Source organism: Mesorhizobium oxytropidicola (assembly GCF_056174625.1).
On record NZ_CM149692.1, the window covers coordinates 3,572,035 to 3,627,957 of the forward strand.

The following is a 55,923-nucleotide window of genomic DNA, read 5'->3' on the forward strand; positions in this document are numbered from 1 at the left end:
CGGGCTGATGTCGATGTTCCTGGCGGGCGCGGCGGTGCTGATTATCGCTCGACAGTTCGTCGGCTGATCGATTTTTTGGCAGGGAGTCCACACACGCGCTTTGCCGCCTCCCTGTCAGGCGCACGCTTCCTGAAAATCGAAGCGATCCACGCAATGCTCAACCAGATCGCCTCCGATCTCTCCTGACGGGCGCGACGCACGGCGTCGGCATAAAGGGCCTCACGCTGCTTCGGCGTCAACGCGTCAAGATCGATCGGCCAGATGTCGAGGGGCTCGGGCGACATCTCCATCTCCCTGGTCGGCTGTCCTGATTGGCGCCGACGGCAGCCGATTTACGGGATATGTTCCATCATATAAAATGAATAATTGGGATGCTTTTATTCTTCGGGAGAGATGAATGGATTTGTCCGATCTGCGCATCTTCCGCATGGTGGTGCGCGAGGGCGGAATCACCAGGGCGGCGGAGAAACTGTCGCGTGTGCAGTCGAACGTGACCACACGCATCCGGCAACTTGAAGAAGATCTGGGCGTGCGGTTGTTTATCCGCGAAGGCAAGCGACTGCAGGTGTCGCCTGCCGGCCAGAGGCTGATCGGCTATGCGGACCGATTGCTGGCGCTCGCCGAGGAAGCGCGAACGGCAGTGCTTGATCCGCGCCCGCGCGGCGCGTTGCGCCTTGGTGCCATGGAGAGCACCGCAGCGGCGCGGCTTCCATCTCTGCTCGCCGAGTACCACGCACGCTACCCAGATGTAGAGATCCGGCTGCGCACCGGCTATCCACAGGCTCTCGCGACCGCCATGCTTGCCGGCGAACTCGACGCGGCGCTCGCAGCCGAGCCGATCGCCGACGCGCAATTCGAGAAGCAGCCTGCCTTTCACGAGGAACTGGTCATTGTCTCTGCGGCATCGCGCGTTTCGGTCGAGGACCGCAGCGACATGCCCAAAACCATGATGGCCTTTGAACATGGCTGTGTATATCGCAAGCGACTGGAAGAATGGTACGCGCGCCGGGGCTTCATCGCCGAGCAGACCATCGAGCTCGGTTCATACCCTGCCATGCTTGGTTGCGTGGCGGCTGGCATGGGCATAGCGCTGATACCGAAATGTGTGCTCGCGGGCTTTCCCGAGAGCCGCATGTTACGGCTGCACAAACTGCCTCCGGACGAAGACAATGCCCTCACGGTGTTGTTTTGGCGCAAGGGAGCCAGTTCTCCCAACATTCAAGCCTTGCGGGCACTGCTTGCGGAGCAGGGCCTCGCAAGCTGAATGGCGACTGCTCAAATCTTAGCGTCGTGCGGCAGCGGCGCTGTCGCCTTTTCCAGCCAGGCCAGCGTTTCGCCATCGAGCATCGGTCCGATCTCGGCCAGCACACGGGCGTGATAGGCGTCGAGCCAATGCAGCTCCTCGCGCGTCAAAAGGTCGGTCCGCACCAGCCGGATGTCGATCGGCGCCAGCGTCAGCGTCTCGAAGCCGTGCATGGCGATGTCGCCGCCTTCGACCTGTTCGGCCGGCGTCACCAGGATCAGGTTCTCGATGCGGATGCCGTAGGCGCCTTCCTTGTAGTAGCCGGGCTCGTTGGACAGCATCATGCCCTCGAGCAGCTTTTCGGTGCCGGTGCGGGCAATGCGCTGCGGGCCTTCATGCACGGCCAGGTACGAGCCGACGCCATGGCCGGTGCCGTGGGCGAAATCGCAGCCATGCTTCCACAGCGCCATGCGGGCGACGGCGTCGATCTCCGAGCCGCGCGTGCCGCCGGGGAAGCGCAGCGTCGAAATGCCGATCATGCCTTTCAGCACCAGCGTGAAGCGTTCGCGCATCTCCTCGGTCGGCTGGCCGATCGGCACGGTGCGGGTGATGTCGGTGGTGCCGTCCTGGTATTGCGCGCCGGAATCGAGCAGGAACAGTTCGCCCGCCTGCAGTTTGCGGCTGGTGGCGCGCGACACGCGGTAATGCATGATGGCGCCGTTGGGGCCGGCGCCGGAAATGGTGTCGAAGGAGACGTCGCGCAGCGGCATTTGCGTTTCCTCGCCGGTCTGCCGGCGGCTCGCTTCCAGCCTGGTGACGACCGCGATCTCGTCGAGCGAGCCGGGTTTTTGCTGCTCCAGCCAGCACAAGAGCTTGGCCACCGCCGCACCGTCACGGCGATGGGCGGCGCGCGAGCCATTGATCTCGGCCTGGTTCTTGGTGGCACGCGGGATGCGGGCCGGGTCGGGCGCGGCAACCACCGTGCCGCCATTGTCCTCGACCAGCATGCGCAGCCTGTCGGCCGCCAGCACCGGGTCGAGCGCGATCTTGGCGCCGCCCTTGGCAAGCGCGGCGATCGCTGCTTCGAACTCGCCGGGCTCGTGCGGATCGGCGAGCTGGGTGAGATAGGCCGCGACCTGGCGCGAGAATTTGCGCTTGTCCATGAACAGCTGGTGCGATCCGTCAGCGGCAAGAATGGCGAAACCGAGCGCCAGCGGCGTATGCGGCACGTCGCCGCCGCGGATGTTGAAGGCCCAGGCGATGGAGGAGGGGTCGGTCAACACCGCATGGCTGGCGCCGTCCTTGCCGATCGCCGTCGCCAGCCGCGCCAGCTTGTCCTTGGCGAGCTCGCCGGCAAAGCCGATCGGGTGCAGCTCGACCGGGGTCACAGGTGCGGCGGGCTGATCCTTCCAGATGATGTCGATCGGGTTTTTCTCGAGCGGCACCAGCACAGCGCCGGTCTTGTCGGCCGAGGCCTGCAGCGCCTTGACCTCGCTGATCGTGTGCAGCCAGGGATCGAAGCCCAGCCGCGCACCCTTGCCGATATTGTCCTTGAGCCAGACGGCGGGCGGGTTGTCGACCAGGCTTTCGACCGAAAAAATGTCGAGATCGACCTCACTGCGCACCTGCAGCGTGTAGCGCCCGTCGACGAAGATGAAGGCGCGGTCACGCAGCACGATAGCGACACCGGCCGAGCCGCTGAATCCGGTCAGCCATTTCAGCCGTGCTGAACGATCGGCGACATATTCGCCCTGATGCTCGTCCGCGCGCGGAACGATAAAACCATCGAGGCCATTCGCGGCCAGCCATTGGCGCAGCAGCGCCACGCGCGGCTTGCCGACTGCAGGGTCGCCCGCAGAATCGAAGGTCTGGAACATGATGGGCCTCCTGATATCAGCGTGACCGTAGCCTATGGACCTGGAAAGCGGAATCGATTTCCAGCTGGCGCAACCTGCTACAGTGCTGCTTGGCTGACAACCGAATGGGGCTGGTCCAGCCGCAGCCCGAAGGCTGGGTTGTCGTTGTTCGCCCCCACACCACGCGGCATTGCCGCGCCGCCCGCCAGCACCCGGGAATTGTAACCAGAAAAAGTTAGCAAAGACTGCTTTTTGAGCGTGCGTCACTTCGCATGGGAAGCTATCTGTTTCGGGTTTTCTTGTCTTGGCCGCAAGGGGTGGGGCCTTCCGGTCAATGTTGGTGTTGGCGGACCAATTCCGCCACGCTGCTAGTGTGGCCAACTATTGATTGATGCAAATTCGCAACGGATTTGCTCTGATTTCTTGTCTGGGCTCTGTGTTGCTTGGTTCCGGTAATCTTTACGGCTTACATTCGCTTGTCTCTCGGCAGCGGTTTTCGTAGCGTCGCCACGGGCTTCAAGGGTCGATTCAGCCAATAGATGGTTGGTCGGGGGGATTTTGGATGAGACATTCTGTTTGCGCAGCGCGTGCCAACGGCGATGGCGAGGTGAATGCGCGGCTTGCGGGCTCGCTTCTGTCGTCCACGTCGCTTCCGGCTCTGCTGATAGCCGGGCTGATTGCGGCCGCTGTAACGCCGATCATGTCAGGTGGCGCCTCGGCCGAGGATTTCGCTCACAACAGCGGCGATTGGGGTACGGCTGCGAACTGGACCCCCGCAACGGTTCCCAACGGCACCGATGCGGTCGCGAACTTCAACCATGATGCGCCGGACCAGGGCTCGGCTATACCGTTTTCCTGACTGGCGGACCCTATACGGTCGGCACGCTGAACTTGAATGCCACGAGCACCTCCGGCGGTTACCGGTTTTCAAACGGTGTTTTGAATTTCCAGGCCTCTGGGCAGGCCGCGGTCAACGTGAAGACGAACAATTTCATTCCCGACCTGGACGCCGGCGGCAGTTTCAATCTCATGTCCGACACCGTTTTCACGGTTGCTGCCGGGGCTCATTTTACAGCGGATGGAACAATCTCAGGTGCAGGCCTCACCAAAAGCGGTGATGGCTTGCTTACCTTGAATGGCGCAAACACCTACACCGGCGGCACCAACCTCTATGGCGGCACGCTTAGCCTCGGCAACAATAATGCGCTGGGAACCGGCGTGCTTTCCGCCTTCAGCGGAACGGTGATCGATATCCAGAATGGCGTCACGATCAACAACGACCTGACCATCGATCTCAGCCAGACGATCAACGTCGGATCCGGAGCAACCGGAACCTATGCCGGCCAGATTTCGGACCTCAGCGATCCATCCGCGATCGTCAAGACCGGCGCCGGCACGCTGGTGCTCACCAATAGCAACAGTTTCGGCTCCGGCGCCCGGATCGAGGAGGGAACGATCCGGAGCACGGCCGATTATGCTTTGGGTGTGGGGCCGATCACGCTCGACGGCGGCACGCTGCAGGCGGGCGCGAACCTCACCCTTGCCAATGTCTCGATCCTGTTCGGTGCCGCCGGCGGCACCATCGACACAAACGGCTTCGACGTCAGCACCTCCGCCAGCATGGGAGACGACAGCGCGCCGAGCGGGACATTCATCAAGACGGGGGCCGGAACGCTGACGGTGGACGGCTTTGCCGGCAACAACAACTATGCCACGGCCACCGATGTCGCCCAAGGCACGCTCAAGGCGGGCCTGTTCGCCGCCAACATTTTCAGCGCCAACAGCGCCTATACGATCGAAAGCGGTGCAACACTCGATCTCAACAATTTCGACCAGGCGATAGGTTCGCTGGCCGGCGCCGGAGCGGTCAATGCCGGGACAGGCAAGCTGACGACCGGAGGCAACAACAGCTCGACGATCTTTTCGGGCGTCATCACAGGTACCAACGGGCTGATCAAGGACGGGACGGGAACCTTCGAGCTGTCGGGTTCGAACGCGTTGTCGGGCGGGACCGAGGTGAAGGCCGGCACCTTGCTGGTTTCAGGTTCTCTGATCGGTTCGGCCGTTACAGTCGACAGCGGCGCCACGCTCGGCGGCACTGGCTCGGTTGGCCCGCTCGCTGTTTCCGGCACGGTGGCGCCCGGCAAGAATGGCATTGGCACGCTGGCGGTCTATGGCGACGCCAGCTTCGCATCCGGCTCGACCTATGCGGTCGAACTGAATTCTGCCGGCGCTGCCGATCTGATCGTTGCCGTAGGCACGGCAAGCATAGCCCCGGGCGCCGGCTTGAGCGTGACCATATTGGGCCGGACAGCCTGGTGGCGGGCGCCCACTACGTCGTGCTTCAAGCCGTCAGCGTCGGCGGAACCTTCACCCTGATAGGCGATCCGCAAGTCTCCGCCTTCGCCAGACTGAGCACCCACTCCATTGCGACGCAAGTCTATGTCGACGTCACTCAGACGAAAACCTTCGGCTCGGCCGGCGTGGCGCCGAACCAGATTGCCACAGGGGACGGGCTGGAGAGCGCGGGCAGCAGCGCCTTGGTCAGCGCTGTGCTCGCCTTGCCGAGCGACGCGGCGGCGCAGGCCGCTTTCGACCAGCTTTCCGGTGAAGTCCATGCCTCGGCCAAGGGCATGCTGCTGCAGGACAGCCACTTGCTGCAGGACGCGGTGACGGCGCGCCTGCGCGGTGCCTTCGGCGACAGCGGCAAGACAGCCTCGCCGCCGGTCATGGCCTATGGCGAGGACGGCGTTCAGCCGGTCGCCGCCGACACCAACCGCTTCGCCATTTGGTCGCAGGGTTTTGGCTCCTGGGGCAGCACCGACAGTGACGGCAATGCCGCCGCCTTCGACCGGTCGACGGGCGGCCTGCTGGTTGGCGCCGACGGCCTGGCCGGCGACTGGCGGATCGGCGTGGTGGGCGGCTACAGCCGCACCATTCGATGCCGACGATAGGCATTCTTCCGGCGACAGCGACAACTACCACCTCGGCCTCTATGGCGGGACCAATTGGGGCGCCATCGCGTTCAGGACCGGTGCCGCCTACACCTGGCACCGGATCTCGACATCGCGCTCCGTCGCTTTCCAGGTCTTCACCGACAGCCTGTCGGCCGACTATGACGCGGCGACCGCGCAGGCCTTCGGCGAACTGGCCTACAAGACCGACGCCGGGCCGTTTGCCTTCGAGCCCTTCGCCAATTTCGCTTATGTCAACCTGCACACGGATGGTTTTGCCGAGAGCGGCGGCGCCGCTGCGCTGACCAGCGGCAGCTCAACGTCAGATGCGACCTTCACCACGCTCGGCGTCAGGGCGTCGACCGACATCACCCTTGGCGGCGTTGCGGCGACCGCGCGCGGCATGCTCGGCTGGCGTCATGCCTTCGGCGACGTGACACCGCTGTCGACCGTCGCCTTTGCCGGCGGCGACGACTTCACCATTGCCGGCGTGCCGATCGCCAGGGATACGATGCTGGTCGAAGCCGGCTTCGACGTGCAGCTGGCGCACAACGCCACGCTTGGCCTGTCCTATGCCGGACAGTTCGGGGCGGATGCCTTCGACAATGGGTTCAAAGCCAATCTGGGCATCAAATTCTAGAAATTCGACCCTCGAGGGCCGGCAGTGTCTGCCGGCCTCAATGCTTGAGGTGGATCGTCACCCAGCCTTCGCGGTGCAGCGTGCGCACGTGGCGAAAATTCTGGCCGACATAGGCCGAGATGACGGCGTCGCGCTGGCGATCGAGAATGCCTGACAGCACGATCGAGCCGCCAAGCGCGATGTGCCCGGCCATTTGCGGCGCCAGCCGCATCAGCGGCCGCGCCAATATGTTGGCGACGATCAGATCGAAGGGGGCGCGCTTGCCGAAGATCGGGTGGTGGAAGCCAGGCGCGGTTACCGTTTCGATGAGTGCCTTCACGTGGTTGAGCCGCGCATTGGCGGCGGCGACCTTCACCGCCACCGGATCGATGTCGGTGGCCAATACCGGAATATGCGCGAGCTTGGCGACGGCGATGGCCAGCACGGCGCTGCCGGTGCCGAGGTCGAGCGCATTGCGCGGATGTTCGCGCCGCACCACTTTCTCCAGCATTTCCAGGCAGCCTGATGTGGTGCCGTGATGGCCGGTGCCGAAGGCAAGACCGGCCTCGATCTCGATGGCGAGCTCGCCGCTGTGGCGCTTCCTGCGGTCATGCGCGCCGTGGACGAAGAAACGGCCGGCGCGCACCGGCTTCAACCCTTCCAGCGAGCGCGCCACCCAGTCGATGTCGGGCAACACCTCTCGCTCGACCGGCTTCGACAGAGCGAGGCCGGCGAGAATGTCCTTGACCCGTGCCTCGACGGCGTCGACGTCGCCATCGGCGTAAAGCGAGACCTCGTGGATGTCCTTGTCCTCGTCAACCTCCAGCACGGCGATCGGCAAGCCCTCATCTTCGAAGGCCAGCTCAAGCGCCGCGAAGACGCGCTCGGCCTCGATCTTGCCGGTGGTGAAATGCAGCCGCGTCTGGGTCATCGGATCCGTATCAGCCCTTCGCAGCAAGACGCTTCAGCTTCTCCACGGCGGTGCTGGCGCTTTCGCCATAGGCGATCGTGCCGGCGAAGTCGCCCTTGGCGTTGAGCAGCAACACCGAGGCTGTGTGGTCCATCGTGTAGTCGCCATCGCCGGTGTCGACCTTCTTCCAGTAGATGCCGAACGATTTGGCCATGGCATGGACCTTGTCCGGGTCGCCGGTGATGCCGGTGATGCGGTCGGAGAAGTTGCTGACATAGGCGTTCATCACAGCCGGCGTATCACGCTCTGGGTCGACCGAGACGAAATAGGCATGCAGGGTCTTGCCGTCGTCACCGAGCGTTTTCAGCCAGCCGGAGAGTTCGAACAGCGTCGTCGGGCAGACCTCCGGGCAGTGGGTGAAGCCGAAGAAGACGACGCTGGGCTGGCCGCGGAAGGCGGCTTCGGTGATCGGCGCGCCTTTCTGGTCGACCAGGGTGAAGGGGGCGCCGAACGGTTCGCCGCCATAATGGCCGCGATACCAGTCGAAGGTCAGCCAGCCGATGCCGGCCGCCATCAGGACGAGAATGCCGACCAGGATAGAACGCATCATCAGAAAAGTCCGCCTGCAGAAATCATCGCGCCGGCTCGATGCCGCGCCGGTGCGACACTCTTAGCGGTTCGGGCCTGCGCAGGCAAAGCGCCGCGTTGCCGCAACCGCGGTGGCATTGACGCTTCCGCTTGCAAAGCCGCACAACGCGTCCCACCTGATACCGGCAACTCGAACCGCAGGAGGCTCCTTTGCTCGAACTGGTTGGGCGCGAACGGATTGGGCTAAAACTGATCGGCGGCGCCTTGGCCGCCTGCGTTGCGCTTGGCGCCAGCAGCGCTGTCGCAGAGGAAGTCGGCAAGGTCGGCGTCGACTGGGTCGGCAACGACATTATCGTCGAAGCGATCAAGGACCCGAAGGTGGATGGCGTGACCTGCCATGTCTCCTATTTCGACCGCAGCCTCATCGACCGCCTGCACAAGGGCAACTGGTTCGAGGATCCCAGCGATTCGTCGATCTCCTGCCGCCAGACCGGCCCGATCACCATCGGCGACATCGACATGAGCGAGGGCGGCGAGGAGGTGTTCAAGCAAGGCATAAGCCTGATCTGGAAGAAGCAGGTGGTGAACCGCATCTACGACAAGACCAATGAGACGCTGATCTATCTGTCGCATTCGCGCCAGGTGCAGAACGGCTCGGCCAAGATGTCGGTCACGACGGTCCCGCTCTATGGTCAGAATGTGGTGTGGAGCAAAGGCAAGCCGAAGTAGGTGGTCGAACTCTTGCACGCTGTTTGAGCCGTCGGACAATTGCTCCCACCTTGCAGGAGCAATTGCTCTGAAGTAAAGCGCCGCATGGACCGCACCGAAAACCTCGTCCTGAAAGATCCCGAGCCGCGCATCCATCCGACCGCGGAGCTAAAGGCGTGCAAGCTTGGCCGCTACGCTTCGATCGGCGAGCGGGTGGTGCTGCGCGAGGTGAGTGTCGGCGATTTCTCCTATTTCGAGCGCCATTCGGAAGCTATCTACACAACCATTGGCAAATTCTGCTCGATCGCCGCCAACAGCCGCATCAATGCGCTGGAGCATCCGATCGAACGGTTGACCCAGCACAAGGTCAGCTATCGGCCGAATGAGTATTTCCGCTGGCTGGGTGTCGATGCGGCGTTCCGCGAGCGGCGGCAGGCGAAGGCCGTGAGCATCGGCCATGACGTCTGGATCGGCCACGGGGCGGTGGTCATGCCGGGCATCACCATCGGCAATGGTGCGGTCATCGGCGCCAATGCGGTGGTGACGCAGGACGTGCCGTCCTACATGATCGTCGCCGGTGTGCGGGCCAAGCCGCTCCGGCCGCGCTTTGCTCCCGACATAGCGGCGCGGATCGAAGCGCTCGCCTGGTGGGACTGGCCGGTCGAGAAACTCGCGAGGGCGGTTCCCGACATCCAGTCTATGCCGATCGAGGCCTTCCTCGATCGTTGGGAGAACGACGTCCTTTAAGCTTCCGCTGAGAAAGGTTTGGGCAGGCCGTCACAGTTGCCAAGGATTTCAGCAGGCCAAGGCCCACGCTGGCAAGCAAGCTGCGGGAAAGTGGAGCAACCATCTGTCTGGGTGCCGGCCCCTGCTTTCGGGGGACCATGCTCCGCGCTCTGCGGACTGAAACCCCTTCCGCCATGCGGGGGTGGCGCAGCGGAAGGGGTTGGAGGTATACCGCTGTGAGGCGGATGGAACAGGCTCTCTTGCCTGCACGGTTACTGTGACATTGAACCGATAAGGTGTGTTTTCCGCTATATGCGCGCTTTGCGTGTATCCAATTGCGCCTGACGTATTTGTCGCCGGTGGGAACCCGAAACGGTCGCCGGTTGTTTCTCATCGCGGCAGCTATTGAGGGATCTCGACAGATGGAAAAGCTTTTCACCAGGATCGCCAATCGGGTCGCCCACATAGCCGGCATGCCGCTGACCTTTGCCGGCTGTTGTCTGATCATCGTCATCTGGGCGGTGAGTGGGCCGTTCTTCGGTTTCTCGGACACCTGGCAATTGGTGATCAACACCGGCACGACCGTCATCACTTTCCTGATGGTGTTCCTGATCCAGAACACCCAGAATCGCGACGGCGCGGCAATCCAGGCCAAGCTCGATGAGCTGATCCGGGTCAGCGAGGGGCACAACCGTTTCATCGGCATCGAGCACCTGACCGAAACCGAGGTCGAGGAAATCCGCGACAGGTGCGAGCGGGCGGCGCGACGGCATGACGAGAAGATCGCCACCATGGCCGCAAAGAAGGCCGTGGGTCAAAAACGAGCTCCGAAAAAGCACGCGGCTTGAGGGCTTGAAGATCAATGCATGTCGCCCAAAAGTGACCTCGGTTTTGGGGTGAACGACATGCATAAAAAGAACCAGCTAAAGCGCGTCGCGTGAATCCGTTTCTTCTGCATGACGCGCTTTAGCCTTTGATGAAGGCGGCGAACGCATCCTTGTGATCCGGATGCCAGCGCGACAAAGCAGGGCGGTTTTCGATGATGTCGCCGATCGCCCAGGCCATGCGTTTCTCGTCCAGCGGCCGCGCCACATCATTGTCGGGACACAGGATGTAGAAGTCGCCCCTGACCAGGGATTCCAGCATGAAATCAATGACCTGCTCGCCGGTCCAGGCACCGGCTGGCTTTTCCGTCGCACCCTCGGTGAGTCCGGTATAGGTGAAGCCGGGGATGAGCAGATGCGCCGACAGGCGGGCGCCAGGCTCGTTGCGCAGCGCATGCGCCAGGCCTTCGGTGAATGTCTTCACGCCGGCCTTGGAGACATTGTAGGCGAGGTTGCCGGGCGGTGTGGTAATGCCTTGCTTGGAGCCGGTGTTGACGATCAGGCCCGGCCTGGCCGACGCCAGCATGCGCGGCGCGAAGGCTTCGACACCATGCACGACACCCCAGAAATTGATGTCGAGCAGCCGTTTCCAGGCATCGCGGTTTTCCCAGGGCTTTCCGGGATTGTCGCCGACGCCGGCATTGTTCATCAGCAGCGAGACCTCGCCGAAGGCGCCGAATGCCCGGTCGGCGAGACGATCGACCTCATCGGCCTTCGAAACGTCAGCGGCAACGGCAAGCACGGTGTCGTCGCCGGCAATGGCCGACACGGCGCGGGAGGCATCGTCAAGGCGGGTGCCGGCAATGTCGGCGAGCACGATCTTCATGCCCATCAGCGCAAGCCGCTTGGCGGCCGCCAGACCGATGCCGCTGGCGGCGCCGGTGATGACGGCGGTGTTGCCTGGGCCAAAAGCGGGCAGGGCAGTCTGGATTTCGGCGTCGGTGATCATGAGCAACGGGATCCTTTTCTCGATGGCGCCGAACTTAGCGCCGGAACAGGCTTGTGCAAGCCTGCGTCAGCACGTGCTCGGGTTGACCAGTCGGGCCGTGACTGCGCATGCTGCCCCCACAAAGGAGACTTTCGATTGACGGACTGGGTCGCAATTCTGAAGGAACAGACCGCCACCGGCGACCAGATGGGGCGCGAGGTGCCGCAGATGCTGGCCAACCCCGATATCAGCGAAGCCCAGGTGAAGACGCTGTTCTCGGCGCTGGAGAAACAAGCCGAGTTCGTCGAGAAACTGCGCATGGCGCTGGAGAAATTCGGCCATGATTTCTCGATCATCAAGGCAGCCGAACGGCTGGAGGAGCGCTACGCCGACCTTGCCGCGTCGGTGGCGGAAAAGCTGAAGGCGATGCGTAAATAGAATTACTTCTCGAGGACGCGCGAAAAACGCGTATCCGGCACAAGCCACACCAGGGCGACGGTGACGAAGAGCGCCACACTGATCCACCGGTTGAGGAAGGCAAGCGCAACGGCCGCGATATAGACAGCGAGCGAAATCCTTCCCTTGCGGTCATTGCCGATTGCCTTGGCGAAGGCGGTTTCCCGACCATGCAGCCGGTGCAGCGCCAGGACCAGGATGGCATAGGCGGTCGCGCACAATGCGAGGTCGACGCCATAGACCGCGACCGGGACCGTGGCGAAATGGTTCTCGCCCATGAAAGCGGTCGTTACGGGCATCAAGGACAGCCAGAACAACAGATGCAGGTTCGCCCAAAGGACCCGGCCGTCGACGCGCTGCACGGTATGGAACATGTTGTGCAGATTGTTCCAGTAGATGCCGACATTGATGAAGGACAGTACGTAGCACAGGAAGACCGGCCATTGCGGCAGCAGCGCCGAAAAGTCCTCGCCCTCAGGCACCTTCAGGTCCAGCACCATGATGGTGATGATGATGGCCACCACGCCATCGGTGAATGCCTCGACCCTGCCTTTACCCATGATCCCCCGCCTGCAACGAATTGTCGAAAGACGGTAAACTGTTAGCGGAAGTTGCCGGGCCGATAAACGGCACGCGGGAAATTCCTCAACTATGTCAGGGAAAACTTCCGCAACGGGGCCGCTGAATGTGGAGATTGGCCTTGGCCGCTTGTTGACTTTGCCGCCGTGTTCTCTCCCTTTTGGTGCAACCCCTGGTCGAATCCGTCGACCGGTCGGGGATCGAATGGAGGGTCTGATGAGATTTCGATTTCTGCTTGCGATAGCGACCATTTTGGCCGCCATCTTCGGAACATCCGCCACGGCCTTTGCCTACAGCGCCCACACCACGACCAACCTCAACGTGCGTTCCGGGCCCGGCGCTGGATATGCCAAGGTTGGAACTTTGCCGGCCGGCTTCAGGGTCGATGTCACCGGCTGCGAGCCGGGCTGGTGCAGGATCCATGGTGGCGGCGTCAGCGGCTGGGCCAGTTCCGGCTATATCGAGCGCACCCATGTCGTCCGCCCGCCGACCATCATCGTGCGCCCGCCGCATCGGCCGCCGCACTGGCACAAGCCGCCCCACCATCGTCCTCCGCATCATCGCCCGCCGTACAAGCCGCGCCCCGGCAAGTGCAAGATCGCGCCCGGCTTTCCCTGCAAGTAGAACCATCTGGAATGCCGTAGCGAAAAGGGCCGCATTATTCGCGGCCCTTTTTAGGTTTGGCCGATGATCAGCCGTTCGGCGTCTCGGGCGCCATGTTGGCGCGGCCGCGCGGCACGCCAAGCCCGGTGTCCGGCGGTTCGCCGGCGGCCGGCCTGTTCTCGATCATGTGCAGGGTGCGCCAGCCGCCGAAACGGTAATAGGCCGCGGCCAGAACCAGCGAGGTGATCGAGCCGGCCGGGAAACTCCACCACAGCGCTTCCTCGCCGATCAGGCCACGCATGAAATAGGCAAAGCCGGTGCGCACGATGAGCACCGAGATCACCAGGATGATCAGCGGCGGCATTACCGCACCGGTGGCGCGCACGGTGGCGAACAGCACGATGGTGACGCCGAACAGGATGAACGACCAGGATGCGGCCGTGTTGATGTGGGCGGCGATGTCGATCGCCGCGCTGTCGCTGCTGAGGAACAGGCCGAGGATCGAGCGGTCGAAGAGCCACAGCAGCGCGACGAGCGCGCCGGTCAGGACCAGGTTGAAGCCGACGCCGGAGGCGGCGACGCGCCCGATCCGGTCCCAGCGCCCGGCGCCGACATTTTGCGCTGCCATCGAGGAGACCGCGGCTCCGATGGCGAGCGCCGGCATCTGGATATAGGTCCACAGCTGCGCGGCGATGCCGTAAGCGGCGGCGACCTGCGAACCGTAGGAATTGACGATGCCCATCACCGTCAGGGCAGCGGCGGAGACGACGATCATCTGCAGCCCCATCGGCACGCCCTTGAAGACGATGATCCGCAGCAATGCCGGATCGGGGCGCAGCAGGGCCAGGTTGGCACCGGCCAGCCGCAGCGGATGCTTGCGTGCATAGAGCACGACAAGGATGGCGATGACGCTCACCGTCTGGCCGATCAGAGTGGAGGTCGCCGATCCGGCTATGCCGAGTTGGGGAAACGGGCCGATGCCGCGGATCAGCAGCGGGTTGAGCACGATATCGAGGACGACCGCCAGCGCCATGAAGATGAAGGGCGTGCGTGAATCGCCCGCACCGCGCAGCACGGTCATGACGAAGGACAGGAGGTTCATCATCGGCACGGCGACGAAGATGATGCGCAGATAGGAACGCGCCAGCGGCAAGGCGTCCGCCGGCGTGCCAAGCGTGTTGAGGATGGCGTCGACCCAGATCCAGCCGCAGACGGCGAAACCACCGAAATCAGGAAGAAGAAGGTGGCGCTGGTGCCGACGATGCGGCGCGCCTCGGGCAGGTCGCGGGCGCCGACCGACTGCGCCACCAGGATGGTGGCCGCCATGCCGATGCCGAACACGGTGCCGAGAATCAGGAACAGGACGAGGTTGGCGTTGGAGGTCGCGGTCAGCGCTGATTCACCGAGAAAGCGGCCGACCCAGACGGCATTGATCGACCCGTTGAGCGACTGCAGCACATTCGAACCCAGCACCGGCAAGGCAAACAGCAGCAGCGTGCGCGGGATCGGGCCGCTGGTCAGGTCGCCGGTGCGCCGGCGCGTGGGCATTTTTTCGGTCATGGCAGAGGGCTTATCTGAGTCCGCGATGATTGCCGATTCAAGGAGACAGGCCGATGCGGCGTTGGAGAATTCCGGCTGGCGTGTGTTGATCTAATCATGTTCTCAAAGCCCCCGGAATGGGATATTGGTCGTTGGGGGCGTGGGGCTCGCATTCTTTGTCAGATCCTGTGAATTGCTGGGGGATTCATGTCCGATAGTCCGCTGTTTTCCGAGCGCCTGAACCGGCGCGCGTTTCTCGGTGCGTCCGCTTTGGGCGCGGCTTCCGTGGCTCTTTCGGCGTGCACCACGACGGAGGTGGTGACGCCGCCGCCGGTGGCCGCGGCGCCACCGGATACGGCGTTCGGTGATGCCGCCAGCATGTACGCGGCGCGCACCGACGAGGGTTTTCAGCTGCCGGCAATCCCGGTCGCCAAGCTCGATCCGAAGTTCGTGCGCCAGATCGTGGCCGACCCGACCGGTGAAAAACCAGGCACGATCGTCGTCGATGTCTCCGAGCATTTCCTCTATCTGGTGCGCGATGGCGGCAAGGCCATCCGTTACGGCGTCAGCCTCGGCAAGGCCGGCTTCGGCTGGACCGGCAGCGCCGTGGTCCAGGCGCGGAAGAAGTGGCCGGTGTGGACGCCGCCGCCGGAAATGATCCAGCGCCGGCCGGAGCTGGCGAAATTCAAGGACGGCATGCCGCCCGGCCCTCAGAGCCCGCTCGGCGCCCGCGCGCTCTATCTCTTCCGGGACGGCAAGGACACGATGTACCGGCTGCACGGCACGCCGGAGTGGGATTCCATCGGCAAGAACGCATCGTCGGGCTGCGTGCGCTTTATGAACCAGGACATCATCGACCTCTACAGCCGCGTCAACGGTCCCGCACCGGTTTTCGTGCGTCCCAATTTGTCGGCTGCCGGCAAGATCATGGCCGTGTCGAGCAGGACGGCCGAGCCGATCGATGCGGGCGTGCCGAAGGACGCTGAGTTCTTGAAATAGGCATCCTCATGGTCGGCCGTTTGAGGTCGTTGAGGCGGACGCGCCGGGCGCGCCCGCCTTTTGTATGCGACTACTTCTTGGCGAGGCCAGGCAGCGTGACCTGATAGACCAGGAACATGGTGTCGACATTGGCGCCGTCATCGGCCTTGTAGGAGGCGCCGACCTGGAAACCGTCCTGGGCGAGGAAGTCGTTGTCATTGGCGACGAACAGGAAATAGTCGTCGGGCAGTTTTGGGTCGAGCACGCTCGCCAGCGACATCGCTTCCCACTTTTCGGATAGGTTGTTGTGGTTGTTCGGCGCGCCATTGTGCAGGCCGAAGCGATTGAGCTGTGCATTGTCGTTGATGTCGATGAACGGCGTCAGCTTGGCCGGCGTCACCGAAGGATCGAGCACGCCCTTGGGAGCGACGGGCTTGTCAGCGGCATCGAAGGCGCCGCCGGCAATGTCGGTCGCGGTCGAAACGTCGACGACGAAGATCTGGCGCAGCAGCGAGGTGTCGCCCTTCACCCCCTGGCCGTTGCCGCTGTCGCGTGCCAGCATCAGGAAGGACGTGTCCGACAGCGCCACGATCTCGCTTTGCGCGGCGATCTTGGTCTTGCCCTTGGCATCCTTGAACACCGGCAACGGCACGACATATTCATGCGCCAGCTTGAGATGGGTGAGGTCGGAGGCGTCGTAGACCAGCGCCCTCGTGTTCTGCCGGGTCGAACCGGAATCGCCGCCATCCTGCCTTGTCGCCGACTGCAGCACGGCGATCAGGAACTTGCCGTCCGGTGTCATCGCCATGCCCTCGAGGCCCTGGTTGTTCTGGCGGCCGGTCTCGGGATCCTTCGGATCGGGTTCGGCAGCACCAGGGCCGGGATTGTCCGAGGAGAAGTTCGGCGCGCCCTTGCGCATCGGCACCAGCGCCGCCGGCGGCTGGGTCGCCGACAGCAGGCGGCCTTGCGCCGAGAACCGGTAGATGTTGGGGCCATATTCGTCGGAGATGAACATCGAGCCGTCGGGCAGCCGCACGATCGCCTCGTTGTCGAGGGCGAGCTTACCGTTGGTGGCGACGGGCAGCATCGGCATGTCGCCAGCCGCGGCGCGCACATCCGAGAGGGGATCGAGACCGGTGGCGTCGGCGCCCTTGTCGTCGGTCAGCAGCATTGTGTCGGCCAGCGTCGCCTTGACTTCGGTCTGCTGCTGGCCGGCAGCGCCCGCTGCCGCCGGGGTGAACTCGATGCCGATGGTGTTGAGGCGTGGCCGGTAATCGGTGGTGCCGGCGACATTGTAGCCGCGATCCGGCAGCAGCCAGAGCGAACCCTTGTAGGTGCCCGCTTCATGCGCCCAACTGGCGGTGTCGATCGCCATGCCGGAACCCGAGCCGAACGTCTCGCCGAACTTGTCGCGCTGCGCGGCCGGGATGCGGCCGACACCGACCAGACCCTTGTTGACAAAGCTGGTGGCGTCGACGGTCGCGGTGCTGTCGGCCAGTGCCGGCGTCAAGGCGGTGAACAGGGCCAGCGCGACGCCGAGCGAGGCGGTTCGGTGCAGGTGTTTCATAGACAATCCTCTTTGTGACAAAGCGTGCCGGAGCGGCCGAAGGACGAAAAGCTGAAAGAGGCGTACATCGATGATGGCGCGCGCGCGCCCCCCAAAGCGATCTACGGCGCGAACATGATGCTTGCGTGACAGCGCGCGGTACATGCCCGCCGGCTTCGTCACGCGCCGACAGAAACGTGTGCCCGAGCCAACGAATTGATCACCTCGCCACGTGTTGGTTCGGTCAGGCGAGGTGTGTTCTGGGTCGCACTAGACACTTATGTCCAGTGCGTATATGGTGCGGCTTCTGACAGACCGGGAGGGAAGCCTTGAAGCCGCATTATCGCGCAGTGGTTATCGGGGGTGGGGTGGTCGGCGCCTCGGTGCTCTACCACCTGACGCGGTTCGGCTGGTCTGACGTGGCGCTGATCGAGCGTGCCGAACTGACCGCCGGTTCGACCTGGCATGCGGCGGCAGGTTTCCATGCGCTCAATGCCGATCCCAACGTCGCGGCTCTGCAGGACTACACCATCAATCTCTACCGCGAGATCGAGGCCGAATCCGGCCAGGACATCGGCCTGCACATGACCGGCGGCGTCAACATCGCCAGCGATCCCCAGCGCTGGGAGTGGCTGAAATCGGCCTGGGCGGTGTTCCAGTCGGTCGGCATCGAAACCGCCCGGCTGGTGACACCCAGCGAGATCAAGGAAATCTGCCCGATCGTCGACGTCACCGGCGTGCTCGGCGGCCTGCACGATTCCAACGAAGGCCATCTCGACCCCTACGGCACGACACATGCCTATGCGGGCGCCGCGAAGAAGCGCGGTGCGGACATTATCCTGCGCAACCGCGTCGTCGAGCTGACAGCGCGCGCCGACGGCCACTGGGACGTCGTCACCGAACAGGGCACCATCGTGGCCGAGCATGTCGTCAACGCCGGCGGCCTGTGGGCAAAGCAGCTCGGCCGCATGGCCGGCGTCGACCTGCCGGTGACGCCGATGGAGCACCATTATTTCATCACCGAGGACATTCCGGAGATCGCGGCACTGGACCGGGAGATCGGCATCGCCGTCGATCTCGACGGTTTTTCCTACCTAAGACAAGAGCGCAAGGGCGTGCTGCTCGGCGTCTACGAGCAGAACCCGAAGCACTGGAACATGGATGGCGCGCCATGGGATTATGGTATCGAGCTGATCCCGGAAGACATCGACCGCATCAGCCCGGAGCTCGCCAAGGCGCATGAGCGCTTTCCCTGCCTGGCAACGGCGGGTATCCGCAAATGGGTCAACGGCGCCTTCACCTTTACCCCTGATGGCAACCCGATCGTCGGACCGGTGCGCGGCCTGAAAAACTACTGGGTCGCCTGCGGCGTCATGGCCGGCTTCAGCCAGGGCGGCGGCGTCGGCAAGTCGCTGGCCGAATGGATGATTTACGGCGAGCCGCAGGCCGACATTTTCGGCATGGACATTGCCCGCTACGGCGCCTTCGCCGCCAACCGCGAATATCTCGCGCAGACGACACGGCAATTCTATTCGCGCCGCTTCGTCATGACCTTTCCCAATGAGCGGCTGCCCGCGGGCAGGCCTTTGAAACGCCCCGGCGCCTATGACGGCATGAGTGCCGCGGGTTGCGAATGGACGGCGTCGTGGGGGCTGGAAATCCCGGCCTATTTCGCGCCGATGGGGTTTCGCGAGAACACGACGCTCAAGCGCTCCAACGCCTTCGACATCGTCGGCGACGAGGCGTTGCAGGTCCGGCGCGCCGCCGGTCTCGTCGATATCTCGGCCTATGCGCGCTATGCGGTGTCGGGGCCATGCGCCCAGGCATGGCTCGACCGGCTGCTTGCCTGCAAGCTGCCGAAAGCGGGACAGGCGCGGCTGGCGCCGATGCTCGGGCCGAATGGGCGGCTGAAGGGCGACCTCACCGTGATCAACTGGGGCAGCAGTGACTATTGGCTGATGGGTTCCTACTATCTCAGGGAATTCCACATGCGCTGGTTCGAGAGCCAGGCGGCGGAAGGGGTTGCTGTCACTGACATTTCCGACGCGATGAGCGGCTTCCTGCTGACCGGGCCGAATGCCCGCAATATCCTCGAACGCACCACGCATCAGGACGTCTCCACCGCGGCACTGCCATTCATGGCCTGCGGCGCGTTCGACATCGGCATGGTGCGGGCGCGGGTTGCCCGCCTCTCGATCGCCGGTGAACTCGGCTTCGAGATCAGTTGCCCGGTGGCCATGCATGCCACACTGCGCGACACGCTGCTCGCGGCAGGCGAGGATCTCGGCCTGGCCGAGGTCGGCTACTACGCGCTCAATGCGCTCAGGCTGGAGAAAAGCTTCGGCATCTGGTCACGCGAATTCACACAAGGCTACACGCCAGGCCAGACCGGCCTCGACCGTTTCATCGCCTTCGACAAGGGCGATTTCGTCGGCCGCGGGGCGGCGCTGAAGGAATGCAAGGCGGGCACCTCGCAACGGATGGTGACGCTGGAGATCGATGCGCTTGACGCCGACGCCAGCGGCTTCGAGCCGGTCTGGCGCGAGGGCCGGCGCGTCGGTTTCGTCACTTCCGGCGGCTTTGGCTACACGATCGGCAAGAGCGTCGCGCTGGCGTTGGTCGACGACGATTTTGCCGAGGAGGGGACGGCGCTTTCGGTGCACATTGTCGGCGTCGAACGGCCGGCACGGATCATCGCGGCCTCGCCCTACGATCCCTCGGGCAAGGCGATGCGGCAATGAGGAGGATTTTCGGATGATCGATGACGCGGCACGAGACAACAGGCGCGAACGCCGGCGCGGACGCACAGGCGAGGCCGGCAGCGAGAGCAGCCGCCGACCCAATTACCGGTCGCTGAAGAACCCGTTCCTGCCGCAGCCGATCTTTTCGGACGACCAGGTCGCCGCGATCCACGACACGGCGCTGCGCGTGCTGGAGGAACTCGGCATCAAGGTGCTGCTGCCGCAGGCACGAGAGCTTTTCGCCAGCGCCGGAGCGCTGGCCGACCCGGATACCGATATGGTGTGCATTGGCCGCGACATGGTGGTGGCGGCACTCGCCTCGGCGCCGAAGTCGATCCAAGCGCGAGCCGGCGACCGTTCCCGCGACCTGACGCTGGAACTTGGCTCGATGACCTTCCTGGCCGGATGCGGCGCGCCGAACGTCACCGATCTCGAACGCGGCCGCCGGCCGGGCACGCTCGCCGATTTCGAGGATCTGCTGCGGCTGGTGCAGCATTTCGACGTGCTGCATATGCTTGGCCCTTGCATCGAGCCGCAGGATGTCGACAACCGCTTTCGCCACTATGCCGTCAACCGCGCGCAGCTGACGCTGTCCGACAAGTTCCCCTTCATCTTCGCGCGCGGCACACCGCAGGTCGAGGACGGTTTCGAGATGATCCGGCTGGCACGCGGCCTGTCGCAGGACGAGTTCAGCGCCGGTGCGCATTGCTACACCGTCATCAACACCAACTCGCCGCGCCAGCTCGACATTCCGATGGCGCAAGGCATCATCGATTTCGCACGGGCCGGCCAGGTCTCCGTCATCACGCCGTTCTGCTTGGCGGGTGCGATGGCGCCCATCACGGTGGCCGGCGCGCTGGCGCTGCAGCATGCCGAGGCGCTGGCGGGGCTGACGCTGGCACAGATCGTGCGGCCCGGCGCGCCGGTCGTCTACGGCTCCTTCTCCTCCAATGTCGACATGAAATCCGGAGCGCCGGCTTTCGGCACGCCGGAGCATGTCAAGGCGACGCTGGGCGCCGGCCAGCTGGCGCGCTTCACCGGACTGCCCTGGCGGTCCGGCGGCGGCAGCGCGGCCAACATCTCGGATGCACAGGCAGCGCACGAAACGCAGTTCGCGCTGTGGGGTTCTGTCTTGGCAGGGGCGACGATGTGCATCCATGCCGCCGGCTGGCTGGAAGGCGGCCTGAGCGTCTCCTTCGAGAAGATGATCACCGACATCGAGGCGCTGCAGACGGTCGCGGAACTGTGCGCCGCGACGCCCGGCGACGACGATTCGATCGGCTTCGAGGCGATCGCCGAGGTGCAGCCAGGTGGCCATTTCTTCTCGGCCGGCCACACAATGGCGCGCTACCGCACCGCCTTCTACGAACCGCTGGTCGCCGACTGGTCGAACTTCGGCAACTGGACGCAAAGCGGATCGAAGACGGCGAGCGAACGCGCCACCGGGGTCTGGCGGCGCGCGGTTGCCGATTTCGAGCCGCCGGCATCGGCTGCCGCCACATCAGGCGTGCTCGACGAGTTCATCGCGCGGCGAACGGAAGAGGGTGGGGCTGCGCCGGTATCGTGAGACAGGGGCGGGAAACGGCTGACGCCGTCGCAGCTTTCGCTGTGTGATCGGTGCCTTTCCATTGGCAATCGGCGCATGCCGTGCAGAAATGCGCTTCATGCGCGAAGCCTTGATCGCCCTGGTGATTTTCCTGTGCCTGGTGGCTGCCCCGCTGGTCAGCATGGCGATCTGGCCGAGGCTGCCGGCCAGACATCGCGACGACGATACGAACAATGTGGTGCGGCTGGCCGCCAATCTGTTCGGCGTCATGACCTCGCTGGTGCTCGGCCTGATGATCAACTCGGCCAAGAACACCTTCGAATCGATCGATCACAATGTGCACGCCTATGCGACGGAGCTGATCCTTCTCGACAGGTCACTGCGCCAGTATGGCCCTGAAGCCGACACGGTGCGCCAGCCGCTGGTCGCCTATGTGCAGCGTGTGGCGGCGGGCTCGATGAAAACCAGCGAAACGCCTGTCGTGTCCAACCAGCTATCCGAGCATTTGCTGACGGAGATCGGCACAAGGCTGAACGCTCTGGCGCCGCCCGATGCGACGCATGGCATGCTGTTGCAGGATGCCCGCCAGCGCTTGCAGAAAGTGCTGGAAATGCGCTGGGTGCTGATCGAGCAGTCGGAGGGCGCCATCCCCGGGCCGCTGATCGCCATGCTGGTTGCGTGGCTGGGGCTGATCTTCGCCAGTTTCGGGTTCAGGGCGCCGAGGAACGCGATCACTCTTGCAACCTTCGCGGTTTCCGCCGCGCTGATCGCCGGGGCGATCTACCTGATCCTGGACATGGATGTGCCATTCTCCGGCCCGATCCAGATTTCGCCGGCGCCGCTGGAGCGGGCGCTGGCGGAATTGCAGCGATGAGGCGGAACCGGCGGCATTCCCAGGCATTCATGGGGATGAACCGCCGGAGGACGACATGGGTTTCGACCAGTATCACGAACCGCCTGAAGAACTGTCGCAGAAGGTGCGGACCTTTGCCCGCATGATCACCTCGCTGATCGAGGAGGCGGAGGCGATCGGCTGGTACGAACAGCGCATCTCGGTGGAGAAGGATCCTCAGGCGCGCGCGATCATGAAGAACGCGCAAGGCGAGGAGTTCAAGCATTTCGGCATGGATCTGGAATTCCTGCTGCGCCAGAAGAAGGACTGGCGGGCGGAACTGAAGGAAATCCTGTTCACCATAGGCGACATCGTCAAGGCTGGCGAGCGGGGCGAGAAGAAGGTGGATTGAAGCCGATCCGGCCCCGATGCCGGCGGTGATCAATCGCTGTCGCGCGCGATCAGCTCCAGTGGCCAGACTTCGCGGATGATGCGCGGGCCCTCGGGGCCGGCGAAGGCGGGAAGGGAGGCCAGCAGCATTTCGGCCAGGCGCCGGCCCATCGGCTCCAGCGCCGGGCGAAAGGCAGTCAGCGCCGGCGAGAAATAGCGGCAGAGCGGGGTGTCGACGATGACGATCACCGCGATATCATGGCCTGGCCTGATGCCCATCTCGGCCAGCGCCTTGCAGCCGCCGAGCGCCATGGCGTCGTTGTTGAAGATGATGGCGGTGGGCCGGTCCTTGGAGAGCATCACGCGCGGCGTCACCTGGTAGCCGCCGGCCTCGTTGATGAAGCCGTCGGCGATCAGGCCGGGGTCGACTTCGATGCCGTGCCGCTGCAGCGCCTTGCGGTAGCCGTCCAGGAACAGGTAGCCGAAGTTGAGATCATGCGAAGGGCGGATGGCGGCAATGCGGCGGTGGCCGCGCGCGACCAGCCGGTCGACCGCGTCGCAGCCGGCTTTCTCGAAATCGATATCGAGCGAAGGATAGGTGTCGCCGCCGGATTGACTTCGGCCAAGCGTGGCGAAGGGAAAGCCGGCCTTGCTGAGATAGTCGATCCGATCGTCTTCCCGCCGTGTATTGGCCAACACGACCGCGTCGGCCCGGCGCGTCTCAACCACGCGGCGCAGCCTCTCCTGCTGATATTGGCCGGGCTCACCCATGACGACCATCAGATCCAGGTCATAGTCGGCGAACCGCGCCTGCAGACCGGTCAGGAACGGGATGAAGAACGGTTCGCCATATTGCTGGTCGCCCGGATGCGGCTGCAGCATGAAGGCGATCGAACGGGTAGCGCCCTGGCGCAGGCTGCGGCCGGACTGGTTGGGTGAATAATTCAGCTTTTTGGCGGCGTCGAGCACGCGCTGGCGGGTGTCGGCGTTGACGTCGGCGCGGCCGTTCAGCGCCCGCGACACGGTGCCGATCGAAATGTTCAGATGACGCGCGAGGTCGTGAATGCTGGACGCCAAAGATCATTCTCCCCCTGCCTTGGCTAGCACCGGCTGCCGCTCAGGCCAAGGCTTCGGGACGATTTTTGAGAGCAGCCGATTGACATTCTACGCTATCGGGTGTGTTCTCGTAAACGTTTACGGAAAAACGTTTACGGTGATGCCGTGAATGCCGTGACGATCGGTCTGGAGGGACCGGACGGGAGGAATGCCGGATGATGAATGTCGTCCTCGTCGGCTGTGGCGCGATGAGCAGGCAGTGGCTCGATGCCGCGAGGCAGATCGACGGGCTCGCCATTGTCGGCCTTGTCGATCTCGACGCCGAACGGGCGCAGGCGAGGGCGCGCGAATACGACCTCACCGGCATAGTCATCGGCACCAGCCTCGACGCAGTGCTCGACCAGACCAGCCCTGACGCGGTGTTCGATGTCGTGGTCCCTGCCGCCCGTCGCGAAGTCGCGCTTTCAGCCTTCGCCCACAATTGCCATCTGCTGACCGAAAAGCCGTTGGCCGACAGTCCGGAGAATGCTCGCGCCATCATCGCCGCCGCCCGCCAGGCGGGACGCATTCATGCGGTGGTCCAGAACCGCCGCTATGTCGCCAATGTCAGGCGCATCCGACGCTTTCTCGATTCCGGCGCCATAGGCACGCCGACCAGCATCCATGCCGATTTCTTCGTCGCGCCGCATTTCGGCGGCTTTCGCGAGGAGATGGCGCATGTGCTTTTGCTCGACATGGCGATCCACACATTCGACGCCGCTCGCTACATGGCCGGCGGCGAACCGGCCAGCGTCTATTGCCAGGAGTGGGAGCCGGCCAATTCCTGGTATCGGCAGGGTTCGTCGGCAAGTGCGGTCTTCGATCTCGGCGGCGGCAAGGTTTTTACCTATGCCGGCTCCTGGTGCGCCGACGGCTTTCGCACCAGCTGGGAGGGCAGCTGGCGCATCGTTGCCGAGCGCGGCAGCCTGTTGTGGGACGGCCATGACGGGCTGAAGGCGGAGGTGGTTGCGTCCGGCCGCGACGGTATCATCGACAAGACCCAGCCGATCGAGGTGCCGCTGCTCGACCCTGCCGATCGTGTCGGCGGCCATCTCGGCATCATCCAGGATTTCATGCGCGCGGTCGAAACCGGCACCGAGCCGGAAACGCATGGCGCCGACAACATTAAAAGCCTGGCCATGGTTTTCGGCGCCATCGAAAGCGCCGAGACCGGTCGGCGCGTGGCAATTGCAAGGGAAGAACTGTGATGCCAAACCCGCTTCTCGACATCAGGATCGGCACCATGGTGCGGGCCAATCTCGACGACCCGGCAGCCTATATCAAGCAGATCCTGCCGCTCGGTTTCGAAAGCATCCAGCCCTTCTTCTGGCAGACCTTGGGCGGCAAGGACCTTCCACGCCTTGCCGGCCAGATCCGCGAGGCGATCGGCGATGCCGATGTCATCGTTTCTTCCCTGGGCGTGTTCGGCAATCCGCTGGAGGATGGCGAGGTCGATCGCGGTGTGCTTGCGGCTTGGGAAACGGTCATCGACAACGCGCATCTGTTCGGCACTTCGATGGTCAGCGGCTTCACCGGGCGCCTGCGCGGCAAGAAGCTGACCGACAGCCTGCCGCGCTTCCGCGAAGTGTGGGGTCCGCTGGCAAAACGCGCCGCCGACAAGGGCGTGCGCATCGCCTTCGAGAATTGCGCCATGGATGGCAACTGGGCCGCCGGCGACTGGAACATCGCCCACAATCCGGATGCCTGGGAGCTGATGTTCAACGAATTGCCTGATGAGAACCTTGGCCTCGAATGGGAACCCTGCCATCAGCTCGTCTATCTGATCGATCCGATGCCGCAAATCCGCAAATGGGCACCGCGCATCTTCCATGTCCATGGCAAGGACGCCACCGTGCGTTGGGATGTCATCCGCGAGCACGGCGTTTTCGGCCGGCTGCCCTTCGTGCAGATGCGCACGCCGGGCTTCGGCGACAGCGACTGGACGCGGGTGATCAGCGAATTGCGGCTGGCCGGCTACAAGGGCGCCATCGACATCGAGGGCTGGCACGACCCGGTCTATCGCGGCGATCTCGAAATCACCGGGCAGGCGCGGGCGCTGGACTATCTCAGGCAATGCCGGGGAGGCGCCAGCTACCTGCCAAATCCGACGTGAAGCCAAACTTGATGTGAGAATTGGCCGGCGGGAGGAGCCGGCCGTCAGTGCCAATGCCAGCAAATCGTCAAAGCCCTCGGCTGACGAGGGAAACAATGGGAGGACAAGTGCATGAGCATAGCGATCAGAACGACATTTTTGCGCACGGCCGTCATGGCGGCCACCACGGCGCTCTGCGCCGCCGTCTCGACCTTGCCGGCACGGGCGCTCGACGCCCAATGGTGCAAGGATGTCCATATCCGCTTCTTCGTCGGCGGCGCCGAGGGCGACGCTTTCGGCACCATCGTCTATAATGGCGCCAAGCAGGCGGCGGCCGATCTCGGGCCGAAGGTCGACTACATCTTCTCGGGCTGGGACGTCGAGAAAATGGTGCAGCAATTGCGCGAGGCGGTTGCGGTTAAGCCCGGCGGCATCGCCATGATGGGCCATCCCGGCGACGACGCGATCATGCCGCTGGCCGAGCAGGCGCACAAGGACGGCATCAAGATGATGTACCAGAACGTGCCGGTGCCGAAGGTGACGGCGGCGTTTGGCGGCGGCTATGTCGGCGCCCAGCAGGAGCAGCAGGGCCGCGCGCTCGGTGCCGAGGCGTTCAAGCTGGCCGGGCTGAAATCCCGTGACAAGGCGATCATGATCGGTCCCTTCGACAATGAGAGCCGAGGCGCACGCGAGCGCGGGACAGTCGCCGCATTGAAAGAGGCCGGCGTCGATGTCGTTCAAATCAATTCTGTACCCGAGTGGGCAGCCGATCCGAATCTCGCCATCCCGGTGATCACCGCGGCGTTGCTCAACAATCCCAACGTCAAGGCGGTCGGCTATCCCGGCGGCCAGATGCTCGGCAATGTGCCGACATACATGCAGGCCGCGGGCCGGAAGCCGGGCGATATCTTCAATTTCGGCTTCGACACCAGCCCGCAGATCGTCGAGGGCTTCAAGGGCGGCTGGGTGCAACTGACGGCCGACCAGCAGCCGTTCATGCAGGGCTATCTGCCGATCCTCAGCCTCTGCCAGCAGGTGGTGCTGGGGCTCGCGCCGATGAATGTCGACACGGGCGCCGGCTTCGTCACGCCGCAGAACTATGAGATCGTCTCAGAGCTCGCCAAGCAGGCGTTGCGCTGACCTCCCAAGGCTGCCGGCCGGGCCAATCCCGGCCGGCAGGACCGCCGGCGAACAGGCCGGCAAGCGACAATGAAAGCGAGGATCCGATGGCCGAACGCATCATCGAACTGCGCGATATCAAGAAGTCCTATGGTCAGGTGTATGCGCTGGGCGGCGTCAATCTCAGCGTCGACCGCGGCGAGGTGGTCGGGCTGATCGGCGACAATGGTGCCGGCAAGTCGACGCTGATCAAGATCCTGTCCGGCGTGGTCAGGCCGACAAGCGGCGAGATCCTCGTCCGCGACAAGCCGGTGAGCGGCTGGAGCGCGGCGCGCTCGCGCGATGCCGGCATCGAGACGGTGTTCCAGGACCGGGCGCTGGCGGTGCAGCAGACCATCGTGCGCAACATCTTCATGGGCCGCGAGCTGACCGGCTTCATGGGCTGGCTGAAGGTCAACAAGGAGATCGAGGAGGCAAGCCGGCTGATGCGCGAGATCGGCTTCACCTCGAAAGTGTTCACGCCGCACTCGATCGTTGGCCAGCTCTCGGGCGGCGAACGCCAGGGAGTGGCGATCGCCCGCGCCATTTACAAGCAGGCGGAGCTGATCATCCTCGACGAACCGACGACTGCGCTGTCGCTGACCGAGACCGCCAAGGTCTTCCATTTCGTGCGCCAGGTGCGGGCGAGCGGACGCTCGATCCTGTTCATCGGCCATAACATCCATCATGTCTTCGACATCGCCGACCGCTTCGTCGTGCTCGACCGCGGCAAGGTGGCGCTGACCGCCGACCGCAGCGCGGTCAGGTCGGCGGAGGAGTTGATCAATTTCATGGAAGACGTCGCGCATCCCGGCGGATTGGCCGGACTGCACGAGGCCGTCGAAGCGGAGCAGCAAGCACGATGAGCAAGACCATGGAACCCGATCTCGAAAGCCCTCTCAGCGCGCATGGCGGATCCGCCCGCAAAGAATGGAAACACCCATCCGATCACTGGCTGCGCGGCTTCGTCCTCGACAACCGCGCCTCGCTTGGCACGCTCGCCGTGTTCATCGTCATGATGGCGGTGTTCATGATCGCCAACCCGACCGTGTTCACCACCTGGTATCTCTACAGTTCCGTGCTGACGACGCTGCCTGTTGCGCTGTTCGTGGTGGTGCCGCTGGTCTTCGTCGTCACCTGCGGCGAGATCGACCTGTCGTTTCCGGCGACGATGGGGTTTGCCTCCTGGGTCTTCGCGCTGGTGGTGCAGGCCGGCTACGATCCGTTCCTTGGTATTGCCGCTGCCCTCGTCACCGGCATGCTGCTCGGCTTCCTCGTCGGATCACTGGTCGTCTATGGCGGGCTGTCGTCGCTGATCGCCACGCTCGGCATGAATTTTTTGCTGCGCGGCCTGATCCAGATCATCAACGAGGGCAAGTCGATGGCGCTGACCGGCCTTGCTGGCAGCCCGGCCTACAAGATCTTCTCCAGCCAGGTTTACGGCATTCCGGTGCAGATCTTCTGGGCCATCGCCTTCGTCGTGCTATCGGCGATGCTCTACAACAGGCACCGCTTCGGCGCGCAGGTGAAGGTGGTCGGCGACAATCCCGACAGCGCCCAGCAGATGGGCATCGACGTCAAGCGCGTGCGGGTGAAAGTGTTCGTCTTCGTCGGCATAGGTGCTGCGATCGCCGGCACCTTCTCGGTTATGATCAACTTCACCTGGTGGCCGACCGCCGGCGACGGCTATCTCTTGCCGGTGCTGGCCTCGGTGTTCGTCGGCGGCACCCCGACCTGGGGCGGCATCGGCACGGTTGCCGGTGGCGCGATCGGCGCGGTCACCGTGTCCTTCATCCAAACCGGCGTCGTCGCGGCAGGACTGAGCGGCTTCTACGTGCAGTTCTTCAACGGGCTGATCATCATCCTGTCGCTGCTCGGCCATAAGTGGAACCAGGCAAGGTATCGGTGAGGGGGCCATCCAGAAGAAGGCTTAGCGGGGGTAACTGAAGGAAAATCCTCTTCACAACGGATGACAGCGTCAAGGCCTGTGGGGCGGGCGAAAAAGAGGCGAATTGAGCGGTTTCGTCCAGGCTCTGTCACGCCAAAGAGGCTGAGACTACTGAAAAAGAGTGCTCGCTTCCACGGCGCTTGGCTGCACGCAGCCACGACTTTTCGCGGTGCGGTCCTACCGCTTCGTCTGTTTGCAATGGTGGGCTAGTAGCACAACACACTCGCCGGGCGTCACTGCAGAGTGGCCATTTTGACAGTCAGGCAAACATCTGACACGTTCCCCAAAACCGGCGAGGCGGAATCATGCCCATATACAAGCCATTTGTGAATCTGAATGTTGGATTTAGCAATGCTGAGAACTATCGACGCCGAGAGAACAAAGCGTTGTTGTCAAAATATTTTGTTGGCGATCAGTTTTTAGATCGGATTATTGATCCGAATATATACTATGTTGTTGGAGAAAAAGGGACTGGCAAAACTGCCTACGCTACGTACTTGGCCAACAATGTCTATAAGAATAATAGAGTGTCAACATTCGATGTTCGTCAAACAGAGTATCAAAAATTTATAGAGCTAAAGCGTCAAGGCCACTTGCCTTTGAGCCAGTATGTTGAAGTCTGGCGTACTCTGCTCTTAATGGCGAGCGCGTCTAGTGTAATTTCACAGTCCGGAACTCCTGAATTTCTCAGGCGTTTTACGAAGTTAGGTGCTTTGAAGAAAGTTATAGACGATTGCTACCAGAACGCATTTGCACCTGAAATCGTCAAAATGCTTACTTTCGTAGAGTCTGGAGAGGTCGCGTCGTCGTTGCTGGCAAAATACTCTGGTATTGAGTCGGGTATTTCAGCAAAAAGCGGCTTTCAGGCTGGTGATTCGAATTCTATTTTTCAGACAAACCTACTAAAGATACGCAAGGCGTTCGAAGCCGCGCTAAGTGGCGTAAAGCTAGATGAAAACATGATAATATTTATTGATGGCATCGACGTTAGGCCATCGGACATTGCCTATCCCGACTATTTTGATTGCGTTAGGGGCTTGGTCGAGGCGGTATGGTCTATCAACAACGATTTTCTCGCGAATATAAAGGATAGCAAAGGACGAATAAAGGTAGTATTGCTGGTAAGGCCAGATATTTTTCTGAGAACAGGTCTTCACAATATAAATACAAAACTCAGGGACAATTCTGTTTTTCTAAATTGGATGACTACATACAAGGATTACAGAAACTCTCTGTTGTTCAAAGTTGCTGATCGCCTCTTATCTGCCCAGCAGGACAATCCGATATTGAAGTTGGGCCAAGCTTGGGATCACTACTTTCCTTTCTTCGCAGAGAATGTCAAATCCGGGTCCGTCTCCGGCGAGAGCGGGACAAATTCATTTCTATCCTTCCTTCGTTTTAGTTACTATAGACCTCGTGATATTACCAGTATGATTGCTACTATTCAGGATATCTTAAAAAAGAAGCCGGACGTATCTGCGTATGTGTCAGAAAAGGATTTTGACGACCCTTCCTTTCGTGATGCTCACGCAGAGTACTTGCTTGGAGAAATTAGAGATCAACTATTGTTTTATTATTCACAAGATGAATATGACGTTTTTTACAATTCTTCCTGTATTTAAAAGGGAAAAGAAAATTTACTTTTGAGGAATATTTGGCTGCCTTTAATGAATTTATATCGGAGTGTGATGCCTCCGGCAAGACTTTGCCTCAATTTTTTGAGAACGAAGGTGTCTTTCTGCAGTTTCTTTACGATCAAAACGTTATTTGTTACAAAGAACGTGATGGAGATGATCGGCAGGATTCAGAACCTTTTATACGATGGTGTTTTAGGGAGAGGACGCTATCAAACGTGGCGCCGAAGGTTCGCTCCGGTATGGAGTACGAAATCTTTTACGGCCTAAGTAAAGCGTTAAACGTCGGGCGGCCGATAAGAATAAAGAAAACAGAGAAGATTCGAAGTATCGGTACCGTTATAAGCCTCAACCCTGAAAAGGGGTTCGGCTTTATTCGGGGTGGTGAGAACCACGCAGATTACTATTTTAAAATGGCGGACCACACTGGAAAGTCTCAATTGCGACTGGCGGATAAGGTTTCGTTCGAAGTTAGCACCAAGTACGCAAAACCGAGAGCAACCGCAGTCAAACGGGAGCGCTAATCTCACACCGCCGCGACGAACCCATCAAGCACACGTTTCTGACCGGCCTTGTCGAAGTCGATGGTCAGCTTGTTGCCTTCGATGGCGGAAATGTTGCCGTTGCCGAATTTCTGGTGGAAGACGCGGTCGCCGACGCTGAAGGGGGAGGGCTTGTCGGCAACGGATTTGGCGACCAGCTCGCCGTCGATGGTGCGGCCCTTTACGCTCGTGCGGCCGGCGCCGTAGCCGCTGTCGGTTTCGCCATAGCCGATGCGCTCGACCTGATGGCCGGAGCGCGTGCCCCAGTTGCGGTCGGTCGCTTCGGTGCGGTTGGCCTGCGCGCGCTGCCAGCCGGGCGTCGAATAGGTGTTGGAGAAGGCGCCGGATTTTTCGGTGTTGGCGCCGACATTGTCGAAGCGCGAGGCGCCATAGGGGTTCTGCCGGCCGCCGCCACGGCCCGACGCGAAGGAGCCGCCGCCATAGGGATTGCCGTAGCCGCCATAGGAATTGCCGCTTTCGGCGATCTCGACATGCGATTCCGGCAGTTCCTCGAGGAAACGCGACGGGATGGTGGATTGCCAGAGGCCATGGATGAGGCGGTTGGAGACGAACCAGAGATGCAGGTTCTTCTTGGCCCGCGTCAGGCCGACATAGGCGAGCCGACGCTCTTCCTCCAGCCCGGAGCGGCCGCCTTCATCGAGCGCGCGCTGGTGCGGGAACAGGCCTTCCTCCCAGCCGGGGAGAAAAACGGTCTCGAATTCGAGGCCCTTGGCCGAATGCAGCGTCATGATCGAGACGGCGTCCTGTCCGGCATTCTGCTCGGCATCCATGACCAGCGCGACATGTTCGAGGAAGGAGCGCAGCGACTCGTACTCCTCCATCGAACGGATCAGTTCCTTGAGGTTTTCCAGCCGGCCAGGCGCTTCGGCCGAGCGGTCGTTCTTCCACATGTCGGTGTAGCCGCTCTCCTCGAGAATGGTCTCGGCGAGCTCGGTATGCGGCTTGGTTTCCAGCGCCTTCTGCCAACGTTCGAAATTGGCGGCCACTTCGCGCAGCGCTGCGCGCGGCTTCGGCTTCAACTCGTCGCTTTCGGCGAGGTTGCCGGCAGCCTCCAGCATCGGGATGCGCAGCGCGCGGGCCGTATCGTGGATCTGGCGGATGGTGGCTTCACCGAGCCCGCGCTTGGGCACGTTGACGATGCGCTCGAAGGCGAGGTCGTCGCCGCCGTTGGCGACGACGCGGAAGAAGGCCAGTGCGTCGCGGATTTCCATGCGCTCGTAGAAGCGCGGACCGCCGATGACGCGATAGTTGAGACCGAGCGTGATGAAGCGGTCCTCGAAGGCGCGCATCTGGAAAGACGCGCGCACCAGGATCGCCATGTCGTTGAGATTGTGCTTCTGGCGCTGATAGGCCTCGATGGTCTCGCCGATGGCGCGGGCTTCCTCCTCGGAATCCCAGGCGGCGTGGACATTGACCTTGCCGTCTTCGGGGTCGTTGCGGTCGGTGAACAGCGTCTTGCCGAAACGGCCCTCATTGTGGGCGATGAGGTGGGAGGCCGCACCCAGTATGTGCGCGGTGGAGCGGTAGTTGCGCTCCAGCCTTATGATGGTGGCGCCCGGGAAATCCTTGTCGAAGCGCAGGATGTTGTCGACCTCGGCGCCGCGCCAGCCATAGATCGACTGGTCGTCGTCGCCGACGCAGCAGATGTTTACTTTGTTTTCGCTCACGGGCTGTTCCGCGCCTGCCGGCGCGGGCCCTCCGCGGGGGCCTCGCAACGGCTCGGACGCCCGGTCGGGCTTGCGGCCCTCGGCCGATCGCAAATCCGTTGACGTCGACGAACGCCCAGCGTCCGGCCGCTGGGCCAAAAGGCGCAGCCACATGTACTGGGCGGTGTTGGTGTCCTGGTATTCGTCGACGAGGATGTATTTGAAGCGCCGGTGATAGTCCTTCAGCACATCCGGATTGGCGCGGAAGATGCGGATCGGGTGGCAGAGCAGGTCGCCGAAATCGCAGGCGTTCAGCGTCTGCAGCCGCTCCTGATAGGCCTTGTAGAGCTCACGGCCCTTGCCGTTGGCGAAGCTGCGCGCGTCGCCCTCGGCGATATCGGCCGGGCCTTGGCCCTTGTTCTTCCAGCCGTCGATCATCTGTGCGAACTGCTTGGCCGGCCAGCGCTTGTCGTCCAGCCCCTCGGCCTGGATCAGCTGCTTGATCAGCCTGACGACATCGTCGGTGTCGAGGATGGTGAAGTCGGAACGCAAGCCGGCAAGCTCGGCGTGGCGGCGCAAAAGCTTCACGCCGATCGAGTGGAAGGTGCCAAGCCAGGGCATGCCCTCGACATTGCCTTCGCCGATCAGGATGCCGATGCGCTGCTTCATCTCGCGCGCGGCCTTGTTGGTGAAGGTCACGGCCAGGATCTGCGACGGGAAGGCCTTGCCGGTGGCGAGGATGTGGGCGATGCGCGTGGTCAAGACGCGGGTCTTGCCGGTGCCGGCGCCGGCCAGCACCAGAACCGGGCCTTCGGTGGTTTCCACCGCCAGCCTTTGTTCGGGATTGAGGCCTTTCAAATAGTCGGGCGCATTGTTCTGGCCGCCGCGGGCAGCCATGGCGCGCGCGGCAATGCCCGACGGGGCCGTGGGCCGCGCATTGGGTTCATCGAAAAAGGGCATGTCTTCCGAAAAGCCGGACATCTCCCCCGAATGTAGTGATTCGGGAGGGAAAGACCAGAACTGTCTACGTTTTGTTCCCGGTAAAGTGCCTGGTATTGCGCTTCAAGCCTTGCGGTAACCGAGCGCGACGAAAAATCGATGTCCGAACGAGCGCGCCTCGTCCGTCATCACCGCGCCGAGGGCAACCTGCATCTGGTCGTAATAGCGGCCGCCGGCGGGTGAGGCCAGGAAGGCCTCATAGAGCTTCAGGTCGGCCATGGACATATCCCGGTAGATGTAGGCTGAAGATTCCATGGCATCGCTGTCGATGTCACGGCGAAGCCCTTCGGTTTGCTTGCGCAGCAGGGCCATAACCTGGTCGTCGGGCAGGGGCTTTCCGGCCGCGCCCAGCATTTCGGTGAGCATCGCATAGCCCATGTTCAAGGCGACGGCTTCGCCAGTGTCGACCGCGGAGATATCGTCCATCATTGTCCTGTACAATGCGAGCCGGGCCGGATCCTTGGATGGAAGCTCGCCGAGGATTTTGGCGCCCTCGATCTTCTTGGCCTCCTTTGCTTCCGGTGCGGCAGCCTGGATCTCCAGCGCCGTGACCTGTTTGCCCAGGGGCGAAGCATAGAAAGCAGCGAGGTCGGAAAGATCCTTGGCGCTGAGCTTGTCCGCCATACGCGCCTCGATGGCTGCCTCCATCTTGTTGGGGTCGAAGGCACCTTCCATGGCGGCGGCAAGGGCGTCCAGGACTTTTTGTGGCGGCGTTCCCGGCGCCGATTTCACGGCCGCGGTGAAACCCGGCCAATGCCCATCAGCATCTCGTGAAAGCCGTTCGCCTTGTTGATCTCGCTGATTGTCTGCGCCGGCGCGGCGACAGTGCCAGCAATGAGCGGGACGAGGCAGTAGAGCACAAGCGCCATGCGCGTCAGTGGCGGAAGGAATGACGGCATTTTGCTTGCTCCACGGGAGAGATGACCAGTGGAGACTGCGGGAAAACCCTGACGCAAGCAAGATGAATTGCCACCTTGGCGTGTGGGTCAGCTTGACAGGCGGGGCAGGCGGGAGAAAGCTGGGCCGAGGGCAGGAACGGTGCGCCGGATTGCCCATGGCCGCGCGAGCGCGCAACAGTCGAAGGAGTATCATCTTGGCTGTCACCATCACCTCCCTCATCCTCTTTCTCCTCGGTCTGGCGCTCGGCGCGGGTGGTGTCTGGTTGGCCTCGCTGGGCGGCAGCTGGTACTACATCATCGTCGGCCTGGCCTTCCTGCTCGCTGCCTGGCTGCTCTACCGGCGCCGTTCCACGGCACTGTGGCTCTATGCGGCGATCGTGATCGGCACGCTGGCCTGGGCGGTCTGGGAAACCGGCTTCGACTGGTGGGAGCTCGGCCCGCGCGGTGGCATCATCGTGCTGGTGGCGCTGTGGCTGTTGACGCCATGGGCGCGGCGCGGCCTTGCCGGTCCTGATGGGCGCGCGCCGCTGATCCTGGCGGTGCTGGCCTCGCTGGCGGTGGCCGGTTATTCGATGACCACGGACCCGAAGGACATTGCCGGCGCGCTCGACACCGACAAGGTGATCCCCAACGCCAATCTCGGCAACGATGTGCCGGCGGGCGAATGGCACTTCTATGGCCGCACGCAATTTGGCCAGCGCTATTCGCCGCTCGACCAGATCACGCCGGACAATGTCGCCAGTCTGCAGCCGGCCTGGACCTACCGCACCGGCGATGTGAAGGGGCCGGACGACATTGGCGAGACCACCTATCAGGTGACACCACTCAAGATCGGCGACACGCTCTACATCTGCACGCCGCACAATTTCGCCATCGCCGTCGACGCTGCGACCGGCAAGGAGAAATGGCGCTACGATCCCAAGATCAAGCTCGACAAGGACCGCCAACACCAGACGTGCCGCGGCGTGTCCTATTATGCCGATGCCGCAATTGCCGCCGGCCAGCCCTGCGCGACCCGCGTCTACCTGCCGACCTCGGATGCGCGGCTGATCGCGCTCGACGCCGCCAACGGCCAGGTATGTCCCGCCTTCGCCGAGGCCGGCACGCTCAATTTGTTGACCGGCATGCCCTATCCGAAGTCGGGCTATTATTACTCGACCTCGGCGCCGCTGATCGCTGGCGGCAAGATCATCGTCGGCGGCGCCGTCAACGACAATTATTCGACGCAGGAGCCGTCAGGCGTCATCCGCGCCTATGATGCGGCCACCGGCAAACTGATCTGGAACTGGGATTCCGGCAATCCTGAGCAGACGACGCCGCTGCCGGCCGGCCAGACCTACACCGCCAACTCGCCCAACATGTGGTCGACGCCGAGCGCCGACGAGAAGCTCGGCCTGCTCTACGTGCCGCTCGGCAACCAGACGCCGGACCAGCTCGGCGCCGGGCGCAGCGCCAATGTCGAGAAATTCTCCTCCTCGATCACCGCGCTCGACCTGAACACCGGGCAGTTGAAATGGGTGCGGCAGACCGTGCATCACGATCTGTGGGACATGGACGTGCCGGCGCAGCCGAGCCTGATCGACATCACCAAGGCCGACGGCACGATCGTGCCGGCACTGGTCGGGCCGACCAAGCAGGGCGACCTCTATGTGCTCGACCGGCGTACCGGCGAACCGGTGATTGCGGTCAAGGAAGTACCGGCGCCTGGCGGCGCCATCGAGGGCGACCATGCGTCGCCAACGCAGCCTTCGTCCGATCTCTCCTTCAACCCGAAGCCGCTGACCGATGCCGATATGTGGGGCATCACCATGTTCGACCAGCTGGCCTGCCGGATCGCCTTCCACAAATTGCGATATGAAGGCCGCTACACGCCGCCCTCGCTGCAGGGATCGCTGATCTATCCCGGCAATTTTGGTACCTTCAACTGGGGTGGGGTGGCGGTCGATCCGGTGCGGCAAGTGATGTTCGGCATGCCGACCTATCTCGCCTTCACATCGAGACTCATTCCCCGCGCCGATGTGCCGCCGCCGGGCGACGACACCAAGGGCAGCGAACAAGGGCTGAACCGCAACGAGGGCGCGCCCTATGCGGTAGTGATGGGACCGTTCCTGTCGCCGCTCGGCATCCCTTGCCAGGCGCCACCCTGGGGCTATGTCGCCGGTGTCGATCTCAGAACCGGCGCGATCGCCTACAAGCACCGCAACGGTACCGTCTACGACATGACGCCGCTGCCGCTGCCGCTGAAGGTCGGGGTGCCCGGCATTGGCGGGCCGATGATCACTGCCGGCGGTGTCGCCTTCCTCGGTGCCGCGGTCGATGACTATCTGCGCGCCTATGATTTGACGTCAGGCAAGCAGCTCTGGCGGGCCCGATTGCCGGCAGGCGGGCAGTCGACGCCAATGACCTATACGGTCGCCGACGGTCGCCAGTTCGTGGTCATCGTCGCCGGCGGCCACGGCTCGGTCGGCACCAAGCCGGGGGATTATGTGATGGCCTACGCGCTGCCGAAGTAGCTGGGGTCGCGCCAGCCGAAAGCGGTCTCTGCGTCTAGCCGAGTCCCAAATGGTTCTTCAGGCCGGGCACGGAGCCGAGCACCTGGTTGGTCAAGTCTGGGCCGGCGGCGGCTTCTGCCTGCTGGACCAGCGTGGCGCCGGCCTTCTGGATCTGCGCCAGATCGAGGCCGGATGCCTTGAGCGCGGCGAGGCCGTTGACCAGAGCGCCGGCCTTTTCGCCGAGAACGCCGCCAAGCGCGCCTTGCAGCGACGACAGGAAGCCGCCGCCACCGCCGGCAGGAGCGGCGGCCATGACGTCATACTGGTGCGCAAGGTCGTCGGCGCCGGGAATCTTGGCGAAAAACGACGAGGCGCTGGTGCCTTCGGCCTCGTGCTCCAGAACCGAGAAAATGGTGCCGACGACCTTTTCCGTCGTCGCCTGGTCGAGGCCCGCCTTTTGCGAGACGGTGTTCACGATATCCTGGACGTTCATGATCTCACCTCAACCTTGGGTTTTCGTGTTTGCCGGATGGCGCTGGCGGCTGCGGACCTTGACCATGGACTTGCGGCTTGCCGCGACAACGGTCGCGCGCATCGCCAGAAGGGCGGCCGCAGCAACCATGAGGGCGGTTGCCAGGATCGGCGAGGGCATGGTCATCGGCGTTTCCTTTTCAGATCGGGCCCGTCAGGACCGTGCCGCGCCATGGGGCGGCCGGATGGTCAGTTTCCCCTACTATTGTGGCAGCGCCACCAGGATTTGTCGCCGATGACAAGAATGTGATGAGGGTTGCCGCCGCTCACCGCACGTCCCGCTGAACGAAAGTGTCACCGAGCCGTGACTGGACGATAGGAGGCTCGCCCCTATCTTGCGAACGGCAAGGATACCAAAGTCGAGACCCTAGAGCCGGATGATTTCAGGTCGAATCGACCTGAAATCTGAATCCGGCTCTAAATCAAAGAGATAGAGCATGATGTCGTCCGAAGACCGCTTCACACTTTTCGGCATCATGCTCTAAGATCGAGGAATGCGCCCGTGACGAAATCCGCCAACAACGAAAAACCCGTCATCACGCAGGCGATGATCGACGCCTATGACGAATACACGCATCTGACGCTCGACCGTCGCCGCTTCATGGAGCAATTGACCAGGCTTGCCGGATCGGGTGCCGCGGCGGCGGCCATCGCGCCGATGCTGGCGGCGAATTCCGCCCAGGCGGCGATCGTTGCCGACAACGATCCGCGGGTGAAGGGCGAGGATATCAGCTATCCCGGCAGCGGCGGTGAGATGAAGGGCTATCTGGTCAAGCCGGCAAACCAGACCGGCAAGCTCGGCACGGTCATCGTCATCCATGAAAACCGGGGGCTCAACCCGCATATTCGCGACGTCGCCCGGCGCGTGGCGCTGGAAGGGTTCGTGGCGCTTGCGCCGGATTTCCTGTCGCCGCTCGGCGGCACGCCCGATGACGAGGACAAGGCACGCGACATGTTCACCAAACTCGATCCGGGGCGGACCGTCGCCAACGCGGTGGCGACCGTCGCCTTCCTCAAGGCCGACAAGGACGGCAACGGCAAGGTCGGCGCCATCGGCTTCTGTTGGGGCGGCGGCACGGCCAACATGCTGGCCGTCAACGCGCCGGATCTCGCCGCCAGTGTCGCCTATTACGGCATGCAGCCGAAGGCCGCCGACGCGTCGAAGATCAAGGCCGCGTTGCTGCTGCACTATGCCGGCCTCGACGATCGCACCAATGCCGGCATCGACGCCTTCAAGAAGGAACTCGATGCCGCGCATGTCGAATACAAGGTCTATGTCTATGAAGGCGCCAACCATGCCTTCAACAACGATACGTCGGCGGCGCGCTACGACAAGAAGGCGGCCGATCTCGCCTGGGGCAGGACGATTGCCTTCTTGAAGGAGAAACTGGCGTAGGCGGTTTGCCTAATCCGTGCTCGCCGGCCTGTGGAAGGCAACGCCGGCGACCACCAGCGCAATGCCGAGGCAATCGCTGACGCTTGGAATCTGGCGCAGCACGATGACGCCGATCAGCGTTGCCGTCACCGGCAGCAGCGACAGCATCAGCGCGAAACTCGAGCGCGGCAATCGCGACATGGCAAGTTGGTCGCAGACATAGGGAATGACCGAGGAGCAGATGCCGACGCCGATGGCGGCGATGAGCAGTGGCGGGGAGAAAAAGGCGGGCAGCGCGTCGATACAGCCGATCGGCAGCACGACGATGAAGGCGACCGCCATGGCGGCGCCAAGGCCGGCAATGCCGTCGCCGGCGCCGGAACGGGCGACGCGGTGGCCGAGCACGATGTAGCCGACGAACAGCGCGCCGTTGAGGAAGGCCCAGAACAGGCCGACGGGATCGCTGGACCATTTGACGTCGATGAGCAGCAAGGTGCCGGTGACGGCCACGGCAAGAGCGGCGAGATTGCGGGCGCTCCTCAAGCCGATCACCGCGACGCCGATGGTGCCGACGAATTCGATCGCCGCCACCAGCGAGATCGGCAAGCGGTCGAGCGCGAGATAGAAGGAACAGTTCATCACCGCCAGGCAGGCGCCGAAAGCCAGCAACAGCAGCCGTGTCGGAGGATCGGCGCGGGCGAAGCTTCGCCAGGGGCGCGTCAACGGCGCGAAGATCAGCGCTGCGGTGGCGATGCGCAGCCACGCCATGCCGAGCACGCCGACATGCGGGAACAGCAGTACGGCGAAGGCCGGGCCGAGATAGTGGAAGATGGCGCTGACGCCGAACCAGACATGCGGCGGCAGTCTTGTCGCCAGGCCGCCAAGGCCAGAGCCGGTGGAGGCGGGGTTAGGCACAGGGCCCTGCCGTGGGAGCTTGCGCTTGATCATCCATCGGATCAGTATCGCAGGCATTTTCCGCAGCCTATATGGATGATGATCGATCAGCTGGATCATATCTCTACCGAAAGCAAGGATTTGACCGTGAAACGCCTTCGAACTGAAAATGTCGATCTCGACGCGGCCGACATGAAGATCCTGCGCCTGCTGGAAAAGGATGCGCGGGCCAGCACGGCGGAGCTGGCGCGTTCGGTCGGCCTGTCGGCGCCGAGTGTCGCCGAGCGCATCAAGCGGCTGCAGGAGAACGGCGTGATCGAGGCCTATTGCGTCAGGATCAATCCGGCTGCCCTTGGCCTGAAGCTGTCGGCGTGGCTGCGCATCCGGCCGGTGCCGGGGCAATTGTCGGTTGTCGCCGACATCATCCGCGAGCTGCCGGAGATCGTGCAATGCGACCGGGTGACCGGCGAGGACTGTTTCATCGCGCTCGCGCATGTCGGCTCGGTGGCCGAGCTCGAACGGGTGATCGACCGCATCATCCCCTATGCGATGACCAACACGGCCATCATCCAGTCGTCACCGGTGGTGGCGCGCTCACCGCTGGCGGCGGTGAAGCGATCGCCGTAAACGGCGCAATTTTGATTGGTTTATCCGATGTCTTCCAGACCGACTCGCCGAGGCTAGGCGTGGCCGCGCTTCAGGCGGGCGCGCTTCAAAATGCTGCGCCAGCGGATCATGTCGAACGGGATCGGTTCGTTGTTGTTGGCGATATGGAATATCTCGTTGTCGACGTTCTTGAGCGAACGCCAGAAATCGTAGTCGGTGATGCGCGGATCAGCGGCCAGCCTGTCCACCTCGACCTTGATGTCGGTTTTCATGCACGTCCCTCGAACCGGCTTCGCCCCGCCGCTCGTAAACAACTCTATGCGGATGGTTTTCGACCGCTCCGCTGAGTCGTTCAACGGCTCAATTGGCTTGTTCCCGTTAAATCCTCGGTAAGGTTAACGCCGGTCCAAACCCGCTTCAAGCACCGCTGCCGGTGGATATCGGGGGCTCTGCGATTTTGAGTTCAGGGTGTGGCTTTGAAGTCAGACCCAATGCCTCGCCGGAAGCTGGATGGATATCGGCTTCGTCCTATTTGCGTTTGATGCCGATCGAGCGGCCGGCACGCTCCGGCATCGGCAGCACCGAATGGGCGGCGCGCATGGCTTCGACCTTGGCCAGCACATCGGCGGGGAAGGGCGCGACCTTCGGCCCCGACATGTCGACATGCAGCGACAGCGTCTCGGAGGTGGCGGCGAGCCAGCCGTCGACATGGCGGATTTCCTGGTAGGCGCGCAGGCGCTTCGCGTCATGGTCGATGAGCTGGAAGGACACCTGGACCTTGTGGTCCAGATGCAGCTCCTGGACGTAGCAGACATGGACTTCTGCGGTGTAGATGGTGAGGCGCCGCTCTCTCACATAGTCCAGCCCCATGCCCATCGCCTCGAAAGCCTCGTCCGAGCAGCGGTCGAACAGCACGTTGTAATAGGCCATGTTGAGATGGCCGTTGTAATCGATCCAGTCCTTCTCGATGTCCATGGGCTCGGAGACGAAGGGGGCGGGGATGGACATTGAAACTTCCTTGTTCTGGTGCTGGACAGAGCGCGTTGGGTGAGACTACGCATCCATAATCGCATAACCAGCGTGGACGCTGGTCCATTCGCGGAGGAATTCATGGCTCTGAGCGACCTCAATCCGGTCGAACGCAACGAGGAAGGCATCGCGTCGGTGCTCGGCATCCTCAAGCAACAGCTCGGCGAGCGTTTTCAGACCGGCCAGGCGATCCGCTCGCAGCACGCGCACACCACCACCTATATCCCGACGCAGGCGCCCGATGGCGTCGCTTTCCCGGAGACGACCGCCGAGGTGCAGGAGATCGTGCGCGCCTGCGCCGCGCATCGTGTACCGGTGATCGCCTTTGGCGTCGGCTCCTCGCTGGAAGGTCACACCAACGCGCCGGGCGGCGGCATCTCGGTCGACACCTCGCGCATGAACCGCATACTTGCGGTCAATCCGCAGGATCTCGACTGCACGGTCGAGCCCGGCGTGACGCGCGAGGATTTGAACCGGCATCTGCGCGACACCGGCCTGTTCTTCCCGATCGATCCCGGCGCCAATGCCTCGCTCGGCGGCATGGCGGCGACGCGGGCCTCCGGCACCAATGCGGTGCGCTACGGCACGATGCGCGAGAACGTGCTGTCGCTGACGGCCGTCATGGCCGACGGCGAGACGGTGACGACCGGCAAGCGGGCGAAAAAGAGCTCGGCCGGCTACGATTTGACCCGGCTGCTGGTCGGCTCGGAAGGCACGCTCGGCATCATCACCGCGCTGACGCTGAAGCTGCAAGGCATTCCGCAGGCGATCTCCGGCGGCGTCTGTCCGTTTCCGAGCGTCGAAGCGGCCTGCAATGCCGTGATCGCGACGATCCAGATGGGCATTCCGGTGGCGCGCATCGAACTGGTCAACGCGCTGCAGATGCGGGCGATGAAGAACTATTCCAAGCTCGACTATCCCGAGAACCCGTGCCTGTTCGTTGAGTTCCACGGCAGCGATGCCGGCGTTGCCGAGCAGGCCGAGACTTTTGGCATGATTGCCGAGGAAAATGGCGGCGGGCCGTTCCTGTGGACCAGCGTCGCCGAGGAACGCACCAAACTGTGGAAGGCGAGGCACGATGCCTACTGGTCGTCGCTGACGCTGCGGCCGGGCGCCAAGGGCTTGTCGACCGATGTCTGCGTGCCGATCTCGCGCTTTGCCGAATGCGTCACCGAAACAGAGGCCGACATCGCCGAAATGGGGCTGATCGCGCCGATCGTCGGCCATGCCGGGGACGGCAATTTCCACGTGCTGGTGCTGATGGATGTCAATGATCCCAAGGAGATCGCGCTGTCGGAGAGATTCGTCGCGCGGCTCAACATGCGGGCGATCGCCATGGACGGCACCTGCACTGGCGAGCACGGCATCGGCCAGGGCAAGATCGGCTTCCTGCGGCCCGAGCTTGGCCATGGTGTCGACATCATGCGTTCCATCAAGCAGGCGCTCGACCCGCAAAACATCATGAACCCTGGCAAGATATTGCCTGGCGGCGACCGCTAGATGTCGACTGCCGAGACCTTGCTGCGGATAGAGGTGCCGCTGTCGTCCGCTGGAGCGCCACTGCCCCATGTGTTTGCGGATGAAGGCAGGCTGCTCGTCGCCTACCTCACCAATACTCCGGATCCATCTTTCGATGGCACGAATCCGCGCTCGGTTTCGCCGCTGACAGGCAACCAGTCCGTCGCCATCCTGACGGCTGACCCTTATCTGGCATTTCAGTTCGGCCCGCCGAATGACGAGGCCATCAGTGGCCATCGTCTCTATCCGTTGGGCTTGCGGGCCTACGAGGCATTTGAAGTCCGCAACTCGTCGTGGATCGCCTCCCTGGAAAAGGCAAATCGGGTTCATTCGTCCCATGCGCCCGAACTGTTTTCAGATTATCGGCATTTCATCTTGACGTTCCACGATTCGACGCTGGAGTTCATTGCCGAGAGTTTCTCGACAAGCCTTCGCAAGGGAGTGGTTTTGGCTGTGCTGATGGAGGCCGTCGGAGAGGGCGCCTGAACCCTCCGGACGATGGTCCCGCAAGCTCGTGACGCGCGATGCACAAAAAGGCTCGTCTTGACCGTGCCACCATTCGGGTCGAGGCTCCTTTCCGCGGCAAGCCTAACAAGACAGGCGTCGCCAGCGGAGGAGAACTGTCATGGCCATTTCACGCAAGGAAGAAGCCCGCGCGCTGAGCGCCGACGAAAAGGAACTGGTGGAGAAATCGCACCATCCGGCGGTGCAGGAGCTTTCCGATGCCGACCTTTCCGGCCTGGTCAAGCTGCTGCGCGAGCGGCGGGACAAGGCGCAGACCGAAGCACACCGCCGCCGGCGTGAAATACGCGGCAAGGGCGCGCCGAAACGGGCTGCGCCCTCAAAGGCCGATGGCGGTTCGCAGGTGAAACTGGCGGTGCTGGCCATGGCGATGCGGCGGCTGAACGGCGAGGCCGAGCGGCGGCGCCAACTGGCGGCTCGCATTTCGCTGGTCGGGAATGCACGCAAGGCACTGGCCATGAAGCAACATGCGCCGGCGGGCGGTCCGGCGCACAATTCGCGGACGGCTCACAAGGGCATGCGGGCCGTGGCCAACGAGCGGGCGCCGAAGCTGGTGCGGCCGGCGGAACTCGGCCGGCAACGCAAGGCGGGCAAGGTGGCGCAAGCGAAGCGCGACGCGCGCTGATCCTTGTGGGTAAGGGGCTGTCTGTCGCCCCGCCCTACCGCCCGGCGGGAAGCTGCTGCTGCGCGCCCTCGACAAGGGCCTGCAGCAAGGGCCGCGTCGGCGCGAAGAATGTCGTGCCGGTCTGCGGCGTGGAGACATCGAGCAGCCGGTCGTAGGCGCCCGGCGGGTCGCCGACATACATGCGCTGCAGCATCTTTTCGGTGACCCACAGATACCTGGAATAGCCGATGAAGTAGGTGCCGAACTCGTTCTGCCCGGGCCGGCCGAACGGCATGTTGTCGCGCAAGATGTCGTACTCGTTGCCGTCGGCATCCTCGATGGTGGCCAGCGACTTGTGCGATTTGCGCGGCGCGTCGTCATCGTCGATCTCGATGTTGTCGATCTTGGTGCGGCCGATGATCGCCTCTTGCTCGGGCGTTGGAATGCGCGCCCAGGCCTGCATATCGTGCAGGTATTTCTGGACGACGACATAGGAGCCGCCGGCAAAGTCGGCATCCTCGTCGCCGACCAGCGCCGAGGCGGGCAGGTCGAGGCCGGTCGGGTTGGCGGTGCCGTCGACAAAACCGAGCAGGTCGCGGGCATCGAAATAGCGAAAGCCCGTCACTTCGTCGACGACGATCACATCAGGACCGAGCCGGTCGAGCAGGATGCGCTCGAACTCGAAGCACATGTCGGGCCGCTCGGCCCGGATGTGGAAGAGGAGGTCGCCCGCTGTCGAAGGCGCCGAATGGACCGCGCCCTTGATCGGCGCAAACGGTTTCAGCTCCAGCGGCCGCCGGCCGGGGCTGAGGCGGTCCCAGAGATCGCGGCCGATGCCGGCGATGCACGACAGGCGGCCGCCAAGGTCGCGGAAGCCGACAGTCTTGACTAGGTCGTCAAGTTCGCCGAGCACGGAACAAACCTTGGCCAGGGCCGGCTGTTCGCCGGCGACGGTGACGACAAGGAAAATCGCCGACTGCGAAAGCGGCGCATCGACGCTCTGCGCGTCGATCGGCACGCGGTCCCAGTTCTTGCCCGACATCTGAAAAATCTCCACTTTTGCCGGATTTGTTTCAGATCGCTTGGGATGACGCAATACTGGATGAATTGCCTCTTTATCGACACGCGGATGCGGGTAGAGTGCGGCAGAATTTCAATCAACCTGTTCGGAGCTGATGCTCGCACGCCTGTTCGTGATCTTTGGTGGCCTGTTCGTGCTGGTGCTGTGCGCGGCGCTGGTGGTCCCGTACTTTGTCGACTGGACCGGCTACCGCGCTGAGTTCGAGCGCGAGGCAAGCGCCATCCTTGGCCGCAAGGTGACCGTGCAGGGCGACGCCACGGCAAGGCTGTTGCCGTTCCCTTCGGTGACCTTCTCCAACGTCGCCGTTGCCGGCGGCCCGAACGGCCAGTCGGCCATGACCGTCGAGACGTTCTCTATGGATGCGGAACTGGCGCCCTTCCTGCGCGGCGAGGTGCTGATCTTCGATATGCGGCTGGTACGGCCGAAGGCGACGATCGACATTGCCAGGGATGGGACGGTGGACTGGGCGATGCGGCCGTCCTCGCCCTTCGACCTCAACCAGATCTCGATCGAGAAGCTGACAGTGACGGAAGGGCAGATCGAACTGCGACATGCCGCCGGCGGACGCAGCCATATCTTTTCCGAAATCAACTCGACCATTTCGGCCAAGTCGCTGGCCGGCCCGTGGCGCATGGACGGCACGCTGCGGCTTGATGGGTTGCGCACCACGATCGCGGCGTCGACCGGCAAGGCCGAAGGCAATGGGCAGATGCGGCTGCGGCTGAAGGCCGATCCCGACGCCTATCCGCTGGTCATCGAAACCGACGGCAATGCCGGCATCGTCAATGGTGCCGCGGTCTATTCCGGCCAGTTCAAGATCTCGAGCGCTGACAAGAATGGCGCCGACAAGCACAGCGCCGAACTGCGCGGCACCGATGGTGAGACCGTGAAGGTCAGCGCCGGCAAGCCCGATCCGGGCTTCCGGCTGAACGGCAAATTTTCGCTCGACCACCAGAAGCTTGGCGTCGACGAATTCCGTTTCGAGACCGGGCCGCTGGACAATCCCTACACCGCCGACGGCAAGGCCTCGGTCGATCTCGGCCAGAAGCCGAACTTCGCCATCGAGGCCAATGGCGCACAGGTGCAGTTCGACGAGGCGGTGGGCGCCGAGGCCGGCGCCGGCCTGACACTGGATCAGCGCATTGCCGGGCTGGAGCAGGCGCTGCTCGATCTGCCGAAGCCGACCATTCCCGGCACCGTCGAGGTCAAGCTGCCGGCGGTGGTGGCGGGCGACACGACGGTGCGTGATGTCCATCTGTCCGCCGAGCCCGTTGAGAGCGGCTGGTCGATCAAATCGCTTGCCGCGACCTTGCCGGGCCGCACCACGCTGGAAGCCGATGGCATGCTTGCACTCAACGTGCAGGGCCATTTCGGCTTCACCGGCTCGTTGCTGCTGGCCGTGGCGCAACCGTCCGGTTTTGCCGCCTGGCTGTCCAGGGATGTCGACGAAGCGATCCGCCGTCTGCCTGCCGCCGGCTTCAAGGCCAAGGTCGATCTCGCGGAAAACCATCAATCCTTCAGCGATCTCGAATTGATCCTCGGCAAGGCGAAATTCTCGGGCCGCATGGATTCCAGTCAGCCTGACGACGCAAAGCCATCAGTGCTGATGCGGCTCGAGGGCGGTGAACTCGATGTCGACGGGCTGGCGGCCTTCGCCTCGATCTTCGTCAGCGACAAGGGCGCCAACCGTTTTGCCAACAGCGATCTCGATTTCCAGATCAAGGCCGGCCCGGTCAGCGCCGGCGGTTTGACCGCCGACACGGTCGACACCGCGCTCAGGCTGCGCGACGGCTTGCTTGAAGTCGACCGGCTCTCGGTCGGCGGGTTGGCCGGCGCCTCGATCAGCGCGACGGGCCGGATCAAGGATTTTCCGGCGAGCCCGACCGGCAAGCTCGATGCATCGGTTGTCGCCGTCGATCTGAAGCCGCTGATCGACGTTGCCGCGCAGCATTATCCCGACAATGCGGTGCTTAAGGGACTGGCGAGCCGTGCCGCTGCCTATCCGGACCTGTTCCAGGACGCACGCGTCGACCTCGTGGCGAGTGCCGCCGACAATGGCGACGGCACGACGGGGCTGGCGGTGAGCGGACAAGGCAAGGCCGGCGGCACGGCCTTTTCCGCTTCGCTGTCGGGGAAGGGGGCGCCGGGCAGATTGCTTGAAGCGCCGGTGATACTGACCTTCAACGCCAAAAACCCCGATGCCACCACGCTGCTGGCGCTTTACGGCCTGCCGGCGCTGCCGCTCGGCATGCTGGGCGAGGCAACCACGGATATCCAGGCCAAGGGCACATTTGGCGGTGGCCTGGCGACGACTTTCAGTCTTGCCGGCAACGACTTCAAGGCTGGCTTCGAAGGGACGGTCGCCGATACGCCGCAAGGCCCGACCGCCAAGGGCAAGATCAACCTCGATGCCGCAGACATCGAACCCTGGCTGATGACATCAGGCATAGGGTTGCCGGGCATGGGCGCTGGCATGTCGACGTCGCTCGCGGCACAAGGCGATTACGGCAACGGTTTGCTGGTGCTGGACAATGTCAGCGGCGCCATCAACGAGGCGGCGGTGTCCGGCGACATCAATGTCGACGTCAAGGAGGGCGTGCCGCATCTGGCCGGTGCGCTGGTGCTCGACGAGCTCGACCTCGATCCGATGGCGGTGGCGCTGTTCGGCGATTCCGCTTTCCTTGCCGACAAAAATGGGGCTGACAAGAATGGGGCCGACAAGAGCGGCAAGGGTGGCGCCTGGCCGGCAGCGCCCTTCAGCCAGAAATCCAGCCTGCCGTTCACCGCCGACCTCGACCTGACGACGGCGGCGCTTGCCGCCGGACCGCTCGCCACCGCCTATGATGCCGCCTTTTCGCTGAAACTCGACCAGGAAGGCATCCGCGTCTCCGACCTCAAGGCGAAACTGCTTGGCGGGGCGCTGACCGGGCTGTTCGAATTGAAGAACAATGAGGGCACCGGGCTTTTCACCGGCCAGATGAAACTGGCGGGGGCTGATCTGGCAAATGTGCTGCCAGACGCCGGCATCAGCGGCAGTGGCGATTTCTCGACGACGCTGTCGACCAGCGGCAAGTCGGTCGATGCGATGATTGCCGCCCTGTCGGGTTCCGGCACGGCGGCGCTCAGGGGTTTGCAGGTCGCCGGCGTCAATCCCGATGCGTTCAGCGCTTTGCTGGCCAAGGCGGATGCGATCGGGCGCGACATCGACGCGGCCAAGACCGCGGGCTTCGCGCCCGAGATCGCCGCCGCTGGCAATTTTGCCGCCAAGGATGCCGACATCGCCTTTACAATTGCCGGCGGCACGCTGCGAGCGCCGCCGATCAGCCTCGAAAACCCGGCTGCGACCTTGTCTGCCGATGTCACGACCGATCTCAACACCAGCACGGTTTCCGCCAAGGGCACCATCACCTACCGGCCTGGCGATGAGGCGCTGGTCGGCTCCGAGCCGGCCGTCAATTTCACCGCTGAAGGACCGTTCGGCGCCGTCAAACGGCAGTTCGACAGCGAACCGCTGGCGCAGTTCCTGACCCAGCGCGCTCTGGAGAAGGAGCAGCAACGCGTCGAGGCGATGCAGGCGGCCTTGCTGGAGAAACAGCGGCTGCGGCGCGAGGTGCGCTATTACGCGGCACTGCAGGACGCGCGCGACAAGGCCGCCGAGGAACTGCGCCAGCAGGAAGAGGCGGCGCGGCTGAAAGCCGAGGCCGACGCCAAGGCGAAAGCGGAGGCTGAAGCCCAGGCGCAGGCCGAAGCGGAGGCCAAGGCGAAGGCCGACGCGGAAGCGAAAGCCAAGGCCGATGCGGACGCAAAGGCGAAAGCCGATGCCGAGGCGAAGGCCGCGGCCGAGCAGCAGGCCGCCGACGAAGCGGCCAAGGCGCAGGCCGAGCAGGAGCGCCAGAAAGCCGAAGAGGCGATGCGCATCGCTACGCAGGAAAAGGCCAGGCTCGAGGCCGAGCGCAAGGCGGCGGAACAGGCGCCCAAGGTCGAGCGCGCGCCGCTGCCGGAGGCCAACGACAATCCGCCGCCGGCCAAGCCTAAGTCCAATCCGTTCACGGTCGATAATTTGTTGAAGTCGTTGCAGTAGGGCAGTAGGGCAGTAGGGCAGTAGGGCAGTAGGGCAGTAGGGCAGTAGGGCAGTAGGGCAGTAGGGCAGTAGGGCAGTAGGGCAGTAGGGCAGTAGGGCAGTAGGGCAGTAGGGCAGTAGGGCAAGGCCTTCCCGTCGCTGACCCGAAGGACTCTTGTCTCAGAGAGCGAGTAGCTTGGCGCCGTCGGCGACGTAACGGGCATGGCGAAAATCGCGGATGCCGGCAAGTCTGCCGCCCTGCCAGGCCACCAGGATGAAATAGGTGGGGCGGGCCGCCGGGTCGTTGGGGTCGCGGACGAGGATTGCTGGCCTGTTTTCAACCAAGCCGGGCCCGAGGCGCCAATCCTGGACGCGGGAATAGTTGCCGAAATAGGTGCCGGCTTCCCTTTTACCGTTGAGCCGCGTCCTGGCCACCAACTCCAGGCGCACTTCTTGCGCCAGCATGTCGCGTACCGCGTCGAAATCGCGGGCATTGAAGCGGTCGATGTAGGCATTGAGCAACTGACGTTCCGCGACGCCCAGTCTCGGGAGAGGGCGGTCGTCAGGTTCGTCTGCAATCTGGCGCAGCCGGTCGCGGCCACGATGCAGCGCGGCCTTGACCGCAGGAATGCTGATGTCGAACGTGGCGCTGATCTCCTGCAGCGAGTAGCCCAGAACATCCATCATGATGACGCTGCTTCGCTGCGCGATGGGAAGCCGCATGAAGCTGTGCAGGGCGGCGGAAGCGGCCTGGCGATCGATGGTGGGATTTGCCGGGTCGACGATCATGTCCGGATCCTCCTCGGCAAAGGTCTTTTCGCGGGTGCGCCGGCGCAGGAAGTCGAGCGCCGCATTGTGGGCGATGCGAAACAGCCAGCCTTCCGGATTGGCGATCGGGCCGGCACTGGGCAAGGCCTCGAATGCCTTGGCCAGCGCATCCTGCAGCACATCCTCGCCGTCTATGACCGAGCCCGTCATGCGGGCGCAGTAACGGTGCAGCTTAGGGCGCAATTCCCCAAACAGGCGCTCGAAGAGCCCATGCTGCCCGCCAGGAATGGGAATGTTCATGAGCCTCCCGTTCTGCGACCTCGTCTGCTTCGATTACTCCTCGAGCATCCGGTAGCTACCCACCACGGTCATCTCGTCGCGTTGCGGACGTTCGCTGCAGCGATCCCTGAAGCCGCTTTGAAAGGCCTCGAATGCGGCCAGCCCGGTGAGGATATCAGAATGCGCATCGGTCTCCGTCTCGACCAGATGGACGAATGTCCCGTCGCCGGCGCGCAAGGTCATGTAGCGAACGCCGTCCGGCGATTTGTCGCGCAATTCCTGGAAAACGGTCTTGATCAACTGCTCGTTCTCATCGGCCCGTTCTGGTTTCATCTTGTAGCGTATCAGGTGACGTTTCATCTCTGGTCTTCCTTTTGATTGCCCTTGCGCCCTTCGAGGCGTTCATCCGCTAGACGTTGCGGAAAGGCCAAAGGATTCGGCGCCGCAAAAAAATGCCAGGTGCCATGCTGAGACGTCACTCGCGGCCCTGATCGAGCAGGCGCCTCAGCATGGGTTCGATGCGCGAAAGCTCGTCGAGATGCGTGGCCGACAACTCGGCCAGGCAATCGTCGGCGCGCTCGGTCAGCCGCAGCAGCACGCGGCGATGGTCGTCCTTGTCCTGGTCCCGCACGACCAGTCCGGCTTCGCTCAGGCGGTTGACCAGTTCGACGGCGCTGTGATGGCGGATGCGCAGGCGCTCCGCCAGATCGCCGACCGTCACCGGTCCACCGCCCGGATAGCCCTTGATCGCCAGCAGCGCCTGATGCTGGCGCGGCGTCAGCCCGGCGTCTTCCGCCTGGATCTGGCTGAACTCGAGGAAGCGGCGGATCAGGTAGCGGAACTCCGACAGCCGCTGGTAGTCGGCCTGTTTGATGGCGGGGCGTGATTTTTTGGGCTGCGTCATTCCAGACATTTGTTCCATTCCGGCAAAAGGCTCAAACGGTTTTGCTGCAAAACCAGCTTGAATTTATATCGTGTTACGATACATAGCGAGCCGACCAAGCCGGCATATCCGAGGTCCGGCCACCGCGAGAAAGCCAGCCATGAAGCCCTCCGAAAATAGCCATCTCAGGGATTTCACCACCGACGCGCGCGTGCTGACCATTGCTACCATAGCGGTGGTGGTGGCCACGGCGGCGCTGTTCGCCGGCATCGTGCTTTTGAAACTGATCCGGCTTGCCACCAACATTGCCTATTTCGGCCAGTTCACGCTCGCCGAGCTGAAATTGCAGGATACGCCGCTCGGGCTTGCCGCCGTGATCGTCCCCGTCATCGGCGCGCTGATCATCGGCCTGATGGCGCGCTACGGCAGCGAGAAGATCCGCGGCCACGGCATTCCCGAAGCGATCGAGGCGATCCTGCTTGGGCGTTCAAAACTTGGTGCCAAGGTGGCGATCCTGAAGCCGCTGTCGTCGGCTATCTCGATTGGTTCCGGCGGACCGTTCGGCGCCGAAGGGCCGATCATCATGACCGGCGGCGCGATCGGCTCGCTGATCGCGCAGATGCTGCCGGTCAGCGACAACGAACGCAAGACGCTGCTGGTGGCAGGCGCGGCTGCCGGCATGACCACCGTGTTCGGCACGCCGATCGCCGCCATCATGCTGGCGGTCGAATTGCTGCTGTTCGAATGGACGCCGCGTTCCTTCATCCCCGTGGCGGTTGCCGCGATCATTGCCGAGGTCGAGCGCACCGTGCTGCATCTGCCCGGGCCGATCTTTCCGTTCCAGGGCGGCATGGCGGTGTCCTTCGTTGGGCTTGGCGGCTGGGTTCTGGTCGGTGTCTGCGCCGGCCTGCTGTCGGGGCTGCTCACCCAGATGGTCTATGCCTGCGAGGACGCCTTCCAGAAACTGCCCATCCACTGGATGTGGTGGCCGATGATCGGCGGCCTGGTGGTCGGCATCGGCGGACTGATCGAGCCGCGCGCGCTCGGCGTCGGCTATGACAACATCGCCGACATGCTGGATGGCCGCACGCTTGCCACTGCGGCGCTGATGCTGCTGGTGGTCAAGGCCATCATCTGGTCGGTGGCGCTCGGTTCAGGGACGTCCGGCGGCGTGTTGGCGCCGCTGCTGATCATGGGTGGCGCGATGGGCGCCTTGCTCGGCGGGTTCCTGCCGACGGCGGATCCCGGTTTCTGGGCGCTGCTGGCCATGTCTGCGACCATGGGCGGCACGATGCGGGCGCCGCTGACGGCAACGTTCTTCGCCGTGGAACTGACCGGCAACACGCATGTCCTTGTTCCCTTGATCGCGGCTTGCGCCACGGCGCATGCCGTGACCGTGCTTTTGATGAAGCGCTCGATCCTGACCGAAAAGGTTGCAAGGCGAGGGCATCATTTGGTGCGCGAATATCGCGTCGATCCCTTCGCGCTAACCAGGGTGCGCGAGGTGATGACGGCGCAGGTCGAGAGCGTGCCGGCGACGATGACGCTGCATGGCGCGGCGGCGTTCCTGACCGCGCCGGAAACCCGGCATCCGAGCTTCCCGGTCATCGACGAGAACAGGCGGGTGCTTGGCCTCATCGACCCGCCGGCGATCCTGCGCTGGCGCCGCGCCGGCAAGCACAGGACGACGACGCTCAGTGACCTGCTTTCCGGAAGCAAGGTGACGCTTGCCTATCCCGACGAGTATCTCGAAGGCCTCTCCGACAAGCTGTTGATGGCCAATATCTCGCATCTGCCGGTCGTCACCCGCGAAAGCCTGCAACTGGTCGGCTATGTCGGCTGGAAGGATCTGATGCGCGTGCGGTCGAGGAAACAGGCCGAGGAACGCGACCGTTCGACCTTGCTTGGCTTCGGCACCAGACGCGGGAGAAAGACGGACGTGGTCGAGGGCATCTAGCCTAGGCGTTCGCCCCGCGCTTCGCCCACTCCAGCACATGCAGCCGCAGCGCCGAGGACAGGTTGGTGTCGCGGGGCCGCGTCTCATCGACTTCGGCGACGAGGGCGGCCAGTGTCAGCTTTCTCGCCGCCGCGATGGCGATGAGATCGTCATAGAAGGGCTTTTCCAGGGAATAGCTGGTGCGATGGCCGCGAATGGTCACCGAGCGCTTTTCAACGACGCTCACGGCCGGGACTCACTGTTCGTCCTTGCCGGACGGGTCGAGGCGATGGCTGGCGACAAATTTCTCGGCCTTGTCGGCGATCAGCCGGTCGCGTTGCCTTTCTGCCTTGGAGCGGCCATGCAAGGCCCGGTTCTGTTCGGCGACGCGCAGCTTCTCGTCCCGCGCCTTCTGCTTGCGAGCCTGACGGAGGTTGACGATTTCGGCCATGGCGCAGACCGCCCAGCCTATTTCTTGCGGAAGGCGTCGAGCGAAACCACTTCGGCGCCCTTGGTGCCGGCGTCAGCCGCGGCGGGCTTCTTCTCCGCTTCGGCGGCGGCCTTCTTCTCGGCCTTCGGCTTCTTCTCAGAAACGATGGTCAGCGGCTCAGGCGCCGGCTGGGCCGGTTCTTCTTCAGGCTGCGCGTCGGTCTTGACGTCGAACTCAAGCTCGAAATTGACCGAGGGATCATAGAAGCCGCGCACGGCCGAGAACGGGATTTCCAGTTTCTCCGGCACATCGGAGAAGGACAGGCCGACCTCGAAGCCGGTGTCGGTCACCTTCAGGTCCCAGTACTGGAACTGGATGACGATGGTCATCTGCTCGGGATAGCGTTCGCGCAGGCGCGACGAGACGCGCACGCCGGGCGCGCCGGTCAGGAAGGTGATGAAGAAATGATGGTTGCCGGGGAGGCCGGTGCGTGCGACCTCGGCCAGGACCTTGCGCATGACGCCGCGCAACGCCTCCTGGGCCAGAATGTCGTAGCGGATGTGGTCGTCGGCCATGTGGTGGTCGGGTTCCGTTGAATCGTCCGCATAGCTGTAATCAAGCTTGAGCGCGGCGTAAACCTGATATAGGCCACCGCCGCGTCGAAGCGAGAACTATTGCCAACGATTTGATCGGCAGGGCGGCCCGGCGGCAACGGCAATGTTATGCGTTAGCCAGCGCAGTGTGCTTTTTGACGCTGCCCGGGGCAGGGCGCTTGCCGAAAGCGCGCAGGAAGGTGCGCACGCCATTCGTCGCCGATTGCACCACCTCGTCCTCGCGCGGCGTGCCACCGAGCATGAAGGTGGTCTGCAGTTCGGCATTGACCAGGCCGAGGAACTGGCGCGCCGCGACGTCGGGGTCGTCGATGCTGAGATAGCCGCCATAGGCGAGGCGGGCGAAACGGGCGGCGATTGCCGGCCATGTCCTGCCCGGACCCTGTTCCCGCCATTCGGCGAACAATTCGGGATAACGCTCACCCTCGGTCTGGATCAGCTTGCGCAGGAATTTTCCGTCGCGATTGCAGATGCAGTTCTGGTTCAGGCGCACGGCAAAGCCGATCAAATCCGCTTCGAGGTCGCCTGGCTGGTCGGGAAAGGTGGCAATGGTGGCGAAGATGCCGACATTGCAGCGCTCGGTGAGGTCCCGCACCACGGCCATGAAGAGCTTTTCCTTGTCGCCATGGTGGTTGTAGACGGTCTGGCGCGAGACGCCGGCCTCAGCGGCGATCAGGTCGATATTGGCGCCGGCAAAGCCTTCACGGCAGAACACGCCGGCGGCGGCGTCGACGATCGACAGACGCTTGGCCTCATGGCCACGTGGCGGGAAAGTGTCAGGAGAAACGCTTGCTCTCATGAAAATCTATATAGAGGTGGTTGACGATTTAGACAAGAGTGTCTAATTTTGTGGACATACGATAAAGAGATTTCGCACCGGGGACGAATAGAATTCGCTCCTTCAGTGTCGGTGTCTCATGGGATGGAACGTCCTAGGGTTAGACGTCGCCTGGCGGCGGCAACCAGATTTCGAAAGAAGCCAATATCATGAGTTCCAAATTCCTCCGCATTGCGGTCGTGCTCGGCCTATTGTCCGCCATCGGCCCGTTCGCCATCGACATGTATCTTCCCGCACTGCCGTCGATCGGCGCGGATCTACACGCCGGCACGGCCGCCGTGCAGATGAGCCTGCTGATCTTCTTCCTGTCGATGGGTTTTGGCCAGATCGTCGTCGGGCCGATCTCCGACATGGTCGGCCGCAAGCTGCCGCTCTATGGCGGTCTTGCGCTGTTCATGGTCGGCGGCATCGGTTCGGCAATGGCGCCGACCATCGAGTGGCTGATCGCCTTCCGCTTCCTGCAGGGCCTCGGCGCCAGTGCCGGCATGGCCATACCCCGCGCCATCGTGCGCGACCTGCACACCGGCAACGAGGCCGCCAAGCTGATGTCGCTGTTGATGCTGGTGTTTTCGGTGTCGCCGATTCTGGCGCCGCTGACCGGCAGCCAGATCATCGAGAATTTCGGCTGGCGCGCCGTGTTCTGGACGGTGACCGGTGCGGCGGCCCTTGCCACCATCCTGCTCGCGACCTCGCTCAAGGAGACGCGGCCGGCAGAAGAACGCGTCGGTTCCTCCTTCGGCACGGCGCTTGCCGGCTACCGTTTCCTGATGGGTGACCGCAATTTCCTCGGCCTGGTGGCGATCGCC

The 55,923-nt window shown here is 63.3% G+C and carries 52 protein-coding genes and 3 pseudogenes (2 of these 55 cut by a window edge); 31 read left to right on the forward strand and 24 right to left on the reverse strand.

What is annotated here, in order from left to right:
* On the forward strand, positions 1 to 67 hold the 3' portion of the coding sequence (locus AC0V8S_RS17800) for an AzlD family protein (RefSeq protein ID WP_475438545.1). The gene continues 230 nt to the left of window position 1, outside the view; 67 of the gene's 297 nt are visible here — the last part of the coding sequence; the start codon falls outside the window, past its left edge; its stop codon occupies positions 65 to 67.
* Here the strand turns inward: AC0V8S_RS17800 and AC0V8S_RS17805 are convergent.
* Positions 42 to 284: a hypothetical protein gene (locus tag AC0V8S_RS17805; protein ID WP_143748363.1), complete on the reverse strand. Its 243-nt coding sequence runs from the start codon at positions 282 to 284 to the stop codon at positions 42 to 44. The genes AC0V8S_RS17800 and AC0V8S_RS17805 overlap by 26 nt on opposite strands.
* A 113-nt stretch (positions 285 to 397) precedes the next feature.
* Between AC0V8S_RS17805 and AC0V8S_RS17810 the strand changes: the two genes are divergently transcribed.
* Entirely contained in the window at positions 398 to 1,264 is an 867-nt protein-coding gene (locus AC0V8S_RS17810) for a LysR substrate-binding domain-containing protein (protein ID WP_475438546.1), read from the forward strand.
* An 11-nt stretch (positions 1,265 to 1,275) separates the two neighbouring features.
* On the opposite strand, the gene AC0V8S_RS17815 is transcribed toward AC0V8S_RS17810, so the two are convergent.
* Positions 1,276 to 3,120: an aminopeptidase P family protein gene (locus AC0V8S_RS17815; RefSeq protein ID WP_183460799.1), complete on the reverse strand. Its 1,845-nt coding sequence runs from the start codon at positions 3,118 to 3,120 to the stop codon at positions 1,276 to 1,278.
* Positions 3,121 to 3,661: 541 nt separating this feature from the next.
* On the opposite strand from AC0V8S_RS17815, the gene AC0V8S_RS17820 reads away from it, so the two are divergent.
* The 3 genes and pseudogenes from AC0V8S_RS17820 to AC0V8S_RS17830 form a co-directional block, all read left to right on the forward strand.
* Positions 3,662 to 3,958: a hypothetical protein gene (locus AC0V8S_RS17820; protein WP_183460798.1), complete on the forward strand. Its 297-nt coding sequence runs from the start codon at positions 3,662 to 3,664 to the stop codon at positions 3,956 to 3,958.
* Between the two features lie 170 nt (positions 3,959 to 4,128).
* Positions 4,129 to 5,097: pseudogene (locus AC0V8S_RS17825) on the forward strand (autotransporter-associated beta strand repeat-containing protein); the annotation flags it as partial.
* A 294-nt stretch (positions 5,098 to 5,391) separates the two neighbouring features.
* Positions 5,392 to 6,690 (forward strand): annotated as a pseudogene (locus tag AC0V8S_RS17830) (autotransporter outer membrane beta-barrel domain-containing protein); the annotation flags it as partial.
* Between the two features lie 40 nt (positions 6,691 to 6,730).
* On the opposite strand, the gene AC0V8S_RS17835 reads toward AC0V8S_RS17830, so the two are convergent.
* The gene (locus AC0V8S_RS17835) at positions 6,731 to 7,603 is read right to left on the reverse strand and encodes a 50S ribosomal protein L11 methyltransferase (RefSeq protein WP_475432626.1); all 873 of its coding nucleotides are present in this window, start codon (positions 7,601 to 7,603) and stop codon (positions 6,731 to 6,733) included.
* Positions 7,604 to 7,613: 10 nt separating this feature from the next.
* Complete coding sequence (locus tag AC0V8S_RS17840; RefSeq protein WP_027044777.1) at positions 7,614 to 8,192, reverse strand: SCO family protein; 579 nt, start codon at positions 8,190 to 8,192, stop codon at positions 7,614 to 7,616.
* A 188-nt stretch (positions 8,193 to 8,380) separates the two neighbouring features.
* Between AC0V8S_RS17840 and AC0V8S_RS17845 the strand changes: the two genes are divergently transcribed.
* From AC0V8S_RS17845 to AC0V8S_RS17855, 3 genes are all read left to right on the forward strand, one after another.
* The gene (locus AC0V8S_RS17845; RefSeq protein WP_095202178.1) at positions 8,381 to 8,899 is read left to right on the forward strand and encodes a CreA family protein; all 519 of its coding nucleotides are present in this window, start codon (positions 8,381 to 8,383) and stop codon (positions 8,897 to 8,899) included.
* A gap of 84 nt (positions 8,900 to 8,983) precedes the next feature.
* Complete coding sequence (locus AC0V8S_RS17850) at positions 8,984 to 9,625, forward strand: transferase hexapeptide repeat family protein (protein ID WP_475432627.1); 642 nt, start codon at positions 8,984 to 8,986, stop codon at positions 9,623 to 9,625.
* Between the two features lie 401 nt (positions 9,626 to 10,026).
* A complete protein-coding gene (locus AC0V8S_RS17855) occupies positions 10,027 to 10,452 on the forward strand; it encodes a low affinity iron permease family protein (protein ID WP_475432628.1) in 426 nt (141 codons plus the stop codon).
* A 118-nt stretch (positions 10,453 to 10,570) separates the two neighbouring features.
* On the opposite strand, the gene AC0V8S_RS17860 is transcribed toward AC0V8S_RS17855, so the two are convergent.
* The gene (locus tag AC0V8S_RS17860; RefSeq protein WP_475432629.1) at positions 10,571 to 11,437 is read right to left on the reverse strand and encodes an SDR family NAD(P)-dependent oxidoreductase; all 867 of its coding nucleotides are present in this window, start codon (positions 11,435 to 11,437) and stop codon (positions 10,571 to 10,573) included.
* A 135-nt stretch (positions 11,438 to 11,572) separates the two neighbouring features.
* Here AC0V8S_RS17860 and AC0V8S_RS17865 point away from each other — a divergent pair, with 135 nt between their 5' ends.
* Positions 11,573 to 11,854 carry a hypothetical protein gene (locus tag AC0V8S_RS17865; protein WP_023668298.1) on the forward strand — a complete coding sequence of 94 codons (282 nt, stop codon included), beginning with the start codon at positions 11,573 to 11,575 and terminating at the stop codon, positions 11,852 to 11,854.
* 2 nt (positions 11,855 to 11,856) lie between these two features.
* Here the strand turns inward: AC0V8S_RS17865 and AC0V8S_RS17870 are convergent, their stop codons facing one another.
* On the reverse strand, positions 11,857 to 12,432 hold the full coding sequence (locus AC0V8S_RS17870; RefSeq protein WP_475432630.1) for a TMEM175 family protein: 576 nt from the start codon (positions 12,430 to 12,432) through the stop codon (positions 11,857 to 11,859).
* 235 nt (positions 12,433 to 12,667) lie between these two features.
* Between AC0V8S_RS17870 and AC0V8S_RS17875 the strand changes: the two genes are divergently transcribed.
* Positions 12,668 to 13,075, forward strand: coding sequence for an SH3 domain-containing protein (locus AC0V8S_RS17875; RefSeq protein ID WP_475432631.1), 408 nt, complete (start codon positions 12,668 to 12,670; stop codon positions 13,073 to 13,075).
* A gap of 67 nt (positions 13,076 to 13,142) precedes the next feature.
* Here the strand turns inward: AC0V8S_RS17875 and AC0V8S_RS17880 are convergent.
* Positions 13,143 to 14,614: pseudogene (locus tag AC0V8S_RS17880) on the reverse strand (MATE family efflux transporter).
* A gap of 186 nt (positions 14,615 to 14,800) precedes the next feature.
* Between AC0V8S_RS17880 and AC0V8S_RS17885 the strand changes: the two are divergent.
* The gene (locus AC0V8S_RS17885; RefSeq protein WP_475432633.1) at positions 14,801 to 15,592 is read left to right on the forward strand and encodes a L,D-transpeptidase; all 792 of its coding nucleotides are present in this window, start codon (positions 14,801 to 14,803) and stop codon (positions 15,590 to 15,592) included.
* Between the two features lie 70 nt (positions 15,593 to 15,662).
* Here AC0V8S_RS17885 and AC0V8S_RS17890 read toward each other — a convergent pair whose 3' ends face one another.
* On the reverse strand, positions 15,663 to 17,138 hold the full coding sequence (locus tag AC0V8S_RS17890; RefSeq protein ID WP_475432634.1) for an esterase-like activity of phytase family protein: 1,476 nt from the start codon (positions 17,136 to 17,138) through the stop codon (positions 15,663 to 15,665).
* A 308-nt stretch (positions 17,139 to 17,446) separates the two neighbouring features.
* Here AC0V8S_RS17890 and AC0V8S_RS17895 point away from each other — a divergent pair, with 308 nt between their 5' ends.
* The 4 genes from AC0V8S_RS17895 (at position 17,447) to AC0V8S_RS17910 (ending at position 22,648) form a co-directional block, all read left to right on the forward strand.
* The gene (locus AC0V8S_RS17895; RefSeq protein ID WP_475432635.1) at positions 17,447 to 19,858 is read left to right on the forward strand and encodes a GcvT family protein; all 2,412 of its coding nucleotides are present in this window, start codon (positions 17,447 to 17,449) and stop codon (positions 19,856 to 19,858) included.
* Between the two features lie 13 nt (positions 19,859 to 19,871).
* Positions 19,872 to 21,425 carry a trimethylamine methyltransferase family protein gene (locus AC0V8S_RS17900; RefSeq protein ID WP_475432636.1) on the forward strand — a complete coding sequence of 518 codons (1,554 nt, stop codon included), beginning with the start codon at positions 19,872 to 19,874 and terminating at the stop codon, positions 21,423 to 21,425.
* 97 nt (positions 21,426 to 21,522) lie between these two features.
* A complete protein-coding gene (locus tag AC0V8S_RS17905) occupies positions 21,523 to 22,278 on the forward strand; it encodes a bestrophin-like domain (RefSeq protein WP_475432637.1) in 756 nt (251 codons plus the stop codon).
* Positions 22,279 to 22,333: 55 nt separating this feature from the next.
* Positions 22,334 to 22,648 (forward strand): ferritin family protein, encoded by a 315-nt coding sequence (locus tag AC0V8S_RS17910; RefSeq protein WP_475432638.1) that lies wholly within the window; start codon positions 22,334 to 22,336, stop codon positions 22,646 to 22,648.
* Between the two features lie 29 nt (positions 22,649 to 22,677).
* Here the strand turns inward: AC0V8S_RS17910 and AC0V8S_RS17915 are convergent, their stop codons facing one another.
* The gene (locus tag AC0V8S_RS17915; protein WP_475432639.1) at positions 22,678 to 23,703 is read right to left on the reverse strand and encodes a LacI family DNA-binding transcriptional regulator; all 1,026 of its coding nucleotides are present in this window, start codon (positions 23,701 to 23,703) and stop codon (positions 22,678 to 22,680) included.
* 194 nt (positions 23,704 to 23,897) lie between these two features.
* On the opposite strand from AC0V8S_RS17915, the gene AC0V8S_RS17920 reads away from it, so the two are divergent.
* The 7 genes from AC0V8S_RS17920 to AC0V8S_RS17950 all read left to right on the forward strand — a co-directional run bounded on the left by AC0V8S_RS17920 (position 23,898) and on the right by AC0V8S_RS17950 (position 31,077).
* Positions 23,898 to 24,929 (forward strand): Gfo/Idh/MocA family protein, encoded by a 1,032-nt coding sequence (locus AC0V8S_RS17920; RefSeq protein WP_475432640.1) that lies wholly within the window; start codon positions 23,898 to 23,900, stop codon positions 24,927 to 24,929.
* The gene (locus AC0V8S_RS17925) at positions 24,929 to 25,834 is read left to right on the forward strand and encodes a sugar phosphate isomerase/epimerase family protein (RefSeq protein WP_475432641.1); all 906 of its coding nucleotides are present in this window, start codon (positions 24,929 to 24,931) and stop codon (positions 25,832 to 25,834) included. Before AC0V8S_RS17920 ends, AC0V8S_RS17925 begins: the two co-directional genes overlap by 1 nt.
* A gap of 111 nt (positions 25,835 to 25,945) precedes the next feature.
* Positions 25,946 to 26,953, forward strand: coding sequence for a substrate-binding domain-containing protein (locus tag AC0V8S_RS17930; protein ID WP_475432642.1), 1,008 nt, complete (start codon positions 25,946 to 25,948; stop codon positions 26,951 to 26,953).
* A gap of 86 nt (positions 26,954 to 27,039) precedes the next feature.
* The gene (locus AC0V8S_RS17935) at positions 27,040 to 27,837 is read left to right on the forward strand and encodes an ATP-binding cassette domain-containing protein (protein WP_475432643.1); all 798 of its coding nucleotides are present in this window, start codon (positions 27,040 to 27,042) and stop codon (positions 27,835 to 27,837) included.
* Entirely contained in the window at positions 27,834 to 28,880 is a 1,047-nt protein-coding gene (locus tag AC0V8S_RS17940) for an ABC transporter permease (RefSeq protein ID WP_475432644.1), read from the forward strand. The genes AC0V8S_RS17935 and AC0V8S_RS17940 overlap by 4 nt, the downstream gene beginning before the upstream one ends.
* 344 nt (positions 28,881 to 29,224) lie before the next feature.
* Complete coding sequence (locus tag AC0V8S_RS17945) at positions 29,225 to 30,541, forward strand: P-loop ATPase, Sll1717 family (protein ID WP_475432645.1); 1,317 nt, start codon at positions 29,225 to 29,227, stop codon at positions 30,539 to 30,541.
* A gap of 32 nt (positions 30,542 to 30,573) precedes the next feature.
* Positions 30,574 to 31,077 carry a cold-shock protein gene (locus tag AC0V8S_RS17950; protein WP_475432646.1) on the forward strand — a complete coding sequence of 168 codons (504 nt, stop codon included), beginning with the start codon at positions 30,574 to 30,576 and terminating at the stop codon, positions 31,075 to 31,077.
* Between the two features lie 2 nt (positions 31,078 to 31,079).
* Here AC0V8S_RS17950 and AC0V8S_RS17955 read toward each other — a convergent pair whose 3' ends face one another.
* Positions 31,080 to 33,743: an ATP-dependent helicase gene (locus AC0V8S_RS17955; RefSeq protein ID WP_475432647.1), complete on the reverse strand. Its 2,664-nt coding sequence runs from the start codon at positions 33,741 to 33,743 to the stop codon at positions 31,080 to 31,082.
* Between the two features lie 81 nt (positions 33,744 to 33,824).
* Positions 33,825 to 34,880: a DUF2059 domain-containing protein gene (locus AC0V8S_RS17960; protein ID WP_475432648.1), complete on the reverse strand. Its 1,056-nt coding sequence runs from the start codon at positions 34,878 to 34,880 to the stop codon at positions 33,825 to 33,827.
* Between AC0V8S_RS17960 and AC0V8S_RS17965 the strand changes: the two genes are divergently transcribed.
* A complete protein-coding gene (locus tag AC0V8S_RS17965; protein WP_475432649.1) occupies positions 34,855 to 37,173 on the forward strand; it encodes a glucose/quinate/shikimate family membrane-bound PQQ-dependent dehydrogenase in 2,319 nt (772 codons plus the stop codon). The two genes, AC0V8S_RS17960 and AC0V8S_RS17965, sit on opposite strands and share 26 nt — an antisense overlap.
* A gap of 34 nt (positions 37,174 to 37,207) precedes the next feature.
* Here AC0V8S_RS17965 and AC0V8S_RS17970 read toward each other — a convergent pair whose 3' ends face one another.
* Complete coding sequence (locus tag AC0V8S_RS17970) at positions 37,208 to 37,645, reverse strand: hypothetical protein (RefSeq protein ID WP_183460738.1); 438 nt, start codon at positions 37,643 to 37,645, stop codon at positions 37,208 to 37,210.
* A gap of 9 nt (positions 37,646 to 37,654) precedes the next feature.
* Positions 37,655 to 37,810, reverse strand: coding sequence for a hypothetical protein (locus AC0V8S_RS17975; RefSeq protein ID WP_475432650.1), 156 nt, complete (start codon positions 37,808 to 37,810; stop codon positions 37,655 to 37,657).
* A gap of 420 nt (positions 37,811 to 38,230) precedes the next feature.
* Here AC0V8S_RS17975 and AC0V8S_RS17980 point away from each other — a divergent pair, with 420 nt between their 5' ends.
* On the forward strand, positions 38,231 to 39,079 hold the full coding sequence (locus AC0V8S_RS17980; RefSeq protein ID WP_475438650.1) for a dienelactone hydrolase family protein: 849 nt from the start codon (positions 38,231 to 38,233) through the stop codon (positions 39,077 to 39,079).
* A 9-nt stretch (positions 39,080 to 39,088) separates the two neighbouring features.
* Here AC0V8S_RS17980 and AC0V8S_RS17985 read toward each other — a convergent pair whose 3' ends face one another.
* Positions 39,089 to 39,922, reverse strand: a complete 834-nt coding sequence (locus AC0V8S_RS17985; RefSeq protein ID WP_475438651.1) for an EamA family transporter — start codon at positions 39,920 to 39,922, stop codon at positions 39,089 to 39,091.
* A 177-nt stretch (positions 39,923 to 40,099) separates the two neighbouring features.
* Here AC0V8S_RS17985 and AC0V8S_RS17990 point away from each other — a divergent pair, with 177 nt between their 5' ends.
* A complete protein-coding gene (locus AC0V8S_RS17990; RefSeq protein WP_183460732.1) occupies positions 40,100 to 40,579 on the forward strand; it encodes an Lrp/AsnC family transcriptional regulator in 480 nt (159 codons plus the stop codon).
* Between the two features lie 53 nt (positions 40,580 to 40,632).
* On the opposite strand, the gene AC0V8S_RS17995 is transcribed toward AC0V8S_RS17990, so the two are convergent.
* Positions 40,633 to 40,830, reverse strand: a complete 198-nt coding sequence (locus tag AC0V8S_RS17995; RefSeq protein WP_013894716.1) for a hypothetical protein — start codon at positions 40,828 to 40,830, stop codon at positions 40,633 to 40,635.
* 256 nt (positions 40,831 to 41,086) lie between these two features.
* On the reverse strand, positions 41,087 to 41,566 hold the full coding sequence (locus AC0V8S_RS18000; protein ID WP_475432651.1) for a thioesterase family protein: 480 nt from the start codon (positions 41,564 to 41,566) through the stop codon (positions 41,087 to 41,089).
* A gap of 102 nt (positions 41,567 to 41,668) precedes the next feature.
* Between AC0V8S_RS18000 and AC0V8S_RS18005 the strand changes: the two genes are divergently transcribed.
* The 3 genes from AC0V8S_RS18005 to AC0V8S_RS18015 all read left to right on the forward strand — a co-directional run bounded on the left by AC0V8S_RS18005 (position 41,669) and on the right by AC0V8S_RS18015 (position 44,252).
* Positions 41,669 to 43,087 carry an FAD-binding oxidoreductase gene (locus AC0V8S_RS18005; protein WP_475432652.1) on the forward strand — a complete coding sequence of 473 codons (1,419 nt, stop codon included), beginning with the start codon at positions 41,669 to 41,671 and terminating at the stop codon, positions 43,085 to 43,087.
* A complete protein-coding gene (locus tag AC0V8S_RS18010; protein WP_475432653.1) occupies positions 43,088 to 43,591 on the forward strand; it encodes a hypothetical protein in 504 nt (167 codons plus the stop codon).
* A gap of 139 nt (positions 43,592 to 43,730) precedes the next feature.
* Positions 43,731 to 44,252 (forward strand): hypothetical protein, encoded by a 522-nt coding sequence (locus tag AC0V8S_RS18015; RefSeq protein ID WP_475432654.1) that lies wholly within the window; start codon positions 43,731 to 43,733, stop codon positions 44,250 to 44,252.
* A gap of 34 nt (positions 44,253 to 44,286) precedes the next feature.
* Here AC0V8S_RS18015 and AC0V8S_RS18020 read toward each other — a convergent pair whose 3' ends face one another.
* Positions 44,287 to 45,273, reverse strand: a complete 987-nt coding sequence (locus AC0V8S_RS18020) for a Dyp-type peroxidase (protein ID WP_183460714.1) — start codon at positions 45,271 to 45,273, stop codon at positions 44,287 to 44,289.
* Between the two features lie 133 nt (positions 45,274 to 45,406).
* Between AC0V8S_RS18020 and AC0V8S_RS18025 the strand changes: the two genes are divergently transcribed.
* On the forward strand, positions 45,407 to 49,393 hold the full coding sequence (locus tag AC0V8S_RS18025; RefSeq protein ID WP_475432655.1) for an AsmA family protein: 3,987 nt from the start codon (positions 45,407 to 45,409) through the stop codon (positions 49,391 to 49,393).
* A gap of 159 nt (positions 49,394 to 49,552) precedes the next feature.
* Here the strand turns inward: AC0V8S_RS18025 and AC0V8S_RS18030 are convergent, their stop codons facing one another.
* From AC0V8S_RS18030 to AC0V8S_RS18040, 3 genes are all read right to left on the reverse strand, one after another.
* The gene (locus AC0V8S_RS18030; RefSeq protein ID WP_475432656.1) at positions 49,553 to 50,440 is read right to left on the reverse strand and encodes a sigma-70 family RNA polymerase sigma factor; all 888 of its coding nucleotides are present in this window, start codon (positions 50,438 to 50,440) and stop codon (positions 49,553 to 49,555) included.
* Positions 50,441 to 50,473: 33 nt separating this feature from the next.
* Complete coding sequence (locus tag AC0V8S_RS18035) at positions 50,474 to 50,779, reverse strand: hypothetical protein (RefSeq protein ID WP_183460712.1); 306 nt, start codon at positions 50,777 to 50,779, stop codon at positions 50,474 to 50,476.
* A 115-nt stretch (positions 50,780 to 50,894) separates the two neighbouring features.
* Complete coding sequence (locus AC0V8S_RS18040) at positions 50,895 to 51,332, reverse strand: MarR family winged helix-turn-helix transcriptional regulator (RefSeq protein WP_244661754.1); 438 nt, start codon at positions 51,330 to 51,332, stop codon at positions 50,895 to 50,897.
* A gap of 130 nt (positions 51,333 to 51,462) precedes the next feature.
* Here AC0V8S_RS18040 and AC0V8S_RS18045 point away from each other — a divergent pair, with 130 nt between their 5' ends.
* On the forward strand, positions 51,463 to 53,259 hold the full coding sequence (locus AC0V8S_RS18045; RefSeq protein WP_475432657.1) for a chloride channel protein: 1,797 nt from the start codon (positions 51,463 to 51,465) through the stop codon (positions 53,257 to 53,259).
* A 1-nt stretch (position 53,260) separates the two neighbouring features.
* Here the strand turns inward: AC0V8S_RS18045 and AC0V8S_RS18050 are convergent, their stop codons facing one another.
* The 4 genes from AC0V8S_RS18050 to AC0V8S_RS18065 form a co-directional block, all read right to left on the reverse strand.
* Positions 53,261 to 53,485, reverse strand: coding sequence for a ribbon-helix-helix domain-containing protein (locus AC0V8S_RS18050; protein ID WP_183460708.1), 225 nt, complete (start codon positions 53,483 to 53,485; stop codon positions 53,261 to 53,263).
* A gap of 9 nt (positions 53,486 to 53,494) precedes the next feature.
* Positions 53,495 to 53,689, reverse strand: coding sequence for a DUF4169 family protein (locus AC0V8S_RS18055; protein WP_183460706.1), 195 nt, complete (start codon positions 53,687 to 53,689; stop codon positions 53,495 to 53,497).
* A gap of 17 nt (positions 53,690 to 53,706) precedes the next feature.
* Complete coding sequence (locus AC0V8S_RS18060) at positions 53,707 to 54,243, reverse strand: SspB family protein (protein WP_183460704.1); 537 nt, start codon at positions 54,241 to 54,243, stop codon at positions 53,707 to 53,709.
* Positions 54,244 to 54,388: 145 nt separating this feature from the next.
* Positions 54,389 to 55,078 carry a TetR/AcrR family transcriptional regulator gene (locus tag AC0V8S_RS18065; RefSeq protein WP_183460702.1) on the reverse strand — a complete coding sequence of 230 codons (690 nt, stop codon included), beginning with the start codon at positions 55,076 to 55,078 and terminating at the stop codon, positions 54,389 to 54,391.
* A gap of 188 nt (positions 55,079 to 55,266) precedes the next feature.
* On the opposite strand from AC0V8S_RS18065, the gene AC0V8S_RS18070 reads away from it, so the two are divergent.
* Positions 55,267 to 55,923: the 5' portion of a multidrug effflux MFS transporter gene (locus tag AC0V8S_RS18070; RefSeq protein WP_475432658.1), read on the forward strand. 549 nt of this gene lie beyond the right edge of the window; 657 of the gene's 1,206 nt are visible here — the first part of the coding sequence; it begins with the start codon at positions 55,267 to 55,269; its stop codon lies beyond the right edge, outside the window.

Coding starts and splice junctions, on each gene's coding strand:
- AC0V8S_RS17805 (WP_143748363.1), bottom strand. CDS start 284: ATGTCGCCCGAGCCCCTCGACATCTGGCCGATCGATCTTGACGCGTTG.
- AC0V8S_RS17810 (WP_475438546.1), top strand. CDS start 398: ATGGATTTGTCCGATCTGCGCATCTTCCGCATGGTGGTGCGCGAGGGC.
- AC0V8S_RS17815 (WP_183460799.1), bottom strand. CDS start 3,120: ATGTTCCAGACCTTCGATTCTGCGGGCGACCCTGCAGTCGGCAAGCCG.
- AC0V8S_RS17820 (WP_183460798.1), top strand. CDS start 3,662: ATGAGACATTCTGTTTGCGCAGCGCGTGCCAACGGCGATGGCGAGGTG.
- AC0V8S_RS17835 (WP_475432626.1), bottom strand. CDS start 7,603: ATGACCCAGACGCGGCTGCATTTCACCACCGGCAAGATCGAGGCCGAG.
- AC0V8S_RS17840 (WP_027044777.1), bottom strand. CDS start 8,192: ATGATGCGTTCTATCCTGGTCGGCATTCTCGTCCTGATGGCGGCCGGC.
- AC0V8S_RS17850 (WP_475432627.1), top strand. CDS start 8,984: ATGGACCGCACCGAAAACCTCGTCCTGAAAGATCCCGAGCCGCGCATC.
- AC0V8S_RS17855 (WP_475432628.1), top strand. CDS start 10,027: ATGGAAAAGCTTTTCACCAGGATCGCCAATCGGGTCGCCCACATAGCC.
- AC0V8S_RS17860 (WP_475432629.1), bottom strand. CDS start 11,437: ATGATCACCGACGCCGAAATCCAGACTGCCCTGCCCGCTTTTGGCCCA.
- AC0V8S_RS17870 (WP_475432630.1), bottom strand. CDS start 12,432: ATGGGTAAAGGCAGGGTCGAGGCATTCACCGATGGCGTGGTGGCCATC.
- AC0V8S_RS17875 (WP_475432631.1), top strand. CDS start 12,668: ATGAGATTTCGATTTCTGCTTGCGATAGCGACCATTTTGGCCGCCATC.
- AC0V8S_RS17885 (WP_475432633.1), top strand. CDS start 14,801: ATGTCCGATAGTCCGCTGTTTTCCGAGCGCCTGAACCGGCGCGCGTTT.
- AC0V8S_RS17890 (WP_475432634.1), bottom strand. CDS start 17,138: ATGAAACACCTGCACCGAACCGCCTCGCTCGGCGTCGCGCTGGCCCTG.
- AC0V8S_RS17900 (WP_475432636.1), top strand. CDS start 19,872: ATGATCGATGACGCGGCACGAGACAACAGGCGCGAACGCCGGCGCGGA.
- AC0V8S_RS17905 (WP_475432637.1), top strand. CDS start 21,523: ATGCGCGAAGCCTTGATCGCCCTGGTGATTTTCCTGTGCCTGGTGGCT.
- AC0V8S_RS17910 (WP_475432638.1), top strand. CDS start 22,334: ATGGGTTTCGACCAGTATCACGAACCGCCTGAAGAACTGTCGCAGAAG.
- AC0V8S_RS17920 (WP_475432640.1), top strand. CDS start 23,898: ATGATGAATGTCGTCCTCGTCGGCTGTGGCGCGATGAGCAGGCAGTGG.
- AC0V8S_RS17925 (WP_475432641.1), top strand. CDS start 24,929: ATGCCAAACCCGCTTCTCGACATCAGGATCGGCACCATGGTGCGGGCC.
- AC0V8S_RS17930 (WP_475432642.1), top strand. CDS start 25,946: ATGAGCATAGCGATCAGAACGACATTTTTGCGCACGGCCGTCATGGCG.
- AC0V8S_RS17935 (WP_475432643.1), top strand. CDS start 27,040: ATGGCCGAACGCATCATCGAACTGCGCGATATCAAGAAGTCCTATGGT.
- AC0V8S_RS17940 (WP_475432644.1), top strand. CDS start 27,834: ATGAGCAAGACCATGGAACCCGATCTCGAAAGCCCTCTCAGCGCGCAT.
- AC0V8S_RS17945 (WP_475432645.1), top strand. CDS start 29,225: ATGCCCATATACAAGCCATTTGTGAATCTGAATGTTGGATTTAGCAAT.
- AC0V8S_RS17955 (WP_475432647.1), bottom strand. CDS start 33,743: ATGTCCGGCTTTTCGGAAGACATGCCCTTTTTCGATGAACCCAATGCG.
- AC0V8S_RS17960 (WP_475432648.1), bottom strand. CDS start 34,880: ATGAGGGAGGTGATGGTGACAGCCAAGATGATACTCCTTCGACTGTTG.
- AC0V8S_RS17970 (WP_183460738.1), bottom strand. CDS start 37,645: ATGAACGTCCAGGATATCGTGAACACCGTCTCGCAAAAGGCGGGCCTC.
- AC0V8S_RS17975 (WP_475432650.1), bottom strand. CDS start 37,810: ATGACCATGCCCTCGCCGATCCTGGCAACCGCCCTCATGGTTGCTGCG.
- AC0V8S_RS17980 (WP_475438650.1), top strand. CDS start 38,231: ATGATCGACGCCTATGACGAATACACGCATCTGACGCTCGACCGTCGC.
- AC0V8S_RS17995 (WP_013894716.1), bottom strand. CDS start 40,830: ATGAAAACCGACATCAAGGTCGAGGTGGACAGGCTGGCCGCTGATCCG.
- AC0V8S_RS18000 (WP_475432651.1), bottom strand. CDS start 41,566: ATGTCCATCCCCGCCCCCTTCGTCTCCGAGCCCATGGACATCGAGAAG.
- AC0V8S_RS18005 (WP_475432652.1), top strand. CDS start 41,669: ATGGCTCTGAGCGACCTCAATCCGGTCGAACGCAACGAGGAAGGCATC.
- AC0V8S_RS18010 (WP_475432653.1), top strand. CDS start 43,088: ATGTCGACTGCCGAGACCTTGCTGCGGATAGAGGTGCCGCTGTCGTCC.
- AC0V8S_RS18015 (WP_475432654.1), top strand. CDS start 43,731: ATGGCCATTTCACGCAAGGAAGAAGCCCGCGCGCTGAGCGCCGACGAA.
- AC0V8S_RS18020 (WP_183460714.1), bottom strand. CDS start 45,273: ATGTCGGGCAAGAACTGGGACCGCGTGCCGATCGACGCGCAGAGCGTC.
- AC0V8S_RS18025 (WP_475432655.1), top strand. CDS start 45,407: ATGCTCGCACGCCTGTTCGTGATCTTTGGTGGCCTGTTCGTGCTGGTG.
- AC0V8S_RS18030 (WP_475432656.1), bottom strand. CDS start 50,440: ATGAACATTCCCATTCCTGGCGGGCAGCATGGGCTCTTCGAGCGCCTG.
- AC0V8S_RS18035 (WP_183460712.1), bottom strand. CDS start 50,779: ATGAAACGTCACCTGATACGCTACAAGATGAAACCAGAACGGGCCGAT.
- AC0V8S_RS18040 (WP_244661754.1), bottom strand. CDS start 51,332: ATGTCTGGAATGACGCAGCCCAAAAAATCACGCCCCGCCATCAAACAG.
- AC0V8S_RS18045 (WP_475432657.1), top strand. CDS start 51,463: ATGAAGCCCTCCGAAAATAGCCATCTCAGGGATTTCACCACCGACGCG.
- AC0V8S_RS18055 (WP_183460706.1), bottom strand. CDS start 53,689: ATGGCCGAAATCGTCAACCTCCGTCAGGCTCGCAAGCAGAAGGCGCGG.
- AC0V8S_RS18060 (WP_183460704.1), bottom strand. CDS start 54,243: ATGGCCGACGACCACATCCGCTACGACATTCTGGCCCAGGAGGCGTTG.
- AC0V8S_RS18065 (WP_183460702.1), bottom strand. CDS start 55,078: ATGAGAGCAAGCGTTTCTCCTGACACTTTCCCGCCACGTGGCCATGAG.